This window comes from Kitasatospora cystarginea (assembly GCF_039533515.1).
Classification (GTDB): Bacteria; Actinomycetota; Actinomycetes; order Streptomycetales; family Streptomycetaceae; genus Kitasatospora; species Kitasatospora cystarginea.
This window is the reverse complement of record NZ_BAAATR010000005.1, coordinates 227,958-283,104: the sequence shown is the minus strand read 5'-3', so window position 1 is coordinate 283,104 and position 55,147 is coordinate 227,958. Positions and strand designations below refer to the sequence as shown.

Annotated in this window: 55 protein-coding genes and 1 pseudogene (2 of these 56 only partly in view); 29 read left to right on the top strand and 27 right to left on the bottom strand. The window is 71.9% G+C overall.

The window, feature by feature from the left end; all coding sequences use genetic code 11:
- Window positions 1–680 carry the final stretch of a fibronectin type III domain-containing protein gene (locus ABD369_RS08630; RefSeq protein WP_344635653.1) on the top strand. Its footprint begins 979 nt before the window's first position, so the window shows 680 of its 1,659 coding nt (coding positions 980–1,659); its start codon lies off the left edge, out of view; its stop codon occupies window positions 678–680.
- Between the two features lie 77 nt (window positions 681–757).
- Here the strand turns inward: ABD369_RS08630 and ABD369_RS08625 are convergent, their stop codons facing one another.
- The gene (locus ABD369_RS08625; RefSeq protein WP_344635652.1) at window positions 758–1,240 is read right to left on the bottom strand and encodes a peroxiredoxin; all 483 of its coding nucleotides are present in this window, start codon (window positions 1,238–1,240) and stop codon (window positions 758–760) included.
- A gap of 115 nt (window positions 1,241–1,355) precedes the next feature.
- Between ABD369_RS08625 and ABD369_RS08620 the strand changes: the two genes are divergently transcribed.
- Both ABD369_RS08620 and ABD369_RS08615 read left to right on the top strand, forming a co-directional pair.
- Window positions 1,356–1,934 carry a Uma2 family endonuclease gene (locus tag ABD369_RS08620; RefSeq protein ID WP_344635651.1) on the top strand — a complete coding sequence of 193 codons (579 nt, stop codon included), beginning with the start codon at window positions 1,356–1,358 and terminating at the stop codon, window positions 1,932–1,934.
- 34 nt (window positions 1,935–1,968) lie between these two features.
- On the top strand, window positions 1,969–2,304 hold the full coding sequence (locus tag ABD369_RS08615) for a YnfA family protein (RefSeq protein ID WP_344635650.1): 336 nt from the start codon (window positions 1,969–1,971) through the stop codon (window positions 2,302–2,304).
- 13 nt (window positions 2,305–2,317) lie between these two features.
- On the opposite strand, the gene ABD369_RS08610 is transcribed toward ABD369_RS08615, so the two are convergent.
- On the bottom strand, window positions 2,318–3,529 hold the full coding sequence (locus ABD369_RS08610; protein ID WP_344635649.1) for a pyridoxal phosphate-dependent aminotransferase: 1,212 nt from the start codon (window positions 3,527–3,529) through the stop codon (window positions 2,318–2,320).
- Window positions 3,530–3,631: 102 nt separating this feature from the next.
- Here ABD369_RS08610 and ABD369_RS08605 point away from each other — a divergent pair.
- From ABD369_RS08605 to ABD369_RS08595, 3 genes and pseudogenes are all read left to right on the top strand, one after another.
- A pseudogene (locus tag ABD369_RS08605) lies at window positions 3,632–3,982 on the top strand (winged helix-turn-helix transcriptional regulator); the annotation flags it as partial.
- A 215-nt stretch (window positions 3,983–4,197) separates the two neighbouring features.
- A complete protein-coding gene (locus ABD369_RS08600; RefSeq protein ID WP_425557559.1) occupies window positions 4,198–4,767 on the top strand; it encodes a SigE family RNA polymerase sigma factor in 570 nt (189 codons plus the stop codon).
- Window positions 4,767–5,408 (top strand): PASTA domain-containing protein, encoded by a 642-nt coding sequence (locus ABD369_RS08595; protein ID WP_344635648.1) that lies wholly within the window; start codon window positions 4,767–4,769, stop codon window positions 5,406–5,408. The genes ABD369_RS08600 and ABD369_RS08595 overlap by 1 nt, the downstream gene beginning before the upstream one ends.
- 58 nt (window positions 5,409–5,466) lie before the next feature.
- Here the strand turns inward: ABD369_RS08595 and ABD369_RS08590 are convergent, their stop codons facing one another.
- Window positions 5,467–6,318: a GNAT family N-acetyltransferase gene (locus tag ABD369_RS08590; protein WP_425557558.1), complete on the bottom strand. Its 852-nt coding sequence runs from the start codon at window positions 6,316–6,318 to the stop codon at window positions 5,467–5,469.
- Window positions 6,319–6,517: 199 nt separating this feature from the next.
- Here ABD369_RS08590 and ABD369_RS08585 point away from each other — a divergent pair, with 199 nt between their 5' ends.
- The gene (locus ABD369_RS08585) at window positions 6,518–7,381 is read left to right on the top strand and encodes an SGNH/GDSL hydrolase family protein (protein ID WP_344635646.1); all 864 of its coding nucleotides are present in this window, start codon (window positions 6,518–6,520) and stop codon (window positions 7,379–7,381) included.
- Window positions 7,382–7,389: 8 nt separating this feature from the next.
- On the opposite strand, the gene ABD369_RS08580 is transcribed toward ABD369_RS08585, so the two are convergent.
- The gene (locus ABD369_RS08580) at window positions 7,390–7,764 is read right to left on the bottom strand and encodes a cupin domain-containing protein (protein ID WP_344635645.1); all 375 of its coding nucleotides are present in this window, start codon (window positions 7,762–7,764) and stop codon (window positions 7,390–7,392) included.
- 97 nt (window positions 7,765–7,861) lie between these two features.
- Here ABD369_RS08580 and ABD369_RS08575 point away from each other — a divergent pair, with 97 nt between their 5' ends.
- The 6 genes from ABD369_RS08575 (at window position 7,862) to ABD369_RS08550 (ending at window position 12,063) form a co-directional block, all read left to right on the top strand.
- A complete protein-coding gene (locus ABD369_RS08575; protein ID WP_344635644.1) occupies window positions 7,862–8,338 on the top strand; it encodes a MarR family winged helix-turn-helix transcriptional regulator in 477 nt (158 codons plus the stop codon).
- Between the two features lie 111 nt (window positions 8,339–8,449).
- Entirely contained in the window at window positions 8,450–9,196 is a 747-nt protein-coding gene (locus tag ABD369_RS08570) for a pyridoxal phosphate-dependent decarboxylase family protein (protein ID WP_344635643.1), read from the top strand.
- 520 nt (window positions 9,197–9,716) lie between these two features.
- Window positions 9,717–10,184, top strand: coding sequence for a hypothetical protein (locus ABD369_RS08565; RefSeq protein ID WP_344635642.1), 468 nt, complete (start codon window positions 9,717–9,719; stop codon window positions 10,182–10,184).
- A 28-nt stretch (window positions 10,185–10,212) separates the two neighbouring features.
- Window positions 10,213–11,007, top strand: a complete 795-nt coding sequence (locus ABD369_RS08560; protein WP_344635641.1) for a hypothetical protein — start codon at window positions 10,213–10,215, stop codon at window positions 11,005–11,007.
- A 31-nt stretch (window positions 11,008–11,038) separates the two neighbouring features.
- A complete protein-coding gene (locus ABD369_RS08555) occupies window positions 11,039–11,467 on the top strand; it encodes a hypothetical protein (protein ID WP_344635640.1) in 429 nt (142 codons plus the stop codon).
- 41 nt (window positions 11,468–11,508) lie between these two features.
- Window positions 11,509–12,063: a hypothetical protein gene (locus tag ABD369_RS08550; protein WP_344635639.1), complete on the top strand. Its 555-nt coding sequence runs from the start codon at window positions 11,509–11,511 to the stop codon at window positions 12,061–12,063.
- Window positions 12,064–12,138: 75 nt separating this feature from the next.
- Here ABD369_RS08550 and ABD369_RS08545 read toward each other — a convergent pair whose 3' ends face one another.
- The 4 genes from ABD369_RS08545 to ABD369_RS08530 all read right to left on the bottom strand — a co-directional run bounded on the left by ABD369_RS08545 (window position 12,139) and on the right by ABD369_RS08530 (window position 17,299).
- Window positions 12,139–14,580, bottom strand: a complete 2,442-nt coding sequence (locus tag ABD369_RS08545) for an FtsX-like permease family protein (protein WP_344635638.1) — start codon at window positions 14,578–14,580, stop codon at window positions 12,139–12,141.
- Complete coding sequence (locus ABD369_RS08540) at window positions 14,577–15,296, bottom strand: ABC transporter ATP-binding protein (protein ID WP_344635637.1); 720 nt, start codon at window positions 15,294–15,296, stop codon at window positions 14,577–14,579. The genes ABD369_RS08545 and ABD369_RS08540 overlap by 4 nt, the downstream gene beginning before the upstream one ends.
- A complete protein-coding gene (locus tag ABD369_RS08535) occupies window positions 15,293–15,817 on the bottom strand; it encodes a PadR family transcriptional regulator (RefSeq protein ID WP_344635636.1) in 525 nt (174 codons plus the stop codon). Before ABD369_RS08535 ends, ABD369_RS08540 begins: the two co-directional genes overlap by 4 nt.
- Before the next feature lie 168 nt (window positions 15,818–15,985).
- Window positions 15,986–17,299, bottom strand: coding sequence for a glycosyltransferase 87 family protein (locus ABD369_RS08530; protein ID WP_344635635.1), 1,314 nt, complete (start codon window positions 17,297–17,299; stop codon window positions 15,986–15,988).
- A 252-nt stretch (window positions 17,300–17,551) separates the two neighbouring features.
- Here ABD369_RS08530 and ABD369_RS08525 point away from each other — a divergent pair, with 252 nt between their 5' ends.
- Entirely contained in the window at window positions 17,552–19,936 is a 2,385-nt protein-coding gene (locus ABD369_RS08525; RefSeq protein WP_344635723.1) for a Tex family protein, read from the top strand.
- 118 nt (window positions 19,937–20,054) lie between these two features.
- Entirely contained in the window at window positions 20,055–21,068 is a 1,014-nt protein-coding gene (locus tag ABD369_RS08520; protein WP_344635634.1) for a YdcF family protein, read from the top strand.
- A gap of 106 nt (window positions 21,069–21,174) precedes the next feature.
- On the opposite strand, the gene ABD369_RS08515 is transcribed toward ABD369_RS08520, so the two are convergent.
- Both ABD369_RS08515 and ABD369_RS08510 read right to left on the bottom strand, forming a co-directional pair.
- Entirely contained in the window at window positions 21,175–21,744 is a 570-nt protein-coding gene (locus ABD369_RS08515) for an NUDIX domain-containing protein (protein ID WP_344635633.1), read from the bottom strand.
- Window positions 21,745–21,931: 187 nt separating this feature from the next.
- Window positions 21,932–23,449, bottom strand: coding sequence for a carbohydrate binding domain-containing protein (locus tag ABD369_RS08510; protein WP_344635632.1), 1,518 nt, complete (start codon window positions 23,447–23,449; stop codon window positions 21,932–21,934).
- 611 nt (window positions 23,450–24,060) lie between these two features.
- On the opposite strand from ABD369_RS08510, the gene ABD369_RS08505 reads away from it, so the two are divergent.
- Window positions 24,061–25,017: an aldo/keto reductase gene (locus ABD369_RS08505; protein ID WP_344635631.1), complete on the top strand. Its 957-nt coding sequence runs from the start codon at window positions 24,061–24,063 to the stop codon at window positions 25,015–25,017.
- Window positions 25,018–25,113: 96 nt separating this feature from the next.
- On the opposite strand, the gene ABD369_RS08500 is transcribed toward ABD369_RS08505, so the two are convergent.
- The 3 genes from ABD369_RS08500 to ABD369_RS08490 all read right to left on the bottom strand — a co-directional run bounded on the left by ABD369_RS08500 (window position 25,114) and on the right by ABD369_RS08490 (window position 28,322).
- A complete protein-coding gene (locus tag ABD369_RS08500) occupies window positions 25,114–25,704 on the bottom strand; it encodes a GNAT family N-acetyltransferase (protein WP_344635630.1) in 591 nt (196 codons plus the stop codon).
- Between the two features lie 192 nt (window positions 25,705–25,896).
- Window positions 25,897–26,571, bottom strand: coding sequence for a nitroreductase family protein (locus ABD369_RS08495; RefSeq protein WP_344635629.1), 675 nt, complete (start codon window positions 26,569–26,571; stop codon window positions 25,897–25,899).
- A 113-nt stretch (window positions 26,572–26,684) separates the two neighbouring features.
- Entirely contained in the window at window positions 26,685–28,322 is a 1,638-nt protein-coding gene (locus ABD369_RS08490; protein WP_344635628.1) for an ABC-F family ATP-binding cassette domain-containing protein, read from the bottom strand.
- Window positions 28,323–28,624: 302 nt separating this feature from the next.
- On the opposite strand from ABD369_RS08490, the gene ABD369_RS08485 reads away from it, so the two are divergent.
- From ABD369_RS08485 to paaK, 4 genes are all read left to right on the top strand, one after another.
- A complete protein-coding gene (locus ABD369_RS08485; RefSeq protein ID WP_344635627.1) occupies window positions 28,625–30,232 on the top strand; it encodes an ABC-F family ATP-binding cassette domain-containing protein in 1,608 nt (535 codons plus the stop codon).
- 156 nt (window positions 30,233–30,388) lie between these two features.
- Entirely contained in the window at window positions 30,389–30,640 is a 252-nt protein-coding gene (locus ABD369_RS08480; protein WP_344635626.1) for a hypothetical protein, read from the top strand.
- A gap of 2 nt (window positions 30,641–30,642) precedes the next feature.
- On the top strand, window positions 30,643–31,011 hold the full coding sequence (locus ABD369_RS08475; RefSeq protein ID WP_344635625.1) for a toxin Doc: 369 nt from the start codon (window positions 30,643–30,645) through the stop codon (window positions 31,009–31,011).
- A gap of 280 nt (window positions 31,012–31,291) precedes the next feature.
- On the top strand, window positions 31,292–32,551 hold the full coding sequence (gene paaK / locus ABD369_RS08470) for a phenylacetate--CoA ligase PaaK (RefSeq protein ID WP_344635722.1): 1,260 nt from the start codon (window positions 31,292–31,294) through the stop codon (window positions 32,549–32,551).
- An 88-nt stretch (window positions 32,552–32,639) separates the two neighbouring features.
- Here paaK and ABD369_RS08465 read toward each other — a convergent pair whose 3' ends face one another.
- From ABD369_RS08465 to ABD369_RS08435, 7 genes are all read right to left on the bottom strand, one after another.
- A complete protein-coding gene (locus ABD369_RS08465; protein ID WP_344635624.1) occupies window positions 32,640–32,924 on the bottom strand; it encodes a hypothetical protein in 285 nt (94 codons plus the stop codon).
- A gap of 225 nt (window positions 32,925–33,149) precedes the next feature.
- Entirely contained in the window at window positions 33,150–33,797 is a 648-nt protein-coding gene (locus ABD369_RS08460; protein ID WP_344635623.1) for a Pr6Pr family membrane protein, read from the bottom strand.
- 140 nt (window positions 33,798–33,937) lie between these two features.
- Window positions 33,938–34,582 (bottom strand): response regulator transcription factor, encoded by a 645-nt coding sequence (locus ABD369_RS08455; protein ID WP_344635721.1) that lies wholly within the window; start codon window positions 34,580–34,582, stop codon window positions 33,938–33,940.
- 88 nt (window positions 34,583–34,670) lie between these two features.
- The gene (locus ABD369_RS08450; RefSeq protein ID WP_344635622.1) at window positions 34,671–35,978 is read right to left on the bottom strand and encodes a sensor histidine kinase; all 1,308 of its coding nucleotides are present in this window, start codon (window positions 35,976–35,978) and stop codon (window positions 34,671–34,673) included.
- Window positions 35,979–36,039: 61 nt separating this feature from the next.
- Window positions 36,040–36,192, bottom strand: a complete 153-nt coding sequence (locus ABD369_RS08445) for a hypothetical protein (RefSeq protein WP_344635621.1) — start codon at window positions 36,190–36,192, stop codon at window positions 36,040–36,042.
- Between the two features lie 169 nt (window positions 36,193–36,361).
- Window positions 36,362–36,625 carry a DUF1876 domain-containing protein gene (locus tag ABD369_RS08440; protein ID WP_344635620.1) on the bottom strand — a complete coding sequence of 88 codons (264 nt, stop codon included), beginning with the start codon at window positions 36,623–36,625 and terminating at the stop codon, window positions 36,362–36,364.
- Window positions 36,626–36,787: 162 nt separating this feature from the next.
- Window positions 36,788–37,249 carry a hypothetical protein gene (locus ABD369_RS08435; protein WP_344635619.1) on the bottom strand — a complete coding sequence of 154 codons (462 nt, stop codon included), beginning with the start codon at window positions 37,247–37,249 and terminating at the stop codon, window positions 36,788–36,790.
- Between the two features lie 348 nt (window positions 37,250–37,597).
- On the opposite strand from ABD369_RS08435, the gene ABD369_RS08430 reads away from it, so the two are divergent.
- The 4 genes from ABD369_RS08430 to ABD369_RS08415 are packed head-to-tail and all read left to right on the top strand — an operon-like array spanning window position 37,598 to window position 43,352.
- A complete protein-coding gene (locus ABD369_RS08430) occupies window positions 37,598–38,740 on the top strand; it encodes a CaiB/BaiF CoA transferase family protein (RefSeq protein WP_344635618.1) in 1,143 nt (380 codons plus the stop codon).
- Between the two features lie 16 nt (window positions 38,741–38,756).
- Window positions 38,757–39,899: an acyl-CoA dehydrogenase family protein gene (locus ABD369_RS08425; protein WP_344635617.1), complete on the top strand. Its 1,143-nt coding sequence runs from the start codon at window positions 38,757–38,759 to the stop codon at window positions 39,897–39,899.
- A gap of 35 nt (window positions 39,900–39,934) precedes the next feature.
- Entirely contained in the window at window positions 39,935–41,149 is a 1,215-nt protein-coding gene (locus ABD369_RS08420) for an acetyl-CoA C-acetyltransferase (protein WP_344635616.1), read from the top strand.
- Between the two features lie 37 nt (window positions 41,150–41,186).
- The gene (locus tag ABD369_RS08415; RefSeq protein ID WP_344635615.1) at window positions 41,187–43,352 is read left to right on the top strand and encodes a 3-hydroxyacyl-CoA dehydrogenase NAD-binding domain-containing protein; all 2,166 of its coding nucleotides are present in this window, start codon (window positions 41,187–41,189) and stop codon (window positions 43,350–43,352) included.
- Between the two features lie 211 nt (window positions 43,353–43,563).
- On the opposite strand, the gene ABD369_RS08410 is transcribed toward ABD369_RS08415, so the two are convergent.
- Window positions 43,564–44,289 carry a MerR family transcriptional regulator gene (locus ABD369_RS08410; RefSeq protein ID WP_344635614.1) on the bottom strand — a complete coding sequence of 242 codons (726 nt, stop codon included), beginning with the start codon at window positions 44,287–44,289 and terminating at the stop codon, window positions 43,564–43,566.
- Window positions 44,290–44,502: 213 nt separating this feature from the next.
- On the opposite strand from ABD369_RS08410, the gene ABD369_RS08405 reads away from it, so the two are divergent.
- Window positions 44,503–44,772, top strand: a complete 270-nt coding sequence (locus ABD369_RS08405; protein WP_344635613.1) for a hypothetical protein — start codon at window positions 44,503–44,505, stop codon at window positions 44,770–44,772.
- A gap of 67 nt (window positions 44,773–44,839) precedes the next feature.
- On the opposite strand, the gene ABD369_RS08400 is transcribed toward ABD369_RS08405, so the two are convergent.
- Window positions 44,840–45,772 (bottom strand): M56 family metallopeptidase, encoded by a 933-nt coding sequence (locus ABD369_RS08400; RefSeq protein ID WP_344635612.1) that lies wholly within the window; start codon window positions 45,770–45,772, stop codon window positions 44,840–44,842.
- A gap of 3 nt (window positions 45,773–45,775) precedes the next feature.
- The gene (locus tag ABD369_RS08395; protein WP_344635611.1) at window positions 45,776–46,222 is read right to left on the bottom strand and encodes a BlaI/MecI/CopY family transcriptional regulator; all 447 of its coding nucleotides are present in this window, start codon (window positions 46,220–46,222) and stop codon (window positions 45,776–45,778) included.
- Between the two features lie 228 nt (window positions 46,223–46,450).
- On the opposite strand from ABD369_RS08395, the gene ABD369_RS08390 reads away from it, so the two are divergent.
- Window positions 46,451–47,101, top strand: coding sequence for a hypothetical protein (locus ABD369_RS08390; protein ID WP_344635610.1), 651 nt, complete (start codon window positions 46,451–46,453; stop codon window positions 47,099–47,101).
- A gap of 80 nt (window positions 47,102–47,181) precedes the next feature.
- Here ABD369_RS08390 and ABD369_RS08385 read toward each other — a convergent pair whose 3' ends face one another.
- The 4 genes from ABD369_RS08385 to ABD369_RS08375 form a co-directional block, all read right to left on the bottom strand.
- Window positions 47,182–48,198: an isopenicillin N synthase family dioxygenase gene (locus tag ABD369_RS08385; protein WP_344635609.1), complete on the bottom strand. Its 1,017-nt coding sequence runs from the start codon at window positions 48,196–48,198 to the stop codon at window positions 47,182–47,184.
- Between the two features lie 132 nt (window positions 48,199–48,330).
- A complete protein-coding gene (locus tag ABD369_RS41080) occupies window positions 48,331–48,405 on the bottom strand; it encodes a putative leader peptide (protein WP_425557563.1) in 75 nt (24 codons plus the stop codon).
- An 81-nt stretch (window positions 48,406–48,486) separates the two neighbouring features.
- Window positions 48,487–50,088, bottom strand: coding sequence for an AMP-binding protein (locus ABD369_RS08380; protein ID WP_344635608.1), 1,602 nt, complete (start codon window positions 50,086–50,088; stop codon window positions 48,487–48,489).
- Window positions 50,089–50,608: 520 nt separating this feature from the next.
- A complete protein-coding gene (locus ABD369_RS08375) occupies window positions 50,609–51,529 on the bottom strand; it encodes an oxygenase MpaB family protein (RefSeq protein WP_344635607.1) in 921 nt (306 codons plus the stop codon).
- A gap of 252 nt (window positions 51,530–51,781) precedes the next feature.
- Here ABD369_RS08375 and ABD369_RS08370 point away from each other — a divergent pair, with 252 nt between their 5' ends.
- From ABD369_RS08370 to ABD369_RS08360, 3 genes are all read left to right on the top strand, one after another.
- Window positions 51,782–53,629 carry a glycoside hydrolase family 15 protein gene (locus tag ABD369_RS08370; protein WP_344635606.1) on the top strand — a complete coding sequence of 616 codons (1,848 nt, stop codon included), beginning with the start codon at window positions 51,782–51,784 and terminating at the stop codon, window positions 53,627–53,629.
- A gap of 124 nt (window positions 53,630–53,753) precedes the next feature.
- Window positions 53,754–54,203, top strand: a complete 450-nt coding sequence (locus tag ABD369_RS08365; RefSeq protein ID WP_344635605.1) for a DoxX family protein — start codon at window positions 53,754–53,756, stop codon at window positions 54,201–54,203.
- A 192-nt stretch (window positions 54,204–54,395) separates the two neighbouring features.
- Window positions 54,396–55,147, top strand: partial view of a hypothetical protein gene (locus ABD369_RS08360; protein WP_344635604.1) — the 5' portion only. Its footprint extends 52 nt past the window's final position; 752 of the gene's 804 nt are visible here — the first part of the coding sequence; its start codon is at window positions 54,396–54,398; its stop codon lies beyond the right edge, outside the window.

The window sequence follows — 55,147 nt, the reverse complement described above, 5'->3', positions numbered from 1 at the left end:
TGGACGCCAACGACGTCTCGTACGAGATCCCGGCCAACCTCGGCCTCACCGCGGGCAAGCAGACCAAGTGGCTGGACCGCAAGCTGTGCGAGCTGCGCTCGGACGACAGCATCGACTTCATCGTGGTCTTCTTCCACCACTGCGCCTTCTCCACCACCCACCAGCACGCCTCCGAGGGCGGTGTCCGCGAGGCCTGGGTGCCGCTCTTCGAGAAGTACCGCGTGGACCTGGTGATCAACGGCCACAACCACGTCTACGAGCGCACCGACGCGATCCTCGGAAACAAGGTCTCCAAGGCCGTGCCGAGCGGTGAGAGCATCGAACCGGCCAAGGACGGCGTCGTCTACGTCACCGCCGGTGCGGCCGGCCGAAGCCTGTACAGCTTCGACTACCCCGACACCTACGAGGGCCACGAGCACCGGGTGGACGAGGTCAAGACCTTCCACTTCGGCAAGGGCGGCGCGAAGGTCGAGGAGACCGTCGAGTGGTCCCGGGTCCGCTACACCGGCTACTCCTTCATCAAGGTGGACGTCACCCCGGCCCACCCCGGCCGTAAGTCCTCGATGAAGGTCACCGCCCTGGCGGAGGACGGCACCCAGATCGACCACTACACCATCCTGCGCAAGGCCGGTGAGAGCTGGGACGACGACGGCGACGACTGGTCGTGGCTGAGCCGCTGACCCTCTCCGCCTGACCCCGATCCGAAGGTGGCGCCACTGGACCGCACCCGGTGGCGCCGCCTTCGCCGTGCACGTGGTCAGGCCTTCAGTGCCGCCAACTGCTCGGCGAGGGTGTCGCTGTGCTGGAAGGTCAGTCCGGCCAGCGCCACGTGCTTCCAGCGCACCGCCCCGTCCTCGTCCAGGACGAACACCGAGCGGCGCAGGCCGAGCCCGGGCACCGCGATCCCGTACGCCCGGGCCACCGCCCGGTCCGGATCGGCCAGCAGCGGGAAACCCAGGCCGTGCTTGCGCGCGAACCGCTCATGGCTGTCCAGATCCTGCGGGCTGATCCCCCAGACCTGTGCGCCCAGCCCCTTGAACCGCTCCAAGTCCGAGGTGTACGAGCACAGTTGCCTGGTGCACACCGGGGTGTCGTCGCCCGGGTAGAACACCAGCACCAGCGGTCGGCCGTTGGCCTCCGCCAGCCGGTAGGAGCGCCGCTCCACCTCCCCGTCGGTGAGCAGTACACCGTCCAGTACGAACACGGGAGCCTTGCTTCCGATTCCGGGCGACTTGGCCATCGAACTCACTCCAGGGCAGGCGGTCGTTGTGGTAGTACGGTGGCACAGGAGTGGTGTCTGCCCCGGCAGAGCCGTGCACGAGCCCGCCACCCAGTCGATCGCCGAGGAGCCCATGATGACCGCGATGGCCACCGACCGGCCGCAGATGAGGGTCGAGGAGTTCGAGCAGATCGCAGCTTCGGCACCGGAGACGGTGAGGCTGGAGTTCATCAACGGAAAGCTGGGGGTCAAGGCGGTGCCCGACGGTGACCACGGTGCCATCGTCGTGTGGCTGACGCGGCGGTGCATGCAGCACCGGCCCGATCTCGATCTGTACAGCGAGCAGGGCCTCCGAGTGGAGCGGTACCGCAACGGCTGCGCCAGGCCGGATGCCTCGCTTGTGCCGATCGACTACTTCGTCGGCCAGGGCGAATGGGCGGATCCATCCGGAGTCCTGATGGCGGTGGAAGTCACCTCCTACGATCGGGATACCGACCGACGCGACCGGGTGGAGAAGCCGTCGGCGTATGCCGAGACCGGTATCCCGGTGTACCTGCTCGTCGATCGGGAGAGCTGCGAGGTCACCGTGTACAGCCGACCGGAAGGCGGGAAGTACCGGACCTGCGTGACCACGGCACTCGGCGATGACGTGGAGCTGCCGAGCCCGGTGGGATTCGTGCTGGAGACCGAAACCCTCAAGAGCTACGTGCGCTGAGGACACCCCGGTCGCACCGCTAGGCTCGCTGGTCATGACCGTCGTACGCTCCGCCCTGCTGTTCGTCCTCGCCGCGATCCTGGAGATCGGGGGTGCGTGGATGGTGTGGCAGGGGGTCCGCGAGCACCGGGGGCCGGCCTGGGTCGGGGCGGGCGTGGTCACCCTCGGGGCGTACGGGTTCGTGGCGACGCTGCAGGCGGACAGCCACTTCGGGCGGGTGCTGGCCGCCTACGGCGGGGTGTTCGTGGCGGGCTCGCTGCTGTGGGGCGTGCTGATGGACGGCTACCGGCCGGACCGGGCGGACGTCATCGGTGCGCTGATCTGCCTGGCCGGTGTCGCCGTCATCATGTACGGACCGCGGGGGCGTTGAGCCCCGGCGCCGCCTACTGCCGGTAGGTGGCCAGGAACCGGCCGATGCGGCTGATCGCGGTCTCCAGGTCGTCGGTGCGCGGGAGGGTGACGAAGCGGAAGTGGTCCGGGCGGGGCCAGTTGAAGCCGGTGCCCTGGACGATGTGGATCTTCTCGCGGAGCAGCAGGTCCAGCACGAACTGCTCGTCGTCCACGATCTTGTGCACCGCCGGGTCCAGCTTGGCGAAGGCGTACAGCGCGCCCTTGGGCTTGACGCAGCTGACGCCGGGCAGCTCGTTGAGCGCCCGCCAGGCGACGTCGCGCTGCTCGGTGAGCCGACCGTTCGGCAGGGTGAGGTCGTGGATGGACTGGTGGCCGCCGAGTGCCGCCTGCACCGCGTACTGGGCCGGGACGTTGGGGCACAGCCGCATCCCGGCGAGCATGGTGAGGCCCTCCAGGTAGTCCTGGGCGTGCTGCTTGGGGCCGGAGACCGTCAGCCAGCCGCTGCGGAAACCCGCTACCCGGTACGCCTTGGAGAGGCCGTTGAAGGTGAGCGTGAGGACGTCGTCGGAGAGCGCGGCCAGGCAGTGGTGCTCGATGCCGTCGTAGAGGATCTTGTCGTAGATCTCGTCGGCGAAGACCATCAGCCCGTGGCGGCGGGCGAGTTCGAGGATGCCCTCCAGCAGCTCCTTCGAGTAGACCGCGCCGGTCGGGTTGTTGGGGTTGATCACGACGATGGCCTTGGTGCGGCTGGTGATCTTGGCGGCGATGTCGTCGAGGTCGGGGAACCAGTCCGCCTCCTCGTCGCACATGTAGTGCACCGCCTTCCCGCCGGCGAACCGCACCACCGCCGTCCAGAGCGGGTAGTCCGGCATCGGGACCAGTACCTCGTCGCCGTCGTCCACCAGCGCCTGCACGCTCATCTGGATCAGCTCGGAGGCTCCGTTGCCGAGGAAGACGTCGTCGACCGTGACGCCCTTGACGCCGCGCTGCTGGTAGTACTGCACCACGGCCCGGCGGGCCGGCAGGATGCCGCGCGAGTCGCTGTAGCCGTGCGCGTTCGGGAGGTTGCGGATGATGTCCTGGAGGATCTCCGCCGGCGCCTCGAAGCCGAACGGTGCCGGGTTGCCGGTGTTCAGTCGCAGGACGGTGTGGCCGGCCTCCTCCAGCGCGTTGGCCTGGTCGACCACCGGGCCACGGATCTCGTAGCACACGTCCTTCAGCTTGCTGGACTGCCGAAACTCCATCAGTGGTCTCCCGAGGCGTCCGTCATCGCAGGGTCAGTCTGGTCGCTTTGTTCTACCAAGTATCCACTTGGAAAGTCCAACCTATTGGCTATGCTGATCCACATGCCACGCCGAAGCTACGACCAGTACTGCGCCGTCGCCCGGGCCCTGGACGCGGTGGGGGAGCGCTGGAGCCTCCTGATCGTCCGTGAACTCCTCGGCGGCCCACGCCGCTACACCGACCTGCACGCGGATCTGCCCGGTGTCTCCACCGACATCCTGGCCGCGCGCCTCAAGCAGCTGGAGAGCGAGGGCCTGGCGGTCCGTCGCAAGCTGGAACGCCCGGCCAGCGGAACGGTCTACCAGCTGACCGAACGCGGCCTGGCGCTCCGCCAGGTCATCGACGCCCTCGGAAGCTGGGGCCTGGAGGCCCTCGGCGAACCCCGGCCCACCGACGCCGTCCGCTCGCACTGGGTGACGGGAGCCTAGGCCTGCGGGCCTTCGCACGACGACGACAACCCGGCGCCCCACCGGCCCTGACGGTCCGGACGGGGCGCCGGGTTCTCTGCTTCCGATCCGGAGTGATGCGCGTCACTTCGGGCTGATCGGTGCAGCAGGACGCGGTGAGCGGCCGTCATGGGTGCAGGAACGCTCAAGGAGGAGAGCATGAGTGCATCGGCGGGCGCCTGGTGAGGATACGCAGGCGCGGCAGGGACACCGGACGGATCGACTTCGTCGAGTTCGTCCGGCAGCGCTCCGCGGCGCTGTTCCGGACCGCCTACGTCCTGACCGGAAGCCAGGACACCGCGGAGGACCTGCTGCAGGAGGCACTGGAGAAGGCATGCCGGCACTGGAACCGGGTCGCCGTCGCGGACTCGCCGGAGGCCTATGTGCGCCGGATCGTGGTGAACCTGGCCAACGACCGGTGGCGCAGACTCCGCCGGGCCGGTGAGCGTTCGGATCCCGTGGACCACGCGGACCTCCGTGACCCGTACCGGCTGGTGGACCTTCGCGACGAACTGGTCCAGGCGCTGCACGCCCTGCCGATCGGGATGCGCACCGTCGTGGTGCTGCACTTCCTGCACGACATGGGGGACCAGGAGATCGCCGAAACCCTCCGGATCTCGCCCTCCGCCGTGCGCTCGCAACTCGCCCGCGGGCTGGCCAAACTGCGCACCGCGGTGCCCCGGTCCGAACCGCCTCCGCGCGCACCGGACGACGGCCGGCCCACTCCTCTGCCCCAGTTCGAAGGTGCGTGATGACCTCGTTCCCGCCCGACGACCACCTCGGCTCCACCCCGGACCACGACTTCAGAGAGGCACTGATCCAGGCGATGGACAGCTTCGCAACCGACGCGCACGCCCCCGCGATCGACGGCACCGCCATTCTGCGCCGCACCCGCCGCCGGCGCGGAGTGCTCGCGGTCACCGCGTCGGCGGCCGCCATCGTCCTGGCGGCGGGTACCGCCTTCGCCCTGAACGGCTCCGGCGAGCCACCCGCCCGGCCGAGCGCCGCAGCGCCCGGCGGCAGCGCGACACCCGCTCCCGCGACACCCTCCCCCGCGGTCCCGGAGCCGACCGCGAGCGGCTCCACCGCCACAGCGTCCCCCGGACCGCCGACAGGGACCGGTACGCCGATGGGAACCGGTACACCCTCGCCCGGCGCCGACACCAGGCCGGGGCCGGGCGAAGCCTCCGTCACCGTGCCGTCGGTGATCGGCATGTCCCAGGCCCAGGCCGAGAAGCTCCTCACCGAGGCCGGACTGAAGATCGATCGCGTCCAGCAGTTCACCGACTGGAAGACCTCGGTCGGCGCCGTGATCAGCACCGAGCCCCGGCCCGGCGCTGTCGTCGCCCCCAGCACCGCCGTCGTCGTCTTCGTCTCCAAGGGAAAGCCCTGAAGCCGCCCGCCCCGGGCCCTGACAGGGCTTGGGCCTGACGGGCCGGCGGCCGGGAGCGTCAGGCGGGTTCGGCGATCAGGGCGGTGCCGACCGGACGGAAACCGACGGCGGCGTAGACCCGGGCGACGTCCTCGTCCCCGGCGGAGAGGAAGACGGTGCGGACGCCGCGGGCACGGGCGTCGGCCACCAGGGCGGCCGTGACCGCGCGGGCGAGCCCCCGGCGGCGGGCGGTGGGCAGGGTGCCGACGCCGACGATCTCGCTGACCCCGTCCACCGGCTGGTGCATGCCCGAGCACAGCACGACGCCGTCCTCGCTCGCGGCCGCGACCCGGGTGAGACCCGCGCGGATCCGGCCGGCGACGCGGTCGAGCGAGCCGTCCCTGGCGGCGGTCAGCGTCGCCGTGGCGAGCTCGGCCGGGCCCGCGGTGCCGAGCCGGGTGCCGGGTTCGGCGAAGGCCAGCTGAGGCACCGCCACCGCGGCGGCCAGCGCCGGGTCACCGGCGTCGAGCAGCCGGACGGTCACGCCGGCGCCTGCCGCGGGCCGGGCCGCCGGCTCGTCCGGGCCGAGCACCATCAGCGGGTGCGCGTGCACCCGCAGCCCGGCGGCCTCGGCGGCGGCGCGCAGCGACGGGGTCGTCTCGGCGACCCACTCGAAGGCCTCCGGCTGGCCCAGCTCCCGCTGCCGGGACCGGACCCGCTCGACGTCCTCGGCCCCCACCGACCCGGCGAAGCCCAGCGTCGGCCGGGCGTAGAACGGCCAGCCCGCACCCTCGCGGACGAACAGCGAGAGCGGGCCGAAGTCCTCGACCCGGGCGCTGCTCCTCGGCACGCCGTCGTAGTACTGCTCAAGGGCGTCCAGCACGGGTGTGGACTCGGAATCGTGGCGATCGGTTGAAGTCACGCGCCGCATCAAAGCAGGGGGAGCCGGTGTTGTCACGGGATTTCACCGGCCGGCGGAGCCGGACCCGCCGGCCTCGGGCGGCCCCGGCACGGTCCAGCCCCACAGCCGTACCACCGCACCGTCCCACCGCCGGACCGCGAGCACCGGGGCTCCGGTCCCGGCCGGCAAATGCCGCGCGTACGATCCAGTACCGATGAATCCTGTACCGATGAACGAGACCACCTCCACCACCCCGGTCCCTCACGGCAGTTGCGACGGTCGGGCGCTGGCGCCCGGGAGCGCCGCGTACTCCCGCTACGTCGCCGTGGGCGACTCCTTCACCGAGGGGATGTGCGACGAGCTGTTGCCCGGCGGCCAGTTCCGGGGCTGGGCCGACCGGGTCGCCGCCGTGCTGGCGGCCGAGCGGCCCGGGGAGGAGTTCCGCTACGCCAACCTCGCCGTGCGCGGCAAGCTCATCGGCCAGATCCACGCGGAACAGGTGGGCCGGGCCGCCGCGATGAACACCGAACTGGTCACCCTGGCGGGCGGACTGAACGACGTGCTGCGGCCCGGCTGCGACATCGCCGAGGTCAAACGGCTGCTCGGCGCGGCGGCCACCGGACTGCTGGCCGGCGACGGCACCGGACCGGCCCCGACCGTGGTGATGTTCACCAGCACCGATCCGACCCGCAGGCTGGCCCAAAGCGCCCGGCTGCTCCCGGCGATCCTGGAGATGAAGGCCTTCGTCGAGTCGCTGGCCAGGCAGCACCCGAACGTCCTGGTGGTGGACTTGTTCTCGGCGCCCTGCTTCGACGACCGGCGGCTGTGGGCGGAGGACCGGCTTCACCTCTCCCCGGAGGGGCACCGCCGGGTCGCGGCCGCCGTGCTGGAGGTGCTCGGCCGTCCGGTCGGCTTCGACTGGCGTGCGCCGCTGCCGCCGGCCGCCCCGCGCGGTCGGACCGAACGGCTCCGGTCCGACCTGCGCTGGCTGCGGATCCACCTGGGCCCGTGGATCGGCCGCCGCCTCACCGGCCGCTCCTCCGGCGACAACCTCCCGCCCAAGCGTGCCGAACTCCTCCGCTACGAAGGCTGATCCGGCGGTCAGCTCGCCCAGGGCGGGCTGATCACCGAACCGTCGGACAGGACGGCCTGCAGCCCGGAGCCGGTGGTGACCCAGGCGTGGGCGGGCTGCTCGCCGGGGTTGTCGACCTTCAGCCGGACCCCGGCCGGGGCGATCACGGTGTCGCCCGGGGCGAGCACCGTCCGCTCACCGTCGAGGGCGATCGCCGGCGTGCCGGAGAGCACGTGGAGGACCTCCTCACGGGTGATGGTGTGCTCGACCCCCGGCGTCCCGCCGGCGATCTCCAGCCGCCAGGCGCACAGTTCGGTGCTGCCGGTGGCCGAGGACGCGTACGAGACGAACCGGGCGCCGTGGATCTCGTGGACGGTGGCCTGGCCGGCACTGATGACGGGCATGGGATTCCCCTTCGTGATCGTTCGAGATGGGCAAGGAGCTTGACTATATAGTCAAGCTCCTTGCCCTTCAGGAGTGGTGGCCTGGCAGAATTCCGGCATGACCGAAGCTGAGACCGGACCCGAGGCCGCGCCCGAGACCGTCGCCCTGAGTCTCCCGCCGCTGCTGCTCAGTCTGGCCGCCGACCTGGTCCGGGCGATCGACGACGGTGTCCGCGAGCGCGGCTTCGACGACGTCCGCCCGGCGCACGGCTTCGCCTTCGCGCGGCTCGCCCCCGACGGGGCCAGTGTGGGCGAACTGGCAGAGCATCTCGGGGTGACCAAGCAGGCGGCGAGCCAGCTGGTCGAGGAGCTGGTCCGCAAGGGGTACGTGGAGCGGCGGCCGCATCCCGGTGACGCCCGTGCCCGGCTCGTGGTGCTCACCGAGCGCGGCTGGGCCTGTACCCGGGCGGCGGACCGGGCGGCGGCCGAGGCCGTCCGGCCGTGGGCGGCGGTGCTGGGCGAGGAGCGGCTGCGCGGGCTGCGGGACGACCTGGCCCGGCTGGCGCCCAGCGGCCGGCTGCGACCGATCTGGTGACGGTCATCCAGGACAACTGAAAGCGCCCGGCTCGGACAGCGTCCGAGTCGGGCTTCTTGCTGCGGTGGCACCCCATCCACTTGGCCTGCCGCTGGCGTTACGTTCGAATGATTGCGATTCCGTGCGAACGGATCGTTCGACGGCGCCTTCGACCCGCTCGACGAACTCGGCGACCTGGCCCGCGAGAAGGACATCTGGCTGCACGTCGACGGCGCACACGGGGCGAGCCTGCTGGTGTCGGACCAGCTCCGCGGGAGGCTGAAGGGGATCGAGAAGGCCGACTCCCTGGCCTGGGACGCGCACAAGATGATGTTCGTTCCGGCGCCGTGCACCCTGCTGTTCTACCGGAACCGGCAGGACAGCCTCGGCGCGTTCCAGCAGCGCGCCAGCTACGTCTTCGACGAGGAGCCGGACCGCTACACCGAGCTCGACAGCGGCGGTGTGAACTTCGAGTGCACCAAGCGTCCGATGATCATGCCGCTGTGGACGCTGTGGTCGGTCTACGGCCGGGCCCTTTTCGCCGAGAAGATCGAGTATCTCTGCGAGCTGACGGAGGAAATCCACCGGATCGTCCTCGACGAGCCGGATTTCGAGGCGGTGCACCGCCCGGAGGCCAATATCATGTGCTTCCGCTACCGCCCCGCCGATCTCAGGGACGAGGACGTTCACCGCTTCCAGGTGGCGATCCGGAACCGGATCAAAATCCAGGGAAATTTCTTCATCTCCAAGGTGAACATCGACGGTGTCGCCGCGCTGCGCGTGGTCATGATGAACCACCAGATCAACGCCGAACACTTCCGGATGCTGCTGGGCGAGATCAGGCGGCTCGGCCGCGACCTGCTCGACAGCGGCAAGTGACCCGGGAATTCCCACAAGCCGGTTCACGCGGCGAATTCGTGCTGCCCGGATCCGGGCCGCGAAGTCAATCGAAGTCAACGATGAGCAGGGAAGTGACAATGAGTGCAGTGAGTGCTGCGCAGGCCCGCCCGGCGCCCGGCGGCGTCGCCGAGCTGGCGAGCCGGCTGATCCCGGACTGGGAGCTGAAGCCGGACTCCGTCGACACCGTCGTGAAGCTCCCGTCGTTCGCGAGCAAGCTCCAGGAGTGCGAGCGGATCTGCCGGACGCCGTACAGCGAGATCCCGCACGAGATCCAGGACGCGCTGGTGCTAAAACGCGCTGCCCCGCTCGCTCTCACTGTTCAACCAGGGCGAGGCGAACCCCGCCTCGATCGAGAAGACCGGTTACCGGTTCCAGATCAGGTTCGTGCACCGGTCGTCCGCCGAGATCGAGCGGACGGATGTCGGCAAGGTCCCGCTGGTGCGGGACCGGGGCTAGCAACTGCCGGTCCGGCAGTCACGCATGAGGAATGGAGTTGGGTATGAAGCCGCAAGTGAACATCGCCGTCGTCGTGGATGTCATCGGGGCGCTCTCGGACAGGACGCTTCAGGGCGGAAACCTCTGCCTGATCGATGACGGTGCGTTCGACAGCAAGGGCCAGGGGACGCCGGGGCTGTGCACCGTCGTGACCCCGGGCCAGGTGGTCCAGTGGTCCGCCCTGGCGGTGGATCTGCAGACGCCGGTCGAGATCAGGAGCATCACCTTCCTCGGGGCCGACGAGGGCGCGAGCGTGACCGAGTACGCCGGCGAGGGCGAGGGCGAGGGCGAGGGTGCGGCGCCGGCCGGCGGGCGGGCGGAGGGTAGGCAGCTGGACCTGAACGTCTGGTCCGGCGTGGTGCCGTACTTCATGACGCCCGGGGTGCCGTACCGGTACCGGCTGGAGCTGCAGATGTACGAGGGCGAGCACAGCGTGCTGCACATCGACTCGCCCGCGCTGATGTGCCTGTAGGCGACAACCAACAAGGAGGGGTGGGCTCATGGCCCAACAGCTAGCGATCATCGTGCTCGTGGACGTCGGCAGCGCGCTGGAGTCCAGGACGCTGACCGGCAACACCTACCTGTTCGACAACATGAAGCTGCAGGGCTCGGTGAACCAGGGCACCGGCGAGCTGGTGACCGCGGTCAACGGCGCCTACTGGAGCGACGGTTCACAGGCCGGCGAGCAGGTGCTCAACTGGCTGCCGTACAGCCTCGGTTCGATCCCGCCGACGGTGCCCCGCGGTTACCACACCACCCGGGCGCGGCAGGCCGACCAGGAGGCGCTGGCCGAGCTGGCGGCGCTGGCGAACCGGCCGTCGGCCAACGGTGACACCGACGCCGCGCTCGCCAGGATCCAGAAGAGCGTCGGCACCCGGGTCAGGACCACGGCCCGCACCCGCGCGCTGTCCGGGCAGAAGGTCCTGGACGTCACCGGTCAGGTGGTCTCCGACCACGGCCAGGGTGCGCACAGCTACCCGGCTCCGGTCATCACCGACATCTTCGGCGAGGCGGTGGACGAGAAGATCATCTACCCGGCCGAGTACGGCTCCCCGGACCTGGTGACCGACGGCTGGTACTGGTCCGCGACGGTCGACACCTCCAGGCCCGGGACGTACGTCTACAAGATGCGGATCCAGCTGCACGAGCTGATCCAGCGGGCCGGTGACTGGACCTGGGAGCCGGTCAACCTCACCTGCGAGTCGAAGCTCCGGATCACCTCGCAGCCCCGGCGGAACGGCTTCACCGGAGCCGGTGTGGGCTACCTGCCCATCGCCCCGGCCACGTTCGCCTAAGCCCTGATCCAGCAAGGACGAGGAGGAGCAGATGACCACCAAGCCAAGGCAGAAGACCGCACCGAAGCGCCCGATCTCGATCACCGCGGTGGTGGACTGCGTCGGGATGCTGGCGGCCCGGAGCACCAGCGGCCACCTGTACCTGTACGACACCAACAAGGCCGGCGGTTCGGTCGGCTTCGGCACCGAGGAGTTGAAGACCAAGGTCAGGACCGGCGACCAGCTGCTGTGGAACGTGCTGGCGCTCGAGTGCGAGGCCTTCGTCGCGATCGACGACATCGTGATCGACCCGGAGGTGTGCGAGCCGGTCCGCAAGGTCTTCCCGGGCACCGATGTCGCGTACTGGACCGGGACGGTGAAGAAGGACGGCCTGTCCGCCGTCCCGTACCAGATCAAGTTCAGGCTGGGCACGCAGGCCGAGCCGATCACCACCACCCTGTCGCCCGCCCTGGTCGGCTAGCGCCCCGGACGACTCCGGGCGGCGCGCCCGAAGGAGGAACCTTGACCACCAGTACGCGCAACACCGTGGAGCAGAAGCAGAACCCCGGTCAGCTGAACTCGGTACAGCTCAACATCGTCACCTTCGTGAACATGGAACGGGCGACGGCGACGGGCTCGCTGAGCGACGCGATGCACATGATGGACAACAGCGTCGGCGGCTCCGGCCAGGGCACCCGGCAGCTGGAGACGGTCTGCAAGCAGGGCCAGGTCCTGAACTGGATCATCCGCCCGATCGACATGGAACGGCGGCCGGACGGCACCTGGCCGCCCATGCCCAAGATCAACAACATCGTGGTCCTCGACACCGAGCTGGGTGACGAGGAGGACGTCGCCGAGCGGAAGCTCTTCACCGAGCTCAAGATCTACGGGATGCCCGACCGGATGCGGTCCCCGCTGACCCCGGTCTACTACTACTGGGCCGGCACCGTGCTGAGCACCGCGAAGCCCGGCCTGTACCGGTACCGGCTGGTGGTCGAGCTGGAGCAGGAGGGCACCAAGGAGAAGCTGTACCTCAACACGGTCGACCACCCGGCGCTGCGGGTGATCGCGGTCTGACGTCCGATGACGCACCGGAGCGGTGCCGCCCGGCCGTTGCGGTCCAGGCGGCACCGCTCCTGCGTGCCGTACGGGTCACTCCGTGCGCAGGCCCTCGGCGCGCATCATCCGCCACAGGGACGGCAGGCTGGCCGCCGTGACCAGCAGGACCACCGAGGCGCCGATCAGGCCGAGACCGAGGACCGAGCCCCAGTCCGGGCTCACCGGGTGGTCGACCATGCTCAGCAGGGCCGTGCCCAGGCCGATCCCGGTGAGGACCGCCAGCGCGATGCCGAGCACCACGGGCACGGCCGTCTGCCAGAGCACCGAGGCGCAGAGCGTGCCGCGCCGGGTACCGAAGGCGATAAGCACCGCCAGCAGCCTGCGCCGCTCGCGCAGCTGCTCGACCGTGCCGACCAGCATGCTCGCGCCGATCAGCAGCAGGGTGGCGGTGACCCCGGCGAACAGTGCGCGCCTGATCTCGGCGAACCGGCGGTTCTCGTCGACCGACTTGAACTGGAACACTGTGCCGGTCGGGTCCACCGCGGCGACGGAGTTGCGCAGCCGGTCGTAGGCGTCCGGGTCGCCCTCGTCCACCTTGACGTAGCCGGAGATCCGGGCTCTGAGCAGTGGTATGTCCTTGGCGGCGCCGGGCGTGAGCAGGAACCCGGAGCGCATCCCGAGCACCGAATCCAGTCGCGGAGTGATCGGGCGGATCGAGGCCGGCAGGGTCCAGTTCGGGCGGGGTGCGTGCGGCTCGGAGCCGAAGTCGTAGCCCACCTCGACCCGTCGGCCCGGCGCGAACCCGGTCGCCTTGGCGGACTGCTCGTCGGTGCTGTCGACCGAGAAGGCGTCGCCGTCGCGGCAGTCACCGACCTCGGCGAGGCTCTGCAGCGCCTCACACGAGCCGACGGAGAACGACCGGGTGGTGAGTTGCTCGGGGGCGTCGCCGCCGGTGGCGACGTTGAGCTCCAGCAGGGAGTGGGCGCCGGTGACCCCCGGGGTGGCGCGCAGCCGCCGGTCGAACTCGGTCGGGACGAGCCGGCCCTGGCCGGCCGAGACCGTCACAAAGGCCTGGGCCTTGCTCAGATCGCGGCCGGTGCTCCGGCGGAAGTCGCCCTCGACCCCGCTGAACAGCATCTGCAGCGAGATCGCCCCGGCCGCCGCGACGGCGATGCCGCTGACCACCCGGGCCGAGGTGCCGCTGTCCAGCTGGAGCCGGCGGACCGCCAGCTGCCAGGCAACCGGTCCGCCGTGCAGCCGGGCCACCACGGACTCGATCAGCCACGGCAGCAGCGCGGCGACGCCGACCAGGACCAGCACCACGCCGCCGGCCACCTGGTACTCGTTGAAGCCCTGTCGGGTGCCCGAGCCGCTGAACAGCGGGGTCAGCAGGGCGACACCGGCGACCGGCGGCAGCAGCCGCCACCAGACCCGCCGGCGCGGCGCCTGGGCCTGCCGGAACACGCCGAGCGGCTCCACCACCACGCCGCGCATGGCGAGCAGGGTGACCGCGATGGCGGCCGCCGGGACGGCCAGTACGGTGAGCGCGGCCAGCAGCGGGCTGGGCCGGAGGTCGGCCGGGAACAGGCTGATGTCGAACAGTGCGATGCCGCGCACGAGTTGACGGCCGAAGAGGAACATCACCGCACCGGCCAGCACACCGATCAGCGCCCCGAACGCGGCCTCCCCGGCGGCGATCCGCCGGATCATCCGGGTGTCCGCGCCGACCAGCCGCAGTGCCGCCAGCCGGCGGTCGCGGCGCTCGCTGCCGAACCGGACGGCCGCGGCCACGAACACGGCGACCGGCAGCAGCAGCACCACGAAGCTGATGATCACCAGTAGCACCAGGATCGGACTCATCGGCTCGGTCTCGGGCCGGCTCCCGAAGGAGCTGATCCGGTGGCCCACCCCGCCCGCGGGATCGAGCCGGTCGGTGCCCGCGTAGTAGTAGTACTCGGCCGGGCCGATCAGTCCCGCGTCGCCGATGGTGCCGATGATCCGCTGTGGGAGGCGTTCGCGCAGCAGTGCGCTGCCGGGGGCCTCCAGCAGCCCGCGCAGCGCGGGTGAGACGACCATCTCACCGGGCCGTGGGATGGTGCCGAGGCCGGGCGGCAGCGGGGCCCCGGGGCCGTCGGGCTGGAGCAGGCGGCCGGTGATGTCCTCGCCGCGGAACTTGGTGGAGACGGTGTAGAGGACCAGGGTGTCCGCGGCGGGCTTGTCCGCCCGGTCGAAGTCGAGCCGGGCGTAGCTCCGGTCGTGGCGGGCCTGGAGGGCGTCCGGGATCGAGGTCGCGACCAGCAGCAGGGCGACGCCGAGACCGACCCCGAAGGCGGTCATCGCGGTGCGAAGCCAGCCCTGGCGGCCGCCGCTCAGCGCCAGCCGGCCGCCGAAAAGCAGGTCGGCGGCCCAGACCCGGAGCGGCCCGCGGGCCGGGACCGGGGTGCGGGCCGAAGTCCCCTTCCGGTCGGGTGCGTTGGGGTCGGTGCTCCCGGTCGGACCGGGGCCGCCGGTCAGGTCGGCGGTGGTCGGGCTCATCCGATCCGCTCCGCGTTCAGCGCCCGGCCGTCCCGGACGATCACCTCGCGGTCCGAGTAGGCCGCGACCCGGGGCTCGTGCGTCACCAGCACCACGGCCGCGCCGGACTCCTTGGCGGCGGCGGTGAACAGCTGCATCACCCGCTCGCCGTTGAGCGAGTCCAGGGCGCCGGTCGGCTCGTCGGCGAAGATCACCCGAGGGCCGGTGACCAGCGAGCGCGCGACCGCCACCCGCTGGCCCTGCCCGCCGGAGACCTCGCCGGGACGCTTGCGGCTCAGGTCGTCGACCTCCAGACGGGCCATCCACTCGGCGGCCCGCCGTTCGGCCTCGCCGCGCCGCATGCCGGCCAGCCGCAGCGGCAGGGCGACGTTCTCCAGGCAGCTCAACTCCGGTACCAGCTGGCCGAACTGGAAGACGAAGCCGAACTCGCCGCGGCGCAGCGCACTGCGCTCGGCGTCGCTCATCCCGGTCAGCAGCCGCCCGTCGTAGCGGACCTCACCGGAGTCCGGCGGGACGATCCCGGCCAGGCAGTGCAGCATGGTGGACTTGCCGGAGCCGGAGGGGCCCATCACGGCGACCATCTCACCGGCCCGGACGTGCATCTCGGCGCCGACCAGGGCCTTGGTGGGGCCGAAGGACTTGTGCAGGTCGAGGGCGGAGAGCAGCGGCGGGGGCGTGGAAAGGTCGGAGGTTCCGTTCGTCGGTATGCCGGTCATCGGCGGACCTCCTCGGCCAGCTGGTCGAGCCGCGCGGCGGTGAGCTCCAGCCAGCGCAGGTCGGCCTCCAGGTGGAACAGGGCGTGGTCGCAGACCAGTTGGTCGGCGAGGTCGCCGCCGACCTTGCGGCGGGTGAGTTCGCGCATCAGCCGCAGGTGCTCGGCGCGCTGGACGTCCAGGATCTCGGCGGCCGGGCGGCCGGTGAGCAGCGCGAGCACCACCTTGGTGTAGAGGGCGCTCTGCAGGTACGGCTCGGGCTTCTCGGGGCGGCCGAGCCACTCGGCCATGTCGGTCACCCCGGCGGCGGTGATCGCGTACCGCTTGCGCTCGGGGCCGTCGCCCGGCTCGGTGCCGTCGACCTCGACCAGCCCGTTCTTCAGCAGTCGCGAGAGGGTCGCGTACACCTGCCCGTACGCGAGCGGGCGGCCCTGGCCGAAGCGCTGGTCGTAGGCGCGCTTGAGGTCGTAACCGTGTCTGGGCCCGGCTTCCAGGAGCCCGAGAAATGCCTGTCCGATTGCCATGGCAGGACCATACACCAGGTGTATACGCGTGGTGTATACACCTGAGTGATTACGGGATCGGGCAGGCTTAGAGCGAAGGCGGGGCAGCGCGGCGCGGGCGGGGAAACCCCGGTCGCCCAGGGGCACGGGAAGCCGTACGGGCTTCCCGAACCCCTGGGCGTTCCTCGGTCAGGCCACCCGGATGGGCCCGCGGCGCAGCTGCGGAGCCGGCTGCCGCGCGGCCGCCGGGGAGACGGTGGCACGCCAGAGGCGGGCGGCGGACGAGAGCGAGGCGGCCAGCAGCAGACCGTTGCGCACCATGATGACCACGGTGCCCTTCCAACCGCCGCTGATCAGCGCGTCGAAGAAGAGCGGGTAGTCGACGGTGGTGACCGCGGTCGCGAGCAGGACCAGCAGCGCGACCGGCCGCTGGCTGGAGCCGCGCTGGGTGAGGCAGACCGCCGCGAGCCCGATCAGCCAGATCAGGTACTGCGGGCTGATCACCCGGCTGGTCACGGTGAACAGCAGCACCGCGGTGAGCGCCGCGTCGTACGGCGTGGCGGCACTCCAGCGCTGCGCGCGGAAGCGCCAGAGCAGCAGCCAGCCGAAGGCGAGCGCGGTGAGCAGCAGCGAGGCCCGGGCAACGGTGTGGACGTACGGGCCGAGGAACTCCAGCGAGCCGTAGTGCTGGTCGACGTCACCGGGCCAGCCGAGGACACGGGCCACCTGGAGCAGGCTGCCGCCCAGCGACTCGATCTCCACGCCGCGCCCCTTCTGGGCGGTGAGGAAGTCGAACGCGCCGTGGAAGAGCGTGGCCAGCACCAGCAGCAGCGCGGCGGCCGAGGCGCACATCGCCGCCCAGGCCTGTCGGCTGCCGCGGCCGCGCGGCGCACCGAGCACCACCAGCGCGGGCCAGACCTTGACCATGGTGGCGATCCCGGCGAGCGCTCCGCCCATCCTCGGGCGGCTGGGCAGCAGCAGCAGTGCGGCCATCGCGAGGGCGGTGACCGGCAGGTCGTACCGGCCGTAGGGCAGGCCGAGCATCAGCGGCAGCGCCATCGCCCACATCCACGCCCCGGCGGTGGAACGGCCGCGGTGCACACCGCCGTTGCGGCGCAGCGAGACCCGGACCAGGGCGGCCTGGGTGACCGCGTCGGTGGCGAGCATCAGCAGCGCGAACGCCTGGAGGTAGGTCAGGAAGGGCAGCAGGCCGGGGGCGAGCATCGCCAGCGCGGCACCGGGCGGGTACTGCCAGGTGACGTCTCCGACGGGGAAGGTGCCGGTCTGGAGGACCTGGAACCAGCCGTGGTAGGTCCGGTGGACCTCGATGGCCTGTTCGGCCTTGCCCGACTTGAGCATCCCGATCATGACCATGCGGCTGGCGAGCCAGTAGCCGGCCAGGGCGAGCGCCTCGCGCGGCCAGGTTTCCGGTCTGGTCCAGCGGAACGGACCCGCCTGGGGCATGCCCCACTGGGTGACCGGTGTCGGGGCCTGAGCCACCATCGCCTCCACGAGAAGGTGCTGTGTGATCTATCTCATATCAGAAGGATCAGGTCGGATGATCACCGTTCGGTTGCGTGTCACCGACCGTCAGCACAACGCGCCACGCCGCTCGAAGGACACGCCCGCACCGCCCTCCGGGCGGGGGTACCTGCCAGAATGCAGGGCGAACCGCAGGACGTCCGCACGCCGTGTGAGACCACCGGTGCGGAACGCTCAACTCTGAACCAGGAGAAGGTGGCCGGCTTCGTGACCATGCCAGTCGAACGCAAGATCGCCGAAGAACTGGGCGTCCGCGAAGGGCAGGTGAAGGCGGCCGTCGACCTGCTCGACGGCGGAGCCACCGTCCCCTTCGTCGCCCGCTACCGCAAGGAAGCCACCGGTTCGCTCGACGACGCCCAGCTGCGCACCCTGGAGGAGCGGCTGCGCTACCTGCGCGAGTTGGAGGAGCGGCGCACCGCCGTCCTGGACTCCATCGAGGCCCAGGGCAAGCTGGACGACACCCTGCGCGCCCGGATCCTCGCGGCCGATTCCAAGGCACGGCTGGAGGACATCTACCTGCCGTACAAGCCCAAGCGGCGGACCAAGGCGCAGATCGCCCGCGAGGCCGGGCTCGAACCGCTCGCCGAGACCCTGCTCGCCGACCCCGGCCAGGACCCCCAGGCGGTGGCCGCCGGCTACCTGTGCGAGTCCGTCGCCGACCATGCCGCCGCGCTGGAGGGCGCCCGCGCCATCCTGGTGGAGCGCTTCGGCGAGGACGCCGACCTGGTGGGCGGCCTGCGCGAGCGGATGTGGACCCGCGGCCGGCTGGTCGCCACCGTCCGCGAGGGCAAGGAGCAGGAAGGCGCCAAGTTCGCCGACTACTTCGACTTCGCCGAGCCCTACACCAAGCTCCCCTCGCACCGCATCCTGGCCATGCTGCGCGGTGAGAAGGAGGAGATCCTCGACCTCGAACTCTCGCCCCTGGACGGCGAGGAGAGCACCGACCTGCCCGGGATGAGCGACTACGAGCAGCGGATCGCCGCCCGCTTCGGCATCGCCGACCGGGGCCGCCCCGCCGACAAGTGGCTCACCGACACCGTCCGCTGGGCCTGGCGCACCCGCATCCTGGTCCGGCTCGGCATCGACCTGCGCACCCGGCTGCGCCAGGAGGCCGAGGACGAGGCGGTCCGGGTCTTCGCCGCCAACCTGCGCGACCTGCTGCTCGCCGCCCCCGCCGGCACCCGCGCCACGATGGGCCTGGACCCCGGCTTCCGCACCGGTGTGAAGGTCGCCGTGGTGGACGCCACCGGCAAGGTCGTCGCGCACAGCACCATCTACCCGCACCAGCCCGCCAACAAGTGGGACGCCGCCCTGGCCACCCTCGCCGAGCTGGCGAAGAAGCACTCGGTGGATCTGGTCGCCATCGGCAACGGCACCGCCTCCCGGGAGACCGACAAGCTCGCCGACGACCTGATCAAGCGCCATCCCGAGCTGAACCTCACCAAGGCGATGGTCTCCGAGGCCGGCGCCTCGGTGTACTCGGCCTCCGCGTTCGCCTCCCAGGAACTGCCCGACCTGGACGTCTCCATCCGGGGCGCGGTCTCCATCGCCCGCCGGCTCCAGGACCCGCTGGCCGAACTGGTCAAGATCGACCCCAAGTCGATCGGCGTCGGCCAGTACCAGCACGACCTCAGCGAGGTGAAGCTCTCCCGCTCGCTGGACGCCGTGGTCGAGGACTGCGTCAACGCCGTCGGCGTGGACGTCAACACCGCCTCCGCCCCGCTGCTCACCCGGGTCTCGGGCGTCACCGCCACCCTCGCCGACAACATCGTCGCCCACCGCGACGCCAACGGCCCGTTCCGCACCCGCAAGGACCTCAAGGGCGTGGCCAGGCTCGGGCCGAAGGCCTTCGAGCAGTGCGCCGGCTTCCTGCGCATCCCCGGCGGCGACGACCCGCTGGACGCCTCCAGCGTGCACCCCGAGGCGTACCCGGTGGTCCGCCGGATCCTCGCCCAGGCCGGCGGGGCGCTGGGCGAGCTGATCGGCAACAGCGAACGGCTGCGCACCCTGCGCCCGGCCGACTTCGCCGACGAGACCTTCGGTGTGCCGACCGTCACCGACATCCTCGCCGAGCTGGACAAGCCGGGTCGCGACCCGCGCCCGGCCTTCCGCACCGCCGTCTTCAAGGAGGGCGTCGACAAGATCGGCGACCTGGAGGTCGGCATGGTGCTGGAGGGTGTGGTCACCAACGTCGCCGCGTTCGGCGCGTTCGTGGACGTGGGCGTGCACCAGGACGGCCTGGTCCATGTCTCGGCGCTGTCACGGAACTTCGTCAAGGACCCGCGCGAGGTGGTCAAGCCCGGCGACATCGTCCGGGTCCGGGTCACCTCGGTGGACGTCCAGCGCAAGCGGATCGGCCTCACCCTCCGGCTGGACGACGAGGTCGGCCCGGGCGCCGGCGGCTCCGGCGGGGAGGGACGGCGCGACCGCGGCCCGCGTCCGCCGCGCCAGGAGCGGCGCGGAGTGAGTGACCGGCGTGAGGGCGAGCGCCGCGGCGGCGACCGCCGAGGCGGGGGACCGGCCCCGATCGCCAACAGCGCGATGGCCGACGCACTGCGCCGGGCCGGTCTGACCGGCGGCGACTCCGGCAGGCGCTGACCCTTCCGCGGTAGCCCGGTGACAGCTGACCGGCTGTCACCGGGCTACCGCCGCAGGATGGTTACGAATCCTCCTGCGGTCTCATCGGGGCGCCGGATACCGCACCTACAGTGGCGACATGTTCGTCTATGCGGTGCCCGGTCTGTTCCTGCTGCTCTTCGTCGTCGGTGTACTGCGGGACCGCCGCCGGTTCGGCAACGCCGTCCACCTCGGCCTGCTCGTCATCTCACTCTCCGTCGCGGTGATCGGCGCGCACGACCGGCTCCCGCCGGTGGCGGTCGCGCTGCTGGCCGCGGCGATCCTGCTGGTCCCCACGCTGGGCACCCTGGTGCTCGCCGTCCTGCTGATCCTCAACGGCCGGACGATGCTGCGCAAGGAGGGCCGGAGCCTGCCCAACCTGCTGTCGCTGCTGGTGGGTCTGGGCATCCTCGGCCTCATCGGGCTGATGGTGCAGGCCGCGTTCACCCACTCCCGCACGCTGGCGGTACTGGTCGGCACCCTGCTGCTGGTGACCGGCTACGTCGCGTTCCTGTTCGTCTGCTTCGTCGGCTACGCCTTCCTCTACGGCCGCTACGGCCGGCTGACGGCGGCCGGGAAGGCGGACTTCGTGGTGGTGCTCGGCTCCGGGCTGATCGGCGGCTCCCGTGTCTCGCCGCTGCTGGCCAGCCGGCTGGAGCACGGCCGCGCCGTGTACGAGCGGCAGGTCGCGCGCGGGCAGGTGCCGATACTGATCACCTCGGGCGGCCAGGGGCCCGACGAGCACCTGTCCGAGGCCGAGGCGATGGCCGACTACCTGACGGAGCGCGGCTTCCCGGCCGACCGGATAGTCCGCGAGGACCGCTCCCGGACCACCGAGGAGAACCTGACGTACAGCAGGGCGATCATGGAGCAGGCCAGGCCCGGCTACCGGTGCGTCATCGTGACCAACAACTTCCACGCCTTCCGGGCCGCGCTGCTGGCCCGCAGCACCGGGGTCAACGGCCACGTCGTGGGCTCGCACACCGCCGCGTACTACTGGCCCAGCGCGACCATCCGCGAGTTCGCCGCCGTCTTCCTCGCCCACCGGGTGGTCAACTTCGGCGTGTGCCTGCTGATCGGCCTGCTCGGGCTGGCCGCCTGGTGGCGGCTGTGACCGGCCGGGGCCGGCCGGCCGACTGCCTTCTGCGGTAAGCCGGCCGGCCGGGGCGGGACTCGGCGTGGCGGCCGGGGCCGGCCGGCCGACTGCTCCGCGCGGTAGGTCAGTCGGCCCGCGCGCGGGACTCGACCGCGAGATCGACGAGCTCACCCCACCAGGCCTCCCGGCCCTGGGTGAGCAGCCGGCGGGCCTCCTCCGGCGCCACCGCGCGGACCTCGACGACCTGTTCACCGTCCTCCGGGTTGGTCGGGGCGGAGTCCACCGTCACCTCGGCCCAGCCCCAGAGCCAGGCCTTCTCCGGGTGCGGCTGCCACGGCCGGTACGGCACCGGCCGGTCCGTCACACACCGGTGCGCACCGATCCACACCGGCGCTCCGGCCAGCCGCGCCCCGGCCTCCTCGCGCAACTCCCTTGCCAGGCACGACTCGATGCTCTCCGCCTCCTCCCGGGTGCCACCCGGCAGGAACCAGTGCCCGCGCGCGTCGCGGCAGAGCACCACCCCGTCGCCCGAGAATCCCACCAGATGGATGTTGGTGATCAGCGCGTCCGGTGGCAGCTCGGCGGAGAACCGGGCGTCGATGCCGCCCCAGGCCCAGCGCTGCGGCGCGTGCAGTCGAGGGAAGCGGGCTGCCAGGTCGGCGAGTTCTGCTGCTCTGTCAGTGGTGTCCGTCATTGAAAGATCGTAGTCCTGGCGGACGGTGTGCGCTGCTGTCCGGTCGCGGTGAAATGCCTCGCCCGGCGCCGGTCACGTGTCAGGGGCTGAAGGCGAGGACCGGGGGACCGCTCACCGGCCCGGCAACGGGATTCCGGCCGGGCCCGCCGCCCCCGGAGGTCACCCGGGAGCGGGAGCCGGGGGTGCGTCAGCCGGCGTACCGGGCGAAGGTCTTCGAGAACTCGTACGGCGACTGCGGGATGTTGGTGCACTTGAAGAGCGGGCCGGTGCAGGCGGCGGCGTCCCGGGTCATCTCCCAGAAGGCCAGCACTCCGAGGTGGTGCTGCTGGGCGAAGGCGACCAGCCGGCCGGCGGCGGCCTGGTTGAAGACGCCGTGGTCGTCGTTCTCGCCGAGCATCGGGGTGACCCCGGTCATCGCCCAGAGCCGGGCGTCGGTGCTGGCCGGGTAGAGCGCCGCGAGCTGGTCGTGGGTGGACTGCGCGGCCTGGACGGCGTCGGCGCCGTAGTCGGTGCTCGGCCGGTTGTAGTCCATCGCCATCACGTTCACCAGGTCCAGGTCGACCCCGGCGTCGCGGGCGGACCTGACCACGGCGAGGCCGTCGGCGGTCAGCCCCTCCGGCAGCACCGGCAGGGTGAGCGAGACCTTCAGGCCGGGGTGGGCGTGCTGGAGCCTGGCCAGCGCGGCCGAACGGCGGTCGTTGGCGGCCGTGTCGACCACGGCGGTGCCCTCGATGTCGAAGTCCACGTACCTCAGGCTGTAGGCGTTCACCACGGCGTCGTACTCGGTGAAGAGCGAGTCCACCGTCGAGCAGGCCTGGGCTAGTTCGGTGCCGGAGGCGCCGCCGAAGGAGACCTTGACGTCACCGCCGGCCGCGCGGACGGCGTCGATCTGGTCCTTGGCCCAACCGCTGCGCGGATCATAGGCGTTGAACCAGGACGCCTTGCAGCCGGCCGGCGCGGTGATGAACGCCAGGGTGAAGGACTTGAGGTCGCCCTTGGCCGCCATGTCCCCCAGCGAGGGGGTCGGCCAGGCGCCCATGTCCACGTACGGGGCCACCGGGACCGCGACGTTCGGCGGCGGGGGTGCGGTCCGGCTGGAGCTCGGCGAGGGCGAGGGCGAGGTGCTGCTCGGCGGCGGGGAGGTGGGCGGTGGCGTGCCGCCCGGTCCGGCGAGCACCACGTCGTCGGCGAAGTAGGCGTCCTGGCCGTACCAGCCGTGCAGGTAGACGGTGACGCTGGTGGTGCTAGGGCCGGTGGTGAAGCTGGTGCTCAGCTGCTGCCAGGAGCTGCCGCCGGGCGTCCAGACGGCCGGGTCGGTGACGCCGGATCCGGTCGCGCCGAGGTAGACGTACTGGCCCCGGACCCAGGCGCTCAGCGAGTACGTGGTGTTCGGCCGGACGCTGACGCTCTGCCCGCACTGGGCGGTGTCGCTGCCGCTCGCGGCGCCCTGGAGGGCGTACGAGCCGCCGTGTGTACCGGAGTTGACCACCGACCCGGTGCCGGCGGAACAGCTCCACGGGCCGAGCGAACCGCTCTCGAAACCGGGGTCGGCGAGCAGGTTCCCGTCCGCCGCGCTGGCGTTGACGCCCAGTGCGGTCAGCGCGCCGGCGGCGAGCGCGGCGGCGCAGCCGATCGGCAGGAGCTTGGCTGCCCGTCCGGTGCGCCGGGAGGGCGTGCTGGTGGGGCGGTTGAGAGCGCGTGGCATGCGGGGCTGCCTTTCGGGACACGCCGAGGACGCCGGGCGCGGGGGCATGGGGGAGCGGCCGGCGGTCGGCTGTTGGGGTGGTCCTGAAGACGGCGGGTGGGCCCGCCCTGCCCATCAAAATGGACTAGACCAACTGTGTGCGTCAAGCGTTCCGCCGGGTTTTGCGGCGTACTTGGGGTCCGCGGCGGGGGCAGCGCGGTGGGCGAGAACGCGGTCCGCAGTCGGTGGTGCGCTCCGGCGCCGGCCGACCCGGACTGCTGGACGCTGTCGCGTGAGGAATGAACCGCCCGCCGGCTGAGCCCGGTTGTCGATGAGGGTGCGCAGGCCGGTGGTCTCGCAGCCGCGGGCGCGGGCTTCGGTGGCGATCCGGAGCCCCGCGCCCGCGGCATGCGGCTCCCCGTCGATCATGCGATGGTCAACGGGCACCGACGATCCGACGACCGGTCGGAAGTCCTGCCCGGCCGAGGTTCTCGTTCCATCGGCCCGGAGTGCGGCGGCCCGGTACGTGGGGTCGGGTGTGGAGGCTTGACCTGGAGTGCGCTCCAAGGGGCAGAGTCGGTCAGGTACTTCCGGAGACCACGTACTCCCGGAACGGTCTGGAGGAGAGAGACATGCGCAACACGACGCTGGGAAGCACCGGACCCGAGGTCGGCGTGATCGGGCTCGGCTGCATGGGCATGACCTGGGCGTACGACCCGAGCGGGCGGGACGACGAGGTGTCGCTCGGGGTGGTGCGGGAGGCACTGGACCTCGGGGTCACGCTGATCGACACCTCGGACATCTACGGTCCCTACACCAACGAAGGACTGGTCGGCCGGGCGCTGGCCGGCCCCTACCGGGAGCGGGCGGTGCTGGCCACCAAGGTCGGCCTGGTGCCCGGGACGGGCGACGTCCGGACGGCGAACGACGGGCGTCCCGAGCACGTGCGCAAGGCGATCGACGACAGCCTGCGCCGGCTCGGCACCGACCACGTCGACCTGTACCAGCTGCACCGGGTGGACCCGGCGGTCCCGATCGAGGAGACCTGGGGCGCGCTCGCCGAGGTGGTCGCGGCGGGCAAGGCCCGGTGGATCGGCCTGTCCGAGGTGACGCTCGAGCAGATCAAGCGGGCGCAGGCGGTGCACCCGGTGGCCTCGGTGCAGAACGAACTCTCGCTCTGGACCAGGGACTCGCTCGCCGAGGTGCTCCCGTACACCGAGGAGCAGGGGATCGCCTTCCTGCCGTTCTCGCCGCTCGGCCGGGGCTTCCTGACCGGCCGGATCACCTCGGCGAGCGACCTGGCGGCCGACGACTGGCGCTCGACCCTGCCGCGCTTCCAGGCCGAGGCGCTGCAGGCCAACCTGGCTCTGGTGGAGAAGGTCAAGGAGATCGCCGCCAGGGTCGGTGCCACCCCGGCACAGGTGGCGCTCGCCTGGGTGCTGGCGCAGGGGCGGTACGTGATCCCGATCCCGGGTACCAAGACGCCCAAGTACCTGGCGGACAACGCCGCCGCGGCGGACGTGCGGCTCGGTGCGGCCGACCTGGCCGAGCTCGACGCGATGGCGGCGCCGGTCGGCGGCAGGTACTGAACAGCCCGGTCCGGATGTGCCGTTGTGGGCCGCGGGAAGCCGTGGAGCTCCCTGCGGCCCACGGCGCACCGGTGAGCGGACGTCCCGGGGAGGCGTTCAGGCGGTGGGCCGCTCCGTGATCCAGATCAGCCTGCGCCCGGTCTCGGCGGGTGCGGTGGGCTCGAAGTCGTCCACCCGGTCCAGCCGGTAGCCGAGCTTGCGCGGGACGGCGGCGCTGGCCAGGTTGCCCTCGTCGCAGTGGATCTCCACCCGGCCGACGCCCGGCAGGGCGAGCGCGGCCTCGGTCAGCGCGCGGGCCGCGGCGGTCGCCAGGCCGTGGCCGACGTGGTCGACGGCGACCCAGTAGCCGATCTCCAGCGCGCCCGGGCCGATCCGCCCGTGCAGGCCGAAGGCGCCGACCACGCTGCCCGGTCGGTCGTCCGCGCCGAGCAGGTACATGAAGTCGCTGCCCGCCTGCCAGGCGTCCACCCCGGCCCGGGTCATCTCCCGGGTGTGGTCCAGGCTCGGCGTCTCCCCTGCCCATTCCATCCACGGCCGCAGGTGGTCGAGGCTGGCTGTCACGGCGGCGTTCAGCTCGGGGGCGTCCGCCACCGTACGGCGGCGCAGTGAGAACCCGCCCGGCAGCGGGATCAGCTCGGGCGGGCGCCCCTCGGTGACGGCGGCGAGCTCGTTGGTGCTTTGACTCATGACCGGATTATTTCCCTCCGGTATCGGCGCCGAACAGCGGTTTTCTGGGGGCATGTCAGCTCTCGGGGGCGCGTGGGCGACCGGTGCGGGCCGGTTGCGGACCGTTGCGGCGGCAGCGCGGCGGCGCGGAGGGTGCGAGCGGCACTCGCGGCGCGGGCGGTGGTGGGCTGCGACGGGCGGCGGCCGGCCGGGTCAGAGGCGGATCAGGACCTGGTCGAGGTCCTTCCGGCGCAGGTCCGGCACCCGTGCGCCGTCCGCCGGGTAGCCGACCGGGATGACGTACGCGGCACGCTCCTCGGCCGGGCGTTCGCACACCTCGTTGAGGAAGCGCATCGGGCTGGGCGTGTGGGTGAGGGTGGCGAGGCCGGCCTGGTGCAGGGCGGTGAGCAGCAGGCCGACGGCGATGCCGACCGACTCCTTGGTGTAGTACGGGCGCGGCGACTGCGGGCCCTTGTGCACCTCGAAGACCACGATCACGGCGGGGGCGTCCTCCAGGAACGGCTTGCGCCAGTCCGTTCCGATCGGCCGGAGGGCTTCGAGCCACTCCTCGGAGGCGCGGTGCCCGTAGAACTCGCGCTCCTCCGCCTCGGCGGCCTCGCGCAGGCGCCGCTTGCGCTCCGGGTCGGTGATCACCACGAACCGCCAGGGCTGGACGTGCGCACCGCTGGGTGCGGTGGCGGCGGTACGGACCGCCCACTCGATCACGTCGTCGGGGATCGGGCGGGTGGAGTAGTCGCGGACGGTCCGGCGCTGCGACATCACGTCGTGGAAGGCCCTGCAGCGGGCTGCGGCCTCGTCGGCGGGCACCGTCGTGGGGCGGAGCGGAACCGTCGGATGTCCGGCTGCTGTCGATGCACTGTCAACCATGTCGCCCAGCACAGCACATGACGCGGCCCGGCGGAAGGGCGGGCCGCAGGGCGGCGGCAGCACGAGCAGCCGCCGCACGCGCGGCCCGGCCCTTCCGGCGCGGCGCCGCGCTCTCAGTGCTCCCGGACCCGGCCCGCGGTGACCTCGATGCGGCGGTTGACCGAAACGGTGTCGAGCATCCGCCGGTCGTGGGTCACCAGCAGCAGGGTGCCGGTGTACGAGGCGAGGGCGGACTCCAACTGCTCGATGGCAGGGAGGTCCAGGTGGTTGGTGGGCTCGTCCAGGACCAGCAGGTTGACCCCGCGGGCCTGGAGCAGGGCGAGCGCCGCCCGGGTCCGCTCGCCGGGGGAGAGGGTGTCGGCCGGGCGCAGCACATGGGCCGCCTTCAGACCGAACTTGGCCAGCAGGGTGCGGACCTCCTCCGGCGAGAGCTCGGGCACCGCCGCCGCGAACGCCTCCGCCAGCGGGTGCGCGCCGAGGAACAGGCCGCGCGCCTGGTCCACCTCGCCGACCACCACGCCCGAGCCCAACGAGGCGCTGCCGCCGTCCAGTTCGAGTCGCCCGAGCAGCGCGGCCAGCAGCGTGGACTTGCCCGCGCCGTTGGCGCCGGTGATCGCGACCCGGTCGGCCCAGTCGATCTGCAGGTCCACCGGCCCGAAGACGAAGTCCCCGCGCTCGACCGAAGCCGCGCGCAGGGTGGCGACCACCGAGCCGGAGCGCGGCGCGGTGGCGATCTCCATCCGCAGCTCCCACTCCTTGCGCGGCTCCTCGACCACCTCCAGGCGCTCGATCATGCGCTGGGTCTGCCGGGCCTTGGCGGCCTGCTTCTCGGTCGACTCCTGCCGCATCGCGCGGCCCATCTTGTCGTTGTCGCCGCCCTTGCGGCGGGCGTTGCGGACGCCGTGCTCCATCCAGTTCCGCTGCATCCGGGCCCGCGCCTCCAGGCCCGCCCTGGTGTCCGCGTAGTCCTCGAACTGCTCGCGGGCGTGGCGGCGGGCCACCTCGCGCTCCTCCAGGTAGGCCTCGTAGCCGCCGCCGTAGAGGTTGACCTGCTGCTGGTGCAGGTCCAGCTCCAGCACCCGGGTGACCGTGCGGGCCAGGAACTCGCGGTCGTGGCTGACCAGCAGGGTGCCCGCGCGCAGGCCCTTGACGAAGGACTCCAGGCGCTCCAGGCCGTCCAGGTCCAGGTCGTTGGTGGGCTCGTCCAGCAGGAACACGTCGTAGCGGGAGAGCAGCAGCGAGGCCAGGCCCGCGCGGGCGGCCTGGCCGCCGGAGAGTCCGGTCATCGGCGCGTCCAGGCTCACCTTCAGGCCCAGCGAGCCGGCGATCTCCTCCGAGCGCTCCTCCAGGTCGGCGCCGCCCAGGTCCAGCCAGCGGTCCAGACCGGCCGCGTACGCGTCGTCCGCGCCCGGACGGCCCTCGACCAGGCCCTCGGTGGCCTCGTCCAGTGCGGCCTGCGCCGCGGCCACGCCGGTACGGCGGGCCAGGAAGTCGCGGACCGACTCACCAGCGCGGCGCTCCGGCTCCTGCGGCAGGTGGCCGACGTTGGCGGTCGGCGGGCTCAGCCTGACGGTGCCGCGCTCGGGGGTGGAGAGACCGGCCAGCGTCCGCAGCAGGGTGGACTTGCCCGCGCCGTTGACCCCGACCAGGCCGACCACGTCGCCGGGGGCGACGACCAGGTCCAGGCCGGAGAACAGGGTGCGGTCGCCGTGGCCGGCGGAGAGGTCGTTGACTACGAGAGTGGCGCTCATGATGCCCCCGATCCTATCGGCGGCGGCGAAGGACCCTCTTCGGCAGCGGAAAAACCCTTTGCGGGCGCGGGACGGGCTCCCTACCGTTGATCCCGTTGCCGCCAGACGAGGAGAAGGCCGTTGCTCTACTGAGGTTGCGAGACATCGCCCCCACGCACCCAGATGTGTGCGTGGCGTGAGCGTGCGACCTCGGCGGCGGGCACCTTTCCTGCGCCTCCTCGCGATCTCCTTCCCTTCGCGACCGCACCGCGCGGTGTCTCCCGTGTAGCTCCCCACCCGTAGCGAACACACCGGAGGCCTCCATGGCACATCCCACCACCGCCGTCCTCTGCACCGACCTGGGCTTCGAGTGGGCCGACGGCACCGTCGTCCTGGACGGATTCCACCTCGCCGTCGGCCCCGGCCGCACCGGCCTGATCGGGCTCAACGGAGCGGGCAAGTCCACCCTGCTGCGCCTGATCGCCGGCGAACTCACCCCCGCCACCGGCACCGTCCACATCAGCGGCGAGTTCGGCTATCTGCCCCAGGACCTCACCCTGGACACCGCGCAGCGCGTGGACGAGGCGCTCGGCATCCGGGCCGCCCGCGAGGCACTGCACGCCATCGAGTCCGGCGACACCGACGAGCGGCACTTCACCGCGATCGGCGAGGACTGGGACGTCGAGGAGCGTGCCCGCGCCACCCTCGACAAGCTCGGCCTCGGACGCCTTGACCTCGACCGCACCACCGGCGAACTCTCCGGCGGCGAGGCGGTGCTGCTGCAGCTGGCCGCGCTGCTGCTGCGCCGCCCGGACGTACTGCTGCTGGACGAGCCGACCAACAACCTTGACCGGCACGCCCGTTCACTGCTCTACCAGGCCGTCGAGAGCTGGCCCGGGGTCATGGTCATCGTCAGCCACGACCGCGAACTGCTCCAGCACGTCGACCAGATCGCCGAGCTGCGCGACGGCACGGTCACCTGGTACGGGGGCAACTTCGCCGCCTACGAGCGCACCGTGGCCGCCCAGCAGGAGACCGCCGAGCGGCTGGTACGGGTCGCCGAGGCCGACGTCCAGCGGCAGCAGCGCGACCTGATCGAGGCCCGTACCAAGCTCGCCCGCAGCGCCAGTTACGGCAAGAAGCGCTCGGTGCAGCGCAACGACCCGAAGATCTTCGCCGGCAAGTTCAAACGACAGGCCGAGGAGACGGCCGGGCGGGTGAAGGGCATGCACACCGACCGCCTCGCCGAGGCCAAGGAGCGGCTCACCGCAGCGGAGGAGGCCGTCCGGGACGACGCCGAGATCCGGATCGACCTCCCGCGCACCTTCGTCCCGCCGGGCCGCACCGTGCTGCACCTCGACCGGGTCCGGCTGCCGTACGGCGCCTACGCCGACCTGGAGCTGCGCGGGCCCGAGCGGATCGCGCTGGTCGGCCGGAACGGCGCGGGCAAGACCACCCTGCTGCGCACCATCGCGGGTGAACTCGCCCCGTCAGCCGGGGAGATCGGCGTGCCGGTGCCCGTGCGCTACCTGCCGCAGCGCCTCGACCTGCTGGACGACGGCCGCTCGGTGGCCGAGAACGTCAAGGCGTACGCGCCCGGGGCGGGCGACAACGCGATCCGGGCCCGACTGGCCCGTTTCCAGTTCCGGGGCGCGCGGGCCGAACAGCTCGCGGGCACCCTCTCCGGCGGCGAGCGCTTCCGGGCCGCACTGGCCGCCCTGCTGCTCGCCGACCCGCCGCCGCAACTGCTGCTGCTGGACGAGCCGACCAACAGCCTCGACCTGGCCAGCGTCCGCCAGCTCACCCAGGCGCTGGCCGGCTACCAGGGCGCGCTGATCGTGGCCAGCCACGACGTGCCGTTCCTGCGCGGGATCGGGATCACCCGATGGCTGGAGCTGGACGGCGAGTTGCGGACCGTCGACACTCCCTGACGGTTGCTCGCCCACTCACCTCCGGGCCGAAGGAACCGGCACCGACGGGCCGCCCCCAGCCTTCGGCCGGGGGTACCCCCCTCGGCCCGGGGCGGGACGCTGAGGGGTGACCGGGAGGGGTGCCGCGAGCCGGCGCCCCTCCGGTACCATCCCCGCATGCCAGCGCTCAGTATTGAGTACACGGAGCTCGAACTCGCGGCGATCCGCGAGGCCGCCGCCGCGGACGGCAAGAGTGTCAAGGCGTACGTGCACGACCTGAGCGTCCGTGAGCAGAAGCGGCGCACCTTCGTCAGCCACGCGGTGGCCTTCTGGAACGCCCACGTCGAGGAGTTCGACGCGGCCTTCCCCGAGGACGCCCCCGACGCCGAACACCGCGACGGTGCGCGCCCCGATCCGGCCGCCGCCTGACGATGCTCCAGGTCGACATCCGCTGGCTGCTCGACGTCCAGGAGCTGGCCTCACCCGAGGACCTCAGCGTGCGCGACTACTCCGCGCTGCAGGCCGCCGTCGCCCGCCACCGGGTCAACACCGTGCAGCTCGGCCATGACGCCGATCCGGCCTGGTGCGCGGCCGCCCTGATGCACACCATCGTGCTGCTGCGGCCGCTGCCCGTCCGCAACAACCTCTACGCCTGCATGGCCACCGCCGCCTACATGCACGCCGCCGACGAGGGCATCGACCCGCCGTACGGCGCCCTTGTCGAACTGGCCCGCGACGTGGCAGAGGGCACCGCGGACGTCTTCACCGCCGCCCGGCGCATCCGCTCCTGGCGGATCTGAACCGCTGCGCCCTCCGGGCCGTCGCCTCCGGTCGGTGACCGTCCGGACACGCGCGGGCGGACATCGGTGCGATCCCTTGACAGCCGGATCACCTGCTGGATTACTGGCCTTCACACCGCCGATGACCGAATGTTCGGTCGGCATGCCGGGCCCGCGGCAGGGTCGACGGCAGCCGATCGGAGAGGACGCGCCGTTGAGCCACACCCCGACCGAAAGCACCGGAGGCGGCCGGCGCCTCGGCGAGCCGACCCCGGTGGAACTCCTCGACGCCGGGGAGCGGATGAGCCGCGAGGAGCTCAGGTCCCACCAACTCGTCCAGCTGCGCGCCACGCTGCGCCACGCGTACGACCATGTCGAGCTCTACCGGCGGAAGTTCGACGCGGCCGGGGTCAAGCCCGAGGACTGCCGCACGCTGGAGGACATCGCCCGGTTCCCCTTCACCACCAAGGCGGACCTGCGGGACTCCTACCCGTTCGGGATGTTCGCCGTCCCGATGGCCGAGGTCCGCCGGCTGCACGCCTCCAGCGGGACCACCGGGCGGCCCACCGTGGTCGGCTACACCGAGCACGACCTCTCGCTCTGGGCCGACCTGGTGGCCCGCTGCATCCGCGCCGCCGGCGGCCGGTCCGGGCACCGGGTGCACATCGCCTACGGGTACGGGCTGTTCACCGGGGGACTGGGCGCGCACTACGGGGCGGAGCGGCTCGGCTGCACCGTCATCCCCGCCTCCGGCGGCATGACCGCCCGGCAGGTCCAGCTGATCCAGGACCTCCGACCCGAGATCATCATGGTCACGCCGTCGTATCTGCTCACCCTGCTGGACGAGTTCGAGCGCCAGGGCATCGACCCGCGCGGCACCTCGCTGCGGACCGGCATCTTCGGCGCCGAGCCGTGGACCGAGGAGATGCGCCGCGAGATCGAGCAGCGGATGGGCATCCACGCGGTGGACATCTACGGGCTGTCCGAGGCGCTCGGTCCCGGTGTGGCACAGGAGTGCGTGGAGACCAAGGACGGGCTGCACCTGTGGGAGGACCACTTCCTGCCCGAGATCGTGGACCCGCTCACCGACCGGGTGCTGCCCGACGGAACGGGCGGCGAGCTGATCCTCACCTCGCTCACCAAGGAGGCGCTGCCGGTCATCCGCTACCGAACCCGCGATCTGACCCGGCTGCTGCCCGGCACCGCACGTCCGGCCTTCCGCCGGATCGAGAAGATCACCGCGCGCTGCGACGACATGATCATCCTGCGCGGGGTCAACGTGTTCCCGAGCCAGATCGAGGAGATCGCGCTGCGAACGCCCGGCGTGGCACCGCACTTCCAGCTGCGGCTGTCCCGGCGCGGCCGGCTGGACCACATGACGGTCCGGGTCGAGGCGCGGCCGGACACCGGGCCCGAGCGGCGCGCGGCAGCCGCCGAGGAGATCGTCAGGAGCGTCAAGGACGGAGTGGGCGTCACGGTCGAGGTGGAGGTCGTCGACCCGGAGACGCTGGAGCGCTCGGTCGGCAAGATCCGCCGGGTGGTGGACCTCCGGGAGCGGTGAGGCCCTGCGGAGGGATCGACTTCGATGCCCCGGTGCCGTTGTGACGCAGCGCCAGGGGCTGGGGATCCGGTGCTACTCCGGAAGGTCGCTACGCAGAAGCCACAACCCGGCCGGCCGTGACCTGAGGGGCGTTGGGGAGCAGCGACGCGAGGTTGTCCCGTACGAAGTCCGCTGCCCTCTTGATCGATTCTTCGGCCCCGGTCTGGTCCTCGAAGACGCTGGTCGACACCATCACCCCATCCCCGGCGTCGAGCCAGTAGTAGGCCACGAACCCGGGGACCTGCCGGAGGAGAGGCACGAATCCCTGGCTCACCCGGCGTCCCACCTCGGCAGGATCGACCACCCCTTCGTACCGCCGAACCGCTGCGTACATAGCTGTTCTCCTCACGGATCCCGAGGTCATCTCGTGGGGAACGGCATACCCCTACCGGGCGTCTCCCGCTCACGAACCGTCCGGCAGGCACCCGGAAAGCCGCAGTGGTGATCCACATGGAGCATCTGCCGTCGGGACCGGGCTGGGGTGAACCGTCGACCTTCGCCTTTCGGGCAAGTTCGGCGCCCAGCGCCCAGTGACAGCAGACGTGTCTTCGTCGATCTCTCAGCCGGCGGCCGGGCGGAGCTTGCGACGGATGGTGGTGCCCAGGCGGTCGAGGGCGACCACGGTGGCGCCGAGGGCGATGAACTCGACGGTCAGCTGGGCGATCTGGCCGCCGACCCAGGCGTAGCCGTTCTGGGTGGGGTCCAGGAAGAAGTACGGGTACTTGTTGTCGAAGTGCGGGAAGAGCGCGGCGCGCAACTCGGTGATCGCGGCGTAGCCGAGCGGGAAGGAGAGCCAGAGCGGCAGGTCGCGCCAGTGCGAGACGTTGCGGGGCTTCAGGCAGAGCCAGTCCAGCATGACCATCACCGGTGACACGTAGTGCAGGAAGAAGCTGGACCAGTTCTGCAGGCGATCGGGGCCGGATACAAGGCCCGGCAGCGGGTTCGCGCCGTGGTTGAGGATGATGTGGGCGACCAGGCCGGTGATGGTGATGTAGAGCACGGCGGCGCCGCGCAGCCGGGGCGCCGCGGCATCGGTGGTGTCGCGTCTGACCATCCAGTACACCGCGCCCGTGAAGTAGCCGAGCACTATGACGTTGCTCTGGACGGTGAAGTAGACGAGGGAGCTGGTACCGAGGATCAGCCCGAGTCCGGCCGAGAGCACGATGGCCAGGCGCCACCAGAGGGCAGGGCGGGTCCAGACAGACATGCGCTCACCGGTTCTTCTCGTACGGTCCGTGGGATCGTGGCACTCTACCCACGGGTACCGACTGGGCGAAACCCGCCAAAGCCGACTTCCGGGACGGGCGCTGCCCGGCCGGCGTCCGCACCGGGACGACAGCCGACGGCTCAGCGGGGGCGGACGAAGCCGGACTCGTAGGCGGCGATCACGGCCTGGGTGCGGTCCCGGACGCCCAGCTTGCCGAGGACGCTGGCGACGTGGGTCTTGACCGTCTCCGGGCTCACCACCAGCCGTTCGGCGATCTCGCCGTTGGTCAGGCCGGCGGACATCAGCCGCAGGATCTCGCCCTCCCGCTCGGTCAGCCGGGGGAGCGGGGCGGGGGTGCGCCCGCGCCGGGCGGCGTGGTGCACGGCCAGCTCGCGGACGGCGGCCGGGAACAGCAGCGAGTCGCCGTGCGCCACCAGCCGGACGGCCTGCACCATCTCCTCGGCGCGGGCCCGCTTCAGCAGGAAGCCGGCGGCGCCGGCGCGCAGCGCCTCGTACACGTGGTCGTCGTTCTCGAAGGTGGTGACCACCAGGATCTTCGGCGGCGGCTGGAGCGCGTCCAGGACCAGTTCGGTGGCCCGGATGCCGTCCAGGCCGGGCATCCGGATGTCCATCAGGATGACGTCCGGCTGCAGTTCGCGGGCCAGCGGGAGGACTTCGGCGCCGTCCGCCGCCTCGCCCACCACAGTGATTCCGGGCTCGGCGTCGAGCACCACCCGCAGGCCGGTACGTACCAGCCGTTCGTCATCGGCGATCACCACGCGGATCACGGCCGTCCCCCTCTGCTGTACTCGGTACCGCCGTACGCGGTGGTCGTGCGGTCAGTGTGGTCGTGCGGTCAGTGTGGTTGCGCGGTCAGTGAGGCTGTGCGGCATTCGCCGGCGGTGCCGGCGGTGCGGAGACGGGGAGCCGGACGGAGAGCCGCCAGCTGCCGTCCGGCTGCGGCCCGGCCCGGTAGTCGCCGCGCCGGGACTCGGCGCGCTCGGCTATCCCGCGCAGTCCCCGGCCGCCGCCGGGGCGGCTGGGGCGGTCGGCGCCGAGCGGGTTCTCCAGGTCCACCTCCAGCCTTCCGCCGGAGAGCCGGAGCCGCAGCCGGGCGGGGACCGGGCCGGCGTGCCGGAGCACGTTGGTGAGGCCCTCCTGGACCACCCGGTAGGCCTCGCGGGAGAGTTCGGGCGGAAGGTCGCCGAGCCCGGGGCCGGTGTGGGTCTCCACGCGCACTCCGGCCAGGCCCATCTGCCGTACCAGGGTGTCGAGTCCGGCGAGTGTCGGGCCGCAGTCGGCGCGGCGGCCGTCGGCGGTGTCCTCGCGCAACAGGCCGAGGACGGTGTCGAGTTCGGCGACCGCCGCGCGGGCGGTCTCCTCGATGGCCTGCAGCGCCTCCGCGGCGAACTCCGGGTCCGAGCGCAGGACCCTGCCCGCCGCTGCCGCCTGGATGGTCACCGCGCTGAGCGCATGGCCAACCGAGTCGTGCAACTCCCGTGCCAGCCGGTTGCGGTGGGCCAGTTCGGCGGCGCGCTGTTCTGCGGCGGCCAGCCGCTCGTCGGGGGTCGGGCCGAGCAGTGCGGGTGCGCAGCGGGCCAGCAGGGCGCCGGAGAGGGCGTTGGTCGTCAGCAGTAGGAACAGCAGGGCCGGTGCGATCAGCAGCTCCGGCGGCGCGTACTCGCCGAAGGCGCGGTGGAGCGTGTCCCGTCCGGTGTGCCCGAGCGCACCGGAGGAGGAGGCCAGAAGGAACAGCACGGTGGGCGGCACCGTGAGCGACATCCCGCTGACGATGCCGCCGAGCAGGACGTGCAGTACGAACCACGCCGACGTCCGCCGGCGTGCCGCCCAGCTGCGGGCGGGGGAACTCGCCAACTCCCGTACCGGACCGCCGCGTCGGGGTGCGAGCGCGCCCGCGCACAGCGCCCGGGCCGCCGCGCCTTCGAGCGGTCGGACCATCGGGACCAGCGCCGTGACCGCTGCCATCGGCAGCGAGAGCGGGAGCGCGATCAGTTGGGCCAGGAGCTGCTGTCCGGGGTCCGTGTTACCCCTCGGGAGGGCCGGGGTCAGCAGCACGGTGGACAGCAGCCAGTACGGCATCAGCAGCGCGCCGCCGAGCACCAGGTGCACCCAGCGCAGCGCGGCGCGCCGTCCGACCAGGGCACCCAGCACCGTACTCACCGTGCTGACCCTACGTCAGCTGCGGGCCGTGCGGGGGTGCAGCGGGAGACGGCCGCTGTCATCAGCGGTCCGCATCCGTGATCCCGCCGTTCGGCCGGAGCGGTTCGAGTGCCGAAGGCGGGACGGTGGCGGCGGTCACGGCGCCGCTGCTGCGCAGGTCGGCGCTGAGCGTGCCGCGCACGCCGCCGTGGTGGGAGAGGTCGATGAGGCCCATGGCCACCACTCTCCCGCCGCCGGCCCGGTGCGGTCATCGCCCCCGGCTACGATCGGCCTCCCTCCGGCGGGGGAGGCCGACCTCCTCCCGGAGGCCGGTCGGTCCGGGCGCGGTCAGCCGGCCGGGCCGGAGGAAACGGGCGAGTGGCCGGGGTCAGGGGAGACCCGGGTCAGAAGATCAGGTGGGCACGCTCGTGGGTGCGGACCTCGATTCCGGTGGCGGCCTTGTTGATCAGTTCGTGCGCCAGGTTGGAGCAGGCGCGGGCGGCGGCCAGCTCCTCGCCGACCGTGGCGTCCGGGGTGTCGTCCGGATTGCGGCGGGCCACACCGAGGCCCTGGACACCGGGAGCGCTGAACCCGCTCAGCGAGGCGGTGCAGGTGGTGCGGTCCTCGTCCTCTTCGAAGTTGAGGTCGACGATCCAGTGGTTGTGCATGGCGGCTCATCTCCTCGGATGGAGAGATCGTAAGCATCAGAATCCGCCGGGCCGCGGGCGTTGGCAAGGCGTGGCCGGGGTCCGGGCGCTCTCCGCCTCCGGCCGTTGACCCTCGGTGACGCGGAGCCGCGGGATGGGTGACAGTGGCCTGACACTGCCGACTCACGACACGGAGGCGCGGCGGCGTGCCCGGTACACCGTCACCGCAGCGGCACCGAGGGCTGCCAGCGCGAGCACCAGGCCGCCCACCAGCACCGGGTTGACCCAGGACGGCACCAGTTCACCGTCCGGCCCGCACCGCACGCTCACCGGAAACGTCCGGGTGACGACCCCGTCCGCGGGGAAGCCCCGAGCGTTGCAGTACTTGCGGGCGGACGTCCACATCGGCCCCGACATCAGACCGGTACTGAACGCCCAGTACGCCGCGCAGACACCCAGGAGGGACAGCCGGACGAGCGCGCCGGCGTCGAGGGGGGAGCACCGCTCACGCCGGGCGAGCACCACCCGGCGCACCACCACGACCGCACCGATCAGGAACAGGACCGGTGCGATGTACGGGCCGAAGAAGGCGAGGCCGACGAGAACCATCGAGGCGTCGCCGGCCCCGGAGGCCGTCTCGATCACAGAAAGCGCTTGGGGCACGCACCGTTGGACTCGCTGCGCCACCGTACGGTTCCCCAGCCTCCCGGGTGAGTTCGTGGCGGCGTTCCGGCGGTGGGGCTGGTCCCGCGGATGATGGCCGGTGCCGCCCGCCGCGACCCGAACCGATCGCGCGGCTTCCCGGGAGGCGGCCGCCGCGTGGTGCCCCCGGCCCGGACGGTGCAGGTCGCAGGCAATGAGCCGGAGGTGGGCCGGCCGTGCGGTTCCCCGCGCCCCGGGGCGCCGCGCCCCTTGTTACCGGTGAGTCAGATCCCTATCATCACGACTGTGACAGCCAAACTGTCAAACACATCGGACAGGGGAGAGCCGCCGGTGCCGGAGCGCAGCAGTGGGCCGCTCGCAGGGGTGCGCGTGGTGGAGCTGGCGGGGATCGGCCCCGGCCCGTTCGCCGCGATGCTGCTGGCCGATCTCGGCGCGGACGTGGTCCGGGTGGACCGCCCCGGCCCGCCGGCGATCGGGCCGGATCCCGGCCACGACGTCACCAACCGCAACAAGCGCTCCGTGGTGATCGACCTCAAGTCGCCCGAGGGGCCCGGCCTGGTGCTCGAACTCGTCGAACGCGCCGACCTGTTGATCGAGGGCTACCGCCCCGGGGTGGCCGAACGGCTCGGCGTCGGACCCGAGGCGTGCCTGGCCCGCAACCCCGCGCTGGTCTACGGCCGGATCACCGGCTGGGGGCAGGACGGGCCGCTCGCCGCGAGCGCCGGCCATGACATCGGGTACGCCGCCACGGCGGGGGTGCTCGGGCTGATCGGCGCGCCCGGCCAGGCCCCGGCCATCCCCGTGAACCTGCTCGGCGACTACGCGGGCGGCTCGCTCTACCTGGTCGTGGGCCTGCTGGCCGCGCTGCACCACGCCCGCGCCACCGGCACCGGCCAGGTCGTGGACGCGGCCATCGTGGACGGCGCCGCGCATCTCACCGCGATCCTCTGGGGCCTGCTCGCCGCCGGGCAGTGGCAGGACCGGCGCGGCGTCAACCTGCTCGACGGCGGCGCCCCCTGCTACTCGGTCTACCGCACCGCCGACGGCGAGTACATGGCGGTCGGCGCGCTGGAGCCGCAGTTCTACGCCGAGTTCACCAGACTGCTGGAGCTGGAGGCCGACGCTCCGGGCCAGTTCGAGTCGGCCCGCTGGCCCGAGCTGCGCGAGCGGATCGCGGCCCGTTTCGCCACCCGCACCCAGGCCGAGTGGACAGCGGTGTTCGAGGGCACCGACGCCTGCACCGCACCCGTTCTGACGCTCGGTCAGGCCGCGGGTCACCCGCACCTCACGGCACGCGGCACCTACACCGCACACCAGGGCATCACCCAGCCGGCGCCCGCGCCGCGCTTCTCGGCCACCCCGGGTGGGCTGCGCCGCCCGCCCGCCCAGCCGGGCGCGCACACCGAGGAGGTGGCCCGCGACTGGGGCGTGGCCGGACTGCTGCCCGGCTCCGACCCGACAACCGATCGCTGACCTGGAGGAGAGCGCAGTGCAGCGCGAGATCTACACCGAGGAGCACGAGGCGTTCCGCGAGAGCGTCCGGGCGTTCCTGGTCCGTGAGGTGCTCCCGCACAACGACCGCTGGGAGCAGGCGGGCATCGTCGACCGCTCGGCCTGGCTGGCGGCGGGCAAGCAGGGGCTGCTCGGCCTCGCCGTCCCGGAGGAGTACGGGGGCGGCGGCACCCCGGACTTCCGCTATCCGGCCGTGCTGGCCGAGGAGTTCGCCAGGGCCGGGGTCAGCGGGCTGGCCCTCGGGCTGCACAACGACATCATCGGTCCCTACCTGACCTCGCTCGCCACCGAGGAGCAGCAGCGGCGCTGGCTGCCCGGGTTCTGCAGCGGCGAGATCGTCACCGCGATCGCGATGACCGAGCCGGGCGCCGGGTCCGACCTCCAGGGCATCCGCACCACCGCGGTCGACCAGGGCGACCACTACCTGCTCAACGGCGCCAAGACCTTCATCTCCAACGGCATCCTCGCCGACCTGGTGGTGGTCGTCGCCAAGACCACCCCCGATGGCGGTGCGCACGGCCTCAGCCTGCTGGTGGTGGAGCGCGGGATGGCGGGCTTCGAGCGGGGCCGCAACCTCGACAAGATCGGCCAGAAGGCCCAGGACACCGCCGAGCTGTTCTTCGACGACGTGCGCGTCCCGAAGGAGAACCTGCTCGGCGAGGAGAACCAGGGCTTCGTGTACCTGATGCGCAACCTCGCCCAGGAGCGCCTGGCCATCGCGGTCTCCGCGATCGCGGGGGCCGAGCACCTGGTCGAGCTCACCACCGCGTACGTCAAGGACCGCACCGCCTTCGGCCGGCCGCTCGCCAAGCTGCAGCACGTCCGGTTCGAGATGGCCGAGCTGGCGACCGAGTGCGCGGTCACCCGGACGTTCATCGACCGCTGCATCACCGAGCACAACCGGTCCGCGCTCACCCCGGTGGACGCCTCGATGGCCAAGTGGTGGGCCACCGAACTCCAGAAGCGCACCGCCGACCGCTGCCTCCAACTCCACGGCGGATACGGCTACATGGCGGAGTATCCGGTCGCCAAGGCGTTCACCGACGGCCGGATCCAGACCATCTACGGCGGTACCACCGAGATCATGAAAGAGATCATCGGCCGCTCCCTGCTCGGCTGAACCTAAGGCTCCGACCTCCCGAAAGGCATCCCACCGTGACCACCGAAGCGTACGTCTACGACGCGATCCGCACCCCGCGCGGGCGGGGCAAGGCCACCGGCTCGCTGCACGGCACCAAGCCGATCGACCTGGTGGTCGGCCTGATCCACGAGATCCGCGCCCGCTTCCCGGACCTCGACCCCGCTGCGATCGACGACATCGTGCTCGGTGTGGTCAGCCCGCTCGGTGACCAGGGCTCCGACATCGCCCGGATCGCCGCCGTCGCCGCCGGACTGCCGGACTCGGTGGCGGGCGTCCAGGAGAACCGCTTCTGCGCCTCCGGCCTGGAAGCCGTCAACCTGGCCGCGGCGAAGGTCCGTTCGGGGTGGGAGGACCTGATCCTGGCCGGCGGCGTGGAGTCGATGTCCCGGGTGCCGATGGGCTCGGACGGCGGCGCCTGGGCGATGGACCCGATGACCAGCTTCCAGGTCGGGTTCGTCCCGCAGGGCGTCGGCGCCGACCTGATCGCCACCATCGAGGGCTTCTCCCGCACCGACGTGGACACCTTCGCAGCCGAGTCCCAAGCCCGCGCCGCGAAGGCCTGGGCGGACGGCAAGTTCGACCGCTCGGTGGTACCGGTCAAGGACCGCAACGGACTCGTGGTGCTGGAGCGCGACGAGTTCTTCCGCCCCGGCACCACCGTGGAGACGCTGGCCGGCCTCAAGCCCTCCTTCGCCGCCATCGGCGAGCAGGGCGGATTCGACGCGGTCGCGCTGCAGAAGTACCACTGGGTCGAGTCGATCGACCACGTGCACACCGCGGGCAACTCCTCCGGGATCGTGGACGGCGCCGCCCTGGTCGCCATCGGCTCGCGCGAGATCGGCGAGCGGTACGGGCTGCGCCCGCGGGCCCGGATCGTCTCGGCCGCCGTCTCCGGCTCCGAGCCGACCATCATGCTCACCGGCCCCGCCCCGGCCACCCGCAAGGCGCTCGCCAAGGCGGACCTGCGGCCCGAGGACATCGACCTGGTCGAGATCAACGAGGCCTTCGCCGCCGTCGCGCTGCGCTTCATGCGCGAACTCGGCTTCAGCCACGACCAGGTGAACGTCAACGGCGGCGCCATCGCGCTCGGCCACCCGCTCGGCGCGACCGGCGCGATGCTGATCGGCACCCTGATCGACGAGCTGGAGCGCCGCGACCTGCGCTACGGCCTGGCCACCCTCTGCGTCGGCGGCGGCATGGGCATCGCCACCGTCATCGAGCGCGTCTGACCACCTCCTGACTCCCGCATCCCCAAGGACTCATCCCATGACCGAAGCAACCGTCATCCGCTGGGAGCAGGACGAGGAGGGCGTGGTCACCCTCGTCCTCGACGACCCCGCCCAGTCCGTCAACACCATGAACGCCGCCTTCACCGAGGCGTTCATCGCCGTGGTCGAGCGCCTCAAGGCGACCGGGAACCTGCGCGGCGTCATCATCACCTCCGCCAAGAAGACCTTCTTCGCCGGCGGAGACCTGCACCTGCTGCGCGCCGTGGAGCCCGAGCAGGCGGGCGAGTTCCTGGAGAACACGCTGCGCCTCAAGCGAGCCATGCGCGAGCTGGAGACGCTGGGCAGGCCGGTGGTCGCCGCGATCAACGGCGCCGCCCTCGGCGGCGGCCTGGAGCTCGCGCTCGCCTGCCACCACCGGATCGCGCTGGACGTACCCGGAAGCAGGATCGGCCTGCCCGAGGTCACCCTCGGCCTGCTCCCCGGCGGCGGTGGCGTGGTCCGTACGGTACGGATGCTCGGCATCACCGACGCCCTGCTCAAGGTGCTGCTGCAGGGCCGGCAGTACCGGCCGGCGCAGGCGCTGGAGATCGGCCTGGTGGACGAACTCGCCCAGGACACCGAGGAGATGACCGCCAAGGCGCGCGCCTTCATCGACGCCAACCCCGCAGCGGTGCAGCGCTGGGACGTCAAGGGGTACAGGATCCCGGGCGGCACCCCGGCCACTCCCGCCTTCGCGGCCAACCTCCCGGCGTTCCCGGCCAACCTGAGCAAGCAGCTGAACGGCGCGCCCTACCCCGCCCCGCGGAACATCCTGGCAGCCGCGGTGGAGGGCGCCCAGGTGGACGTGGACACCGCGCTGGTGATCGAGTCCCGGTACTTCACCGAGCTGGCCTGCGGACAGACCGCCAAGAACATGATCCAGGCGTTCTTCTTCGACATGCAGGCCGTCAACTCCGGTGCCGGCCGGCCGAAGGACGTGCCGGCCCGCAAGGTGGGCAAGGTCGCCGTGCTCGGCGCCGGGATGATGGGCGCGGGCATCGCGTACTCCTGTGCCAAGGCCGGGATGCAGGTGCTGCTCAAGGACGTCTCGCCGGAGGCCGCCGAGCGGGGAAAGGCGTACTCGGCCGGGCTGCTGGACAAGGCGGTGGCGCGCGGGCGGACCACGCCCGAGGAGCGGGAGGAGCTCCTGGCCCGGATCACGCCGACCGCCGAGGCGGCGGACCTGGCGGGCTGCGAGGCGGTGATCGAGGCGGTCTTCGAGAACCCGGAGCTCAAGCACAAGGTCTTCCAGGAGATCGAGGACATCGTCGCGCCGGACGCGCTGCTCTGCTCCAACACCTCCACCCTGCCGATCGGCCTGCTCGCCGAAGGGGTCACCCGCAGCGCCGACTTCATCGGCCTGCACTTCTTCTCGCCGGTCGACAAGATGCCGCTGGTGGAGATCATCCGGGGCCCGCGGACCGGCGATGAGGCGCTGGCCCGCGCCTTCGACCTGGTCCGGCAGATCCGCAAGACCCCGATCGTGGTCAACGACTCGCGCGGCTTCTTCACCTCGCGCGTCATCGGCCAGTTCATCAACGAGGGCGTGGCGATGGTCGGTGAGGGTGCCGACCCGGTCTCCGTCGAGCAGGCCGCCGCCCAGGCCGGGTACCCCGCCAAGGTGCTCTCGCTGCTGGACGAGCTGACCCTCACCCTGCCGCGCAAGATCCGTAACGAGGCGCGGCACGCCGTCGAGGAGGAGGGCGGGACCTGGCAGCCGCACCCCGCGGACGCGGTGATGGACCGGATGCTGGACGAGTTCGACCGGCCGGGGCGCAGCGGCGGCGCCGGCTTCTACGAGTACCAGGACGGCAGGCGCGTCCGGCTGTGGCCGGGGCTGCGGGAGCACTTCGGGAAGCCCGGGGTTCAGATCCCGTTCGAGGACATGAAGGAGCGGATGCTCTTCGCGGAGGCGCTGGACTCGGTGCGCTGCCTGGAGGAGGGGGTGCTGACCTCGGTCGCCGACGCCAACGTCGGCTCCGTCCTGGGCATCGGCTTCCCGGCCTGGACGGGCGGCGTGCTCCAGTACATCAACGGCTACCAGGGCGGGCTGCCCGGGTTCCTCGCCCGCGCACGGGAGTTGACGGCGGCGTACGGCGAGCGCTTCGAGCCGCCCGCACTGCTGGAGCGCCTCGCGGCGGAGGGCGGGCGCTTCCAGGACTGACAGTGAGGATGTGTGGTGGCTTGCGCAGCAGGGGCGCGGGGAACTGTGCGCGCAACCCCGCGACTTCGTAGTGGATGCTGCGAACCCGGACCCGCACTGTCCGAGGGGCACGGGGAACCGTGCGGGAGACCATGCGCCTCGGTGCCTGGCCGGTCGCGCGGTACCCCGCGCCCCTCGGGTGCTCGCCCGGCGGCGGGCCGTCCCGGCGGCGCTACGGCCGCTGCGCGGCCAGCTCGTCGGCGAGGGAGCGCTGGAAGGCCGTCACCAGGGCCTGGACCACCATCGGCTGGATCCGGTCGGTCAGTTCCTTCATCCGCTCCAGTTCCGCCGGCGGCGGGGCGCTCTCGCGGTAGGGCTTCCAGACCGTCTCGCGGAACAGCCGGTGCAGGTCGTGGGCGGTCGCCTGGCTGTGCAGGCGGACCACCGCGCGGGCCGCGACCAACGTCTCCAGCGGGATGGGCACGTCCAACACCCGTACCCCGAGCGGGAGCAGACCCGGATCGATCTCGAAGACCTCGGGGTCGTCGGTGCGGTGCAGCGCGCCCATCGCGGCCAGCCGGTCCACGTCGGCGTCCGAGAGTGCCCGGCCGGCCCGTCGGCCGAGCTGGTCGCGGGTGGCCTCCTCGGCGGCTTCCGGGGTCCAGGAGGCCACCAGTGCCCGGTGGATGGCCAGGTCCAGGGAGCTGATGTCCTCGGGCAGTTGGGCCAGGTACCGTTCGATCGCCGCCAGGGTGAGGCCCTGCCGCTGCAGCTCCTCGATCAGTTCCAGCCGCCCGAGGTGCTCGGGGCCGTACAGCCCGACCCGGCGCGGTCCCAGCTCCGGCGGCGGCAGCAGGCCCTTGGTGCTGTAGAACCGCAGCGTCCGCACCGTCACCCCGGCCCTGGCCGCCAGTTCGTCGACGGTGAGCCGCGGCGGCCCGGCCGGAGTTGCTGTCATGGAACGAAACCTCATGCTGAGTCAGGGAGAGCCCGATATGGCAGATCTGCTGTAACAGCATCAGTGTGACACTGCTCCGGCCCCGGGGTCCATGCCGGCGTGGCGGTACCGGCCCCCGCCGCGGGGCCGGTACCCGGTCGGGGACCTCCCCGCAGAGTTCTACAGGTCTGTAGAGTTCTGGTGGCAGTCGCCCACAGAGCAGGGGAGCGGACGGTGTACGGAACACAGGGGCGCTCCGGCGCAGCTCGGCGTCCCGGCGGCGGGGCCTTCCAGCCGCCGGAGGCGGAGGTGCGCCGGGTGTACCAGCCGGTCGAGGTGCACCGTGAGGACGGGACCTGGGCGCTGGGCCGGATCAACGCCTGGTGGCATCCGGCCGGCGGTGAGGCGTGGTGCCGGGTGCGGACCGTCGGCAAGGGCGGCGCGTTGACCTGGATGCCCTTCGACCCCGAGCGGCTGGTCCTGCTGCCGCTGTCGGGGATCTGAGCGGATCCGGAAGGCGTGAGGGCCGCCGGGCCGCGCCGCCCGACGGCCCTGGTCGGCGCAGGCCGGACTACAGCGGTGTGGCGGCCTTGAGCACGAGCAGCAGGGCGACGGCCGCGTTCAGCGCGGACAGCGCCGAGGCCGCGGTGCCGGCGGCGGCGACCATCGCGGCCAGGCCGACCGGGCTGTGCGCCGGGGGCCAGGTCTCGGGCAGCACCTCGGGGTTGAGCAGTGCGGCCACCCGGCGCGGGACGGGGCCGGGGGCGGCGAAGGCGGCGAACCCGGGTGCGGGTACGTGCCGGGTGACGAGGGCGGCCTTGGCGACCGCCCGGGCCGTCACCCGGCGGCTGCCGACGGTGTGCGCGGCCTCCTCGTCGGCCCAGCGCTCGGTGCCGTAGGCGACGGCCTTCTCCAGCGGCCGCAGGAACGGGTTGACGCAGCTGGCCAGTTGGGTCGCCAGCAGGTAGCGGTGGTGCCGGTTGGCCAAGTGGGAACGCTCGTGCGCGATCAGGGCCCGGCGCTCCTCGGTCCCGAGGCTGTCGATCATGCCGGTGGAGACGACGATCCGCCCGGGCGCGCCGGGCACCGCGTAGGCGTACGGGTTGCTGTCGGGCAGCACCGCCAGGTCGGAGTCGCGCGGCACGAACTCCAGGGCGTGCTGGGCGCGGGCCCTGATCCGCAGGTGCCGCCGCAGGGTGACCGAGCACATGGTGAGCACGGTGACCAGGACGATCACCGCCGCCGTACCGACCTCCTCGTGGAACGGCACCGCCGCGCGCACCTCAGGGTCGGACCAGTTGTCCGGCAGCGGGTTGCCCGGGATCTGCGCGGTGCCGACCACGAAGAGCAGGCCGAGGCAGAGCGAACTGCAGACCGCCATGCTCACGCTGATCCAGGTGAGCAACCGGACCGCGTTGCGCGGGTGCAGGTGGTGCTCGGCGAGGCGGGCGATCGGCAGCGCCGTCAGGGGCAGGATCAACGGGAGGAAGACGAAGACGCCCACGGCTCAGTGCTCCCGTCGCCCGGCCGGGCGGTCCTGCGGCGAGTACCCGTCCGCCGGGCGTCCCTCGGCGGAGCCGTCCAGCAGGGCCCGCAACCGGCGCTCGTCCTCGGGGAGCAGCGCGCTGACGAAGCTGGCCAGTACCGCGTCCCGGTCGGACTCGGTGTCGAGCACCCTGCGCATCCTCATCGCGGCCAGCCCAGCCGCGTCCGAGGCGGCCAGCCACAGATAGACCCGGCCCGAGCGGCTGCGGGAGACCGCCTGCTTGGCGAGCAGCCGGGAGAGGATGGTCATCACCGTGGTGTAGGCCAGTTCGCCGCCGAGGCGCTCCTGCACCCAGCCCGCGGTGACCGGCTCGGTGGCCTTGCTGAGCACCTCCAGGACCTGGCTCTCCAGTTCGCCCTGGCCCCGCTTGCGCGGCCGCCTGCCGAGATCGCCTCTGCTCCGGTCCATGGTGTCTCCTCCCGGCGGGCCCGCCCGTGCGCGCAGCGCGCGTCCGGCTGCGCGCTTCATCCTAGTGAGCGCGCGTGGCGGTGATGAGCGCGGGGCGGCGGCCGCACCCGCCCTCCGGCGGGGAACCGCCTCCTCTACACTGCTGTAGATTCAGTGTGCCGCACGCTTCATCCGCGACTCGGACAGCCGGCCGGGCCGGTCCGGCGTCCCACGCATCGGAGGACACCTGTGGACGTACCTCCCCGGCTTCGGCAGCAGGATCAGGCCGACTTCGAGCGTGCGCTCACCCAGGCCCTGGCCAGCGACGACATCCGGGCGGCGCTCGTACGCGGCGCCCAGGGCCTGGACCGGGCGAGCCTGCGCGCCCTGGCCCGGTCCGCTGCCGCGGAGATCGTCTCCGCGGCAGCGGACGAGTACGGCGAGTACGCCAGGCTGCGGGCCGCCGCGGACCTGGCCGGACCGCTCGGCGGACGGCCGCGCGAGGAGGGGGAGGGCCGGCGCGACGGCGGTCTGCTGAGCGCGCTCGCGGTCTTCACCCCGGTGCTGGCGGGTGCCACAGCGGTGCTCTGCTACCTGATCGGCAGCCTGCTCAGGTTCTTCGCGCGCTCCGAACGCCACCTGGCCGACTCGGTGACCGAGGTCGCCTGGTCCGCGGCGATCGCCGCGGCGGCCGGGGCGGTCGTCGGCGTGGTCGGACTGCTGGTCACGGCGGCCCGGCACCGCTCGGCCGCGCTGGCGCACGCCGAGGCCGCGGAGCCCGTCCCGGACAGCCTCCTGCTGGCCCGCGAGGCATGGCGGGCCGCCTTGCTCGAACGTGGGATGCTCCCCTTCCTGCTGGGCCGGCTGGAGCCCGCACCCGGCGGGGACCTGCCGCTCTGACCCGTCGGCCCGGCCGGTGGGAACGTCGGCGCGCCGCCGACGGGGCGCTGCCCGCCGGTGGCGCGGTCCGACGGCTCCGGCTACGCGCTGGGCACCAGACCGGCGTGGTGGCGGCTGGTGACCTCGGGGTGGGCGCGGAGGTACCCCTTCAGCTCGTTGAATCCGAAGTCGGCGTAGAGCGGGTTGGCCGGGTCCTGGGTGGTGCCGGGCGCGTCCCCGGCGCCCGGGAAGTCCAGCGGCTCGATGTGGGCGTCCAGGCGCGGGTTGTAGAAGAACGGGACCGAGAACCGCTCGCGCGCTCCGGGCGGGCTGACCACCCGGTGGTCGGTGGCCTTGAGGTATCCGTTGGTGGCGACCTCGAGCAGCTCGCCGAGGTTGACCACGAAGGCGCCGGGCATCGGCGGCACGTCCAGGTAGGACCCGTCGTGCTCCACCTGGAGCCCGCCGACCTCGTCCTGGAGCAGCAGGGTGATGAACCCGTAGTCCTTGTGCGAGCCCACGCCCTGTCCGGCGCCGTCGGGCGCGGTACCCGGGTAGCGGACCAGCTTGAGTCGCAGGTGCGGGTGCCCGGCGAAGGCGTGGTCGTAGAAGTCCGGCTCGGCGCCGATCGCGGCGAGCAGTTCGTGCAGCAGCCGTTCGGCCACACCGCTCAGCCGGTCGATCCAGCCCAGTGCCGCGGTGCGCAGCTCCGGCAGCGCCTCGGGCCACTGGTTGGGGCCCTCCAGCCACCAGTACGCGGGCTCCTCGGGGCCGGGGACGTGCGGGGGCAGCTCGGCGCCGATGTCCAGCTGGTCGCGCCAGTCCCGGCTGCCGCCGGTGCGCTCGTCGCCGGTGCGGGTGTAGCCGCGGAAGTGCGGGGAGTTGAGGTTGGACACGGAGAGCCGGTCGGCCTCGGGGAGGGCGAAGAAGGCCCGCATCGTGTCGGTGAGGACGGCCGTCTCGGCCGGGGTTACGCCATGGCCGGTGAGCTGGAAGAAGCCCACCTCGGTCGCCGCCTCCCGCAGGTTGCGGTGCAGGAGGGCGCGGTCCTCGGCGCCGCCGTCGGCGAGTGAGAGGTCGATCACGGGAAGAGCGATGGAACGCGACTGCTGAGTCATGGGTGACATCCGCTGAGTTCGGTGCCCCGGCTGCTCCGGTGGTCGCCGGAAGGCCGTCGCTGCGACGCCACGGGTGGGGGCGGCGCAGCGGTGCCGGGGGAGGGTGGTGCCCGAGGGCGGGGAAGGGCGAGATCAGTCGGAGCGTCGACAGGACATGCTCGTGACGCGGCACAGGTCCACGTGGCGACGACTCATAAGAATAAGCATGCCATCAGGTTAGATGAACTTATGGGGGTGGTCGAACACGTTTCGATAACCACCCGCGGCCCGTGGCCGCCTCCGGTGCGCTCACCGCAGCAGCTCCCGGGCCGCCATCTCGCGCAGTTCGGTCTTGCGGACCTTGCCGCTCACCGTCATCGGGAACGTCCGCACCACCCGCACGTGGCGCGGTGTCTTGAAGTGCGCGAGCCGCCCCGCGCAGTACGCGGTCACGTCCTCGGTGCTGAGGGTGGCCGCCGGGTCGCGCAGCACGACGAAGGCGAAGATCTCCTCGCCCAGCCGGTCGTCCGGTACCCCGACCACCTGGACGTCCGCGATCGCCGGATGGGTGTGCAGGAACTCCTCGATCTCGCGCGGATAGACGTTCTCCCCGCCGCGGATGATCATGTCCTTGATCCGCCCGACCACGGACAGGTAGCCGTCCTCGCGCATCACGGCCAGGTCGCCGGTGTGCATCCAGCCCTCGGCGTCGACCGCCTCCGCGGTGCGCTCGGGCTCGTCCCAGTAGCCGAGCATCACCGAGTACCCCCGGGTGCACAGCTCGCCCGCCTCGCCGCGCGGCGCCGTCCGTCCGCTCTCCGGGTCGATCACCTTCACCTCGACGTGCGGCATCGCCCGGCCGACCGTCTCGGTGCGGCGGGCCAGGTCGTCCGTGCGCCGGGTCATGGTGGAGACGGGGGAGGTCTCGGTCATCCCGTACACGATGGCGACCTCGGCCATGTGCATGTCCGACTGGACCCGCTTCATCACCTCCACCGGGCAGGGTGAGCCGCCCATCAGCCCGGTCCGCAGCGAGGAGAGGTCGTAGGAGTCGAAGTCCGGCAGGCCGAGTTCGGCGATGAACATGGTCGGCACCCCGTACAGCGAGGTGGCCCGCTCGGCGGCGACGGCGCACAGGGCGGCGGCCGGGTCGAAGCCCTGCGAGGGGATCACCACGCAGGCGCCGCGGCTGAGTGCCGCGAGGTTGCCGATCACCATGCCGAAGCAGTGGTAGAAGGGCACCGGCACGCAGATCCGGTCCTGCTCGGTGTAGCCGAGCAACTCGCCCACCGAGTGGGCGTTGTTGAGGATGTTGCGGTGCGAGAGGGTGGCGCCCTTGGGGAAGCCGGTGGTGCCGGACGTGTACTGGATGTTGATCGGCTCGTCGCAGTGCAGCGCCGGGAAGTCGCCCGCGGGGCCGGTCAGTCGCTGCCACTGCGGGTCGCCGATCCACAGTGTCCCGCGCAGCGCGGGACACCGGCCCTCGGTTACCGCCTCGTCGACCATCGCCCGGTAGTCGCTGCCGCGGTAGGCGGACTGGGCCACCAGCAGGCTGACCCCGGACTGGTTCAGCACATACGCCAGTTCATGGCTGCGGTAGGCCGGGTTGACGTTCACCAGGACGGCGCCGAGCCGGGCGGTGGCGTACTGCACCAGTACCCACTCCGGGCAGTTGAGCGCCCAGATGCCCACCCGGTCGCCCTTGGCCACCCCGTGCGCCCGCAGCCCCCGGGCCAACCGGTCGACGTCCGCGGCCAGTTCGCGGTACGTCCAGCGCCGCCCGCTCGGTACGTCCACCAGCGCCTCCCGGTCCGGGAAGGCGGACGCCACCTGGTCGAGGCGCTCTGCGATGGTGCAGGTCAACAGCGGACTCCCGGTACTGCCAAGGGAGTAGGACGCCTGCTCGGTCACCGTTGACCTCCGGCTCTCGGCGGGTGGAGCGGGTGCGTTGGGCTGTGCCCGACCAGGCTTGGCCACGGTCCCCGGTTCGTCAAGAGCGCGCGCCGGCGGGCTCGGGCGCCGGTTGGCCGTCCTCGGCCGTTCGTCGCGGACGGCCGGTATCCGGTGGTCGGTGAACGCGCCCGGCATGGTCCCGTTCACATGGCCCCGGCTCTCTCCGGTGCGGACGTCGACGGCGATGCGACCGCCCGGCCGCCGAGCTCACGGCCCCGTCGGCCACCATCCGTCCCGGCATGCGCACTGTGGGTGGTGGAGGTGAAGCGCGCTGAAGAGGTTTGCCTGTAACTCTTGACCCGCGCCGAATAAGGAGGAAACTGGTCAATACACCGGAAAACCGGACAGAGCCGTTGAGGCTGACGAAGACGTTTGTCAACCGAAGTGGCAATGATCCAGGATCTGGCTAAGCCCCCGGCAAGTTCGCCCGACACCGGAATCAGCAGTGACGACTGAAGGTTTCAGGACGAGATCGGGACTACCGGGGACTGACATGTCCGGGGTCGGTGCCGTCCGTGGGGGTGGGGTCCGCGGCCTTGAACGGACACCCGCCGCTCTCCTCGAAGGTGCCCAGCTCGCTCAGCCGGTAGCCGTTCGGATATCCCCTGACCTGGCTGCTCTCCCGGGCGGGCGCCGGCTTGCGGCGCGGCGGCAGCAGCCGTACCACCCGCCCGCGCAGCCGCAGCGCGGACCGGACCGCCTTCCGCAGCAGGGCGGGCGGCCGGGGGTAGCCGAAGGCCTCGCGCAGCGGGTCGTCCAGCAGGCAGATCGAGGCGGTGTGCACCGCCCCGCCGAATGCCTCCGGGTACCAGCTCGCGGTCAGCGCCAGGGTGGCGTCGGAGACGTCCCGGCCGCCCTGGTCGAAGCCGAAGTGGGCCCGCTCGTAGTCGTCCAGCAGCCGCTCGAACTCCTGGTAGGTCTCCGGGATGTCCCGCAGGCCCATGTGGCGGCCCAGTTCGCGGTAGTAGTTGACGGCGGCCCGCAGCTCGTGCGGGGAGTACGGCCGCCAGCCGTACTCGTCCAGCCAGCGTTTGGGTACCACGACGAAGGTGGACAGGACGTAGAGGTAGTCCTCGTCGGAGATGTCGTAGCGCCGGTGCATCTGGTTCATCCGGCGGATCGCCTCGCGGCCCTGCGCGGAGTCGAAGCCGTGCTCGACCACCGCGTCCAGGATCAGCACCGTGTCGTCGTACCGCTTCTGGGTCCGCTCGGTGAACTCGCCCGTCCTGGCGAGCAGCCGGCCGATGCTCGGCACGGCGTAGGTGCGGTAGAGGGCGAAGCCCAGCGACTGGTTGGTGTCCCACGGGAACTCGTACTGGCTGCTGATCCGGTAGATCTCGGTGAAGTCGGTCTCGGGGTCGAGCTGGTGTATCCGGTCCAACCACGCGTGACGCTTCATCGGGATCCTTCGCCGGCCGCCGCTGCCGCGACTTTCTGTTACTGAACGGTCGGCCAGACTCTACGGCCTGACGCGACATCGGCGCGAGAGGGCCCGGCCGGATCGCGGCCGGGCCCCGGAGCCCGGCCGCGGGCGGGCCGGCGGTGCCGCGACCGCCCCGGAGACCACGGCCGGTTGTCCGCTTCGAGGTCGGGTTTACCATGAAATGCGAGGTTCTCTCGGTGCCCGTACCGCAGCGGTAGGGAGGCCGGTATGGCATTCGACAACGCCGGTTTTGGGGGCGTGGACGGCTCGCGCTATCTGCCGATCTCCGAGCACGGGTTGATCGGCGACCTCCGCACCGCCGCGCTGGTGGGAACTGACGGCACCATCGACTGGTACTGCTGCCCGCGCTTCGACGCACCCAGCGTGTTCGGGGCGATCCTCGACGCAGACCGGGGCGGATCCTTCGAGCTGGCCGCCGATGTCCCGAGCCGCACCAGGCAGTTCTACTTCCCCGACACCAACGTGCTGATCACACGGTTCTTCGCCGCCGACGGGGTGGCGGAGATCCAGGACTTCATGCCGGTCGTCGACGAGTCCCGGGAGGCGGGTCGGCACCGGCTGATCCGGCGGGTGGTGTGCGTGCGCGGCGTGCTGCCGTTCCGGGTCCGGGTGGCGCCCCGGTTCGGTTACGGGGCCGAACCGCACACGGTGCGGCTGGCGGGCCACGAGGCGATCTTCGAGTCGCGGTCGCTGTCGCTGGCGCTCACCACCACCACGACACTGGAGTGCGACGGGAAGGACGTCATCTCGCACTTCAAGCTCCTGGAGGGCGAGTCCGCGGTGTTCGCCCTGGACCGGATCGGCGACCAGGTGGGGCCCAGGGCCTGCCCCAAGGCCGAGGCGGAGGACGAGTTCTGCGCCACGGTCGGGTTCTGGCGCCGCTGGCTGGCCGGTTCGCGCTACCACGGACGCTGGCGGGAGACGGTGCACCGCTCCGCGCTGGTGCTGAAGCTGCTCACCTACGCGCCGACCGGCGCCATCGTGGCCGCACCGACCACCAGCCTCCCCGAGCAGATCGGCGGCGAGCGCAACTGGGACTACCGGTACGTCTGGGTCCGCGACGCCGCCTTCTGCATCTACGCCATGCTCCGGCTGGGCTTCACCTCGGAGGCCGAGGCGTTCATGGGGTTCCTGGACGAGCGGGCGGTCCGGCTGGACCCCGGGCACGACCTCGACGCCACCGGCCCGTTGCAGATCATGTACGGCATCGACGGACGCCGCGAGCTGCCCGAGTACGAGCTCGCCCACCTGGCGGGTCACCTGGGATCGGCGCCGGTCAGGGTCGGCAACGCCGCCACCGGCCAGCTCCAGCTGGACATCTACGGCGCGCTGATCGACTCGGTCTACCTGTACGACAAGTGGGGGCAGCCGATCGGCAGCGACCGGTGGGACGAGGTCGGCGGCGTGGTGGACTGGCTCTGCGACCACTGGGACCAGCCGGACGAGGGCGTCTGGGAGACCCGGGGCGGCCGGAGGAACTTCCTGTACTCCCGGCTGATGTGCTGGGTGGCGATGGAGCGGGCGATCCGGATGGCGCACCGGCGCGGTCTGCCCGCCGACCTCCAGCGCTGGCAGCAGAGCCGTGACGCGATCTACCGGCAGATCATGCGGCGCGGCTGGTCGGCCGAGCGGAAGGCGTTCGTCCAGTGCCTGGACGGCGACGTGCTCGACGCCGCCCTGCTGATGATGCCGATGGCCAAGTTCGTCTCGCCCACCGATCCCAAGTGGCTCTCCACCCTGGACGCGCTCACCGCTGAGCTGGTGTCGGACTCGCTGGTCTACCGCTACGACCCCGAGTCCAGCCCCGACGGCCTGCGCGGCACCGAGGGCACCTTCTCGATCTGCTCCTTCTGGTACGTCGAGGCCCTGGCCCGCGCCGGGCGCCTGGAGGAGGCCCGGCTGGCCTTCGAGAAGATGCTCACCTACGCCAACCACCTCGGCCTCTACGCCGAGGAGATCGGCCCGACCGGCGAGCAACTGGGCAACTTCCCCCAGGCGTTCACCCATCTCTCGCTGATCAGCGCCGCGTTCAACCTGGACCGGGCCCTCGGGTGACGTGGCGTCAGGAGTCGCCACGCGAACAGGTTGCCGGGTTGAGCATCAACTGTGGCTCTTGCCTGGTAGGTTAGCCTGTCCTAATCTGTGCGCGCGTCAATTCCCGGCCTACAGGAGCATGTTCATGCCTTTGTTCAACGCGCGCCTCGATGCTGCCCGGCCCTACGCCCTGGCCCTCTTCCGGATCGCCATGGGCTTCCTCTTCGCCTGTCACGGCGCCGCCTCGCTGTTCGGGGTCCTCGGTGGCGCACCGGGCGGCGGTTCCGTTCCCGCCGGCACCTGGCCGTTCTGGTATGCGGCAGTGATCCAGCTGGCAGGCGGAGTGCTGGTGCTCTCCGGTCTGTTCACCCGTGCCGCCGCGCTGATCTGCTCCGGCTCGATGGCGTACGCGTACTTCGTCGAGCACCAGCGGGCCGCGCTGCTCCCGCTGCAGAACCACGGCGAGCTCTCCGCGCTCTACTGCTGGGCCTTCCTGCTCCTGGTGTTCAGCGGCCCCGGTGCGCTTGCGCTCGACCGGATGCTGGGCGCTCGCCGCAGCGCCCGTCCGGCCGTCGGGGCTGCCACCGCCGTGTGACCTCCACTGCCGGCACCGCCCCCGGGCGGTGTCGGTGGCGAGTCGGCATGTCGGGTGTTCGATTTTGACGTCCGAATGCGGAGCGTGATCGAACGGTCTCGGAGTTCCTCATTTGAGCAGGTCAGAGCGTTTCTGTCGCCCTATCAGATAGTTGGACTTGAATATCACTGAACATATGTTCGATCCTGAAGTGTGCCCACTTTCGATTCCGCGCTGATCCGGCCGGCCACCCTCGCGCCGACCGGGGAAGACCTGCTGCCCGTCCTCCCCGCGCTGGCACCACTGCTGCCCGGCGGCGGGCTGCGGCGAGGCACGGCGGTGTCGGTCCTGGGCGACACCGGACTGCTGCTGGCCCTGGCGGCCGGTGCGGCGGCGGTGGAGGGCACCTGGTCGGCGGCCGTGGGACTGCCCGACCTAGGGCTGACGGCCGCCGCCGGCTACGGCTTCGACCTGCGACGACTGCTGCTCGTGGACGACCCGGGGCAGCACTGGCCGGAGGTCGTCGCGGCCCTGGCCGGAGCGGTCGGGTTGATCCTGCTGCGCCCGGAAGGGCCGGTGTCCGCGCAGCTGGCGGCCAGGCTCACCGCCGTGCTGCGGCGCGGCGGCTGTGCGCTGCTGGTCGCGGGCCCCTGGCCGGGCGCCGGGCTGCGGCTGGCCGTGAAGTCCGCCCGCTGGTTCGGCCTCGGTGAGGGGTACGGACAGCTGGTGGGACGGCAGGCCGAGATCACGGCGGAGGGGCGCGGGGCCGGAGCCCGCGCCCGTTCGGCGCACCTGTGGCTGCCGGACGAACACGGCACGGCGCGGGTGATCGAATCCGCGGAGTCGGTCGAGACGGTGCCCGTCGGGTCTTCCGGGGCTGCTGTGCGCTCCGGGACTGCTGTGCCTCCCGGGGCCACTGTGTTCCCCGGATCCGCCGTGCTTTCCGGGCCCGCCGTGCTTTCCGG

What these genes read in the sequence shown, in the direction of transcription:
- ABD369_RS08625 (WP_344635652.1), bottom strand. Translation starts at nt 1,240, where the DNA reads ATGGCCAAGTCGCCCGGAATCGGAAGCAAGGCTCCCGTGTTCGTACTG.
- ABD369_RS08620 (WP_344635651.1), top strand. Translation starts at nt 1,356, where the DNA reads ATGACCGCGATGGCCACCGACCGGCCGCAGATGAGGGTCGAGGAGTTC.
- ABD369_RS08615 (WP_344635650.1), top strand. Translation starts at nt 1,969, where the DNA reads ATGACCGTCGTACGCTCCGCCCTGCTGTTCGTCCTCGCCGCGATCCTG.
- ABD369_RS08610 (WP_344635649.1), bottom strand. Translation starts at nt 3,529, where the DNA reads ATGGAGTTTCGGCAGTCCAGCAAGCTGAAGGACGTGTGCTACGAGATC.
- ABD369_RS08595 (WP_344635648.1), top strand. Translation starts at nt 4,767, where the DNA reads ATGACCTCGTTCCCGCCCGACGACCACCTCGGCTCCACCCCGGACCAC.
- ABD369_RS08590 (WP_425557558.1), bottom strand. Translation starts at nt 6,318, where the DNA reads ATGCGGCGCGTGACTTCAACCGATCGCCACGATTCCGAGTCCACACCC.
- ABD369_RS08585 (WP_344635646.1), top strand. Translation starts at nt 6,518, where the DNA reads ATGAACGAGACCACCTCCACCACCCCGGTCCCTCACGGCAGTTGCGAC.
- ABD369_RS08580 (WP_344635645.1), bottom strand. Translation starts at nt 7,764, where the DNA reads ATGCCCGTCATCAGTGCCGGCCAGGCCACCGTCCACGAGATCCACGGC.
- ABD369_RS08575 (WP_344635644.1), top strand. Translation starts at nt 7,862, where the DNA reads ATGACCGAAGCTGAGACCGGACCCGAGGCCGCGCCCGAGACCGTCGCC.
- ABD369_RS08565 (WP_344635642.1), top strand. Translation starts at nt 9,717, where the DNA reads ATGAAGCCGCAAGTGAACATCGCCGTCGTCGTGGATGTCATCGGGGCG.
- ABD369_RS08560 (WP_344635641.1), top strand. Translation starts at nt 10,213, where the DNA reads ATGGCCCAACAGCTAGCGATCATCGTGCTCGTGGACGTCGGCAGCGCG.
- ABD369_RS08555 (WP_344635640.1), top strand. Translation starts at nt 11,039, where the DNA reads ATGACCACCAAGCCAAGGCAGAAGACCGCACCGAAGCGCCCGATCTCG.
- ABD369_RS08545 (WP_344635638.1), bottom strand. Translation starts at nt 14,580, where the DNA reads ATGAGCCCGACCACCGCCGACCTGACCGGCGGCCCCGGTCCGACCGGG.
- ABD369_RS08540 (WP_344635637.1), bottom strand. Translation starts at nt 15,296, where the DNA reads ATGACCGGCATACCGACGAACGGAACCTCCGACCTTTCCACGCCCCCG.
- ABD369_RS08535 (WP_344635636.1), bottom strand. Translation starts at nt 15,817, where the DNA reads ATGGCAATCGGACAGGCATTTCTCGGGCTCCTGGAAGCCGGGCCCAGA.
- ABD369_RS08530 (WP_344635635.1), bottom strand. Translation starts at nt 17,299, where the DNA reads ATGGTGGCTCAGGCCCCGACACCGGTCACCCAGTGGGGCATGCCCCAG.
- ABD369_RS08525 (WP_344635723.1), top strand. Translation starts at nt 17,552, where the DNA reads ATGCCAGTCGAACGCAAGATCGCCGAAGAACTGGGCGTCCGCGAAGGG.
- ABD369_RS08520 (WP_344635634.1), top strand. Translation starts at nt 20,055, where the DNA reads ATGTTCGTCTATGCGGTGCCCGGTCTGTTCCTGCTGCTCTTCGTCGTC.
- ABD369_RS08515 (WP_344635633.1), bottom strand. Translation starts at nt 21,744, where the DNA reads ATGACGGACACCACTGACAGAGCAGCAGAACTCGCCGACCTGGCAGCC.
- ABD369_RS08510 (WP_344635632.1), bottom strand. Translation starts at nt 23,449, where the DNA reads ATGCCACGCGCTCTCAACCGCCCCACCAGCACGCCCTCCCGGCGCACC.
- ABD369_RS08505 (WP_344635631.1), top strand. Translation starts at nt 24,061, where the DNA reads ATGCGCAACACGACGCTGGGAAGCACCGGACCCGAGGTCGGCGTGATC.
- ABD369_RS08500 (WP_344635630.1), bottom strand. Translation starts at nt 25,704, where the DNA reads ATGAGTCAAAGCACCAACGAGCTCGCCGCCGTCACCGAGGGGCGCCCG.
- ABD369_RS08495 (WP_344635629.1), bottom strand. Translation starts at nt 26,571, where the DNA reads ATGGTTGACAGTGCATCGACAGCAGCCGGACATCCGACGGTTCCGCTC.
- ABD369_RS08490 (WP_344635628.1), bottom strand. Translation starts at nt 28,322, where the DNA reads ATGAGCGCCACTCTCGTAGTCAACGACCTCTCCGCCGGCCACGGCGAC.
- ABD369_RS08485 (WP_344635627.1), top strand. Translation starts at nt 28,625, where the DNA reads ATGGCACATCCCACCACCGCCGTCCTCTGCACCGACCTGGGCTTCGAG.
- ABD369_RS08480 (WP_344635626.1), top strand. Translation starts at nt 30,389, where the DNA reads ATGCCAGCGCTCAGTATTGAGTACACGGAGCTCGAACTCGCGGCGATC.
- ABD369_RS08475 (WP_344635625.1), top strand. Translation starts at nt 30,643, where the DNA reads ATGCTCCAGGTCGACATCCGCTGGCTGCTCGACGTCCAGGAGCTGGCC.
- paaK (WP_344635722.1), top strand. Translation starts at nt 31,292, where the DNA reads ATGAGCCGCGAGGAGCTCAGGTCCCACCAACTCGTCCAGCTGCGCGCC.
- ABD369_RS08465 (WP_344635624.1), bottom strand. Translation starts at nt 32,924, where the DNA reads ATGTACGCAGCGGTTCGGCGGTACGAAGGGGTGGTCGATCCTGCCGAG.
- ABD369_RS08460 (WP_344635623.1), bottom strand. Translation starts at nt 33,797, where the DNA reads ATGTCTGTCTGGACCCGCCCTGCCCTCTGGTGGCGCCTGGCCATCGTG.
- ABD369_RS08445 (WP_344635621.1), bottom strand. Translation starts at nt 36,192, where the DNA reads ATGGGCCTCATCGACCTCTCCCACCACGGCGGCGTGCGCGGCACGCTC.
- ABD369_RS08440 (WP_344635620.1), bottom strand. Translation starts at nt 36,625, where the DNA reads ATGCACAACCACTGGATCGTCGACCTCAACTTCGAAGAGGACGAGGAC.
- ABD369_RS08415 (WP_344635615.1), top strand. Translation starts at nt 41,187, where the DNA reads ATGACCGAAGCAACCGTCATCCGCTGGGAGCAGGACGAGGAGGGCGTG.
- ABD369_RS08410 (WP_344635614.1), bottom strand. Translation starts at nt 44,289, where the DNA reads ATGACAGCAACTCCGGCCGGGCCGCCGCGGCTCACCGTCGACGAACTG.
- ABD369_RS08395 (WP_344635611.1), bottom strand. Translation starts at nt 46,222, where the DNA reads ATGGACCGGAGCAGAGGCGATCTCGGCAGGCGGCCGCGCAAGCGGGGC.
- ABD369_RS08385 (WP_344635609.1), bottom strand. Translation starts at nt 48,198, where the DNA reads ATGACTCAGCAGTCGCGTTCCATCGCTCTTCCCGTGATCGACCTCTCA.
- ABD369_RS08375 (WP_344635607.1), bottom strand. Translation starts at nt 51,529, where the DNA reads ATGAAGCGTCACGCGTGGTTGGACCGGATACACCAGCTCGACCCCGAG.
- ABD369_RS08370 (WP_344635606.1), top strand. Translation starts at nt 51,782, where the DNA reads ATGGCATTCGACAACGCCGGTTTTGGGGGCGTGGACGGCTCGCGCTAT.
- ABD369_RS08365 (WP_344635605.1), top strand. Translation starts at nt 53,754, where the DNA reads ATGCCTTTGTTCAACGCGCGCCTCGATGCTGCCCGGCCCTACGCCCTG.